Here is a 57,671-nt window from a genome sequence, read left to right as displayed (position 1 = left end):
TTTCAGGCAGCATTTCCACGAAATCGGCTTGCATTTCGGGTAAATCGTATAATTTTAATTGCGCCAAAATTTCGTCAGGCGGCAAAGCGGCTTGTTCGGCGTTAGCGGTGCGGTTTTGGTAATAATTGCCCAAGCCAGCGTCAATAATGCCTTGCGCGACCGATTGGCAACCCAAACAGCAAACGGCGTGTTCGTGTTGTTCGTATTGAATGGTTAAATGAATATTGTCGGGAACGGGCAAGCCGCAGTGGAAGCAGTTTTTTGACATGGTGTTTTTTCTGTAAAAATTTTCAGGCTACATTTTACTAGCAAAAAAAGTTTCAGGCTGCGTTCTAAGAATAAAACGCAGCCTGAAAATAGAATTAAGCAGATTCTGTTTGATGCGACCAATCGGTTTGTGATTGCAGTATCAACATAAATATCAGCAATAAAATGATGAGTGAGATGGCATGAAAAACGATATGGCAATTGCTAAAATCCATAGGCGATAAACGTATGATGGCGTTATGCACCATCAGTTCAAAATCATCTACGATTTCAGAATGAATGCTGGTAAACATGGCTGGGTTAATTTGTTAATTTCCGTTAGAATACATCAGGATTATAATTTTTATCTAGTTAAACTATGAATTTTTCAAAAAACGGGCAAAAAAAATAATATCTAACTGTTAAAATTAGACATTATGTATAAGTTTGCGTTGTATTTTTGCGACTTTTAGACAAATACGATTTACTGTCTTACAAAAAATCCCAGCTTCAACATTTATTCAAAGCTGGGATTTTTTCACTTTAAATTTCGTATTCAATGCGATTCAAGAAACTTTTTGTGCGTTCGTGTTTTGGGTTCGTGAGCAATTCCCTTGGCGAACCTTGTTCCACAATCACACCGCCATCCATCACAATCACCACATCAGCCACATCAAGCGCAAATTTGATTTCGTGAGTAACGACCACCATTGTCCAACCTTCATTCGCCAGTTCCTTCATCGTATTTAGCACATCTTGCACCAATTCAGGGTCCAGCGCGGAAGTGGGTTCGTCAAACAACATCAATTCAGGCTGCAATGCCAACGCGCGCGCAATGCCCACGCGCTGTTGCTGACCGCCTGATAATTGGTGCGGATACAAATCAGCTTTGTCGCCCAAGCCCACTTTGGCGAGCAATTTGTGCGCTTCTTCACGCGCCACGTCTTTGCTTTTGCCTTGCACTTGCACGGGCGCTTCCATCACGTTTTCCAGCGCGGTTTTGTGTGGGAATAGGTTGTATTGTTGGAACACCATGCCTGATTTGCGGCGCAACGCCAAAATGTCTTTTTTGCTCGGTTTCTTAGCAAAATCAATGCTGACAATCGGTTCACGTTCAAAGCAAATTGTGCCTTGTTCGGGCGTTTCCAGCGCGTTCAGGCAGCGTAAAAATGTGGTTTTGCCTGAGCCTGAAGGTCCTAAAATCACAACGACTTGACCTTTTGTGATGTCTAAATCAATGCCGCGCAAAATGGTGTTTTTGCCAAATGTTTTTTGAATATTTTTAATTTGAATCATGGGAATTTTCCTATTTTTTCAGGCTGCAATTATGAAACGCAGCCTGAAAAATTATCGTGCAACGTGTCTATCAAAATGTTTTTCCAAGCGCGCTTGTACCACAAACAACACCCAGCAGAACAGCCAATAAGTGAAGCCCACTTCAATGTAAACAGGCAAGAAATCGTATGACGTGTTGGCGTATTGCTGCGCCACGCGGAACATTTCGGTTACGGTTACAAACGATGCCAATGAGGTTTCTTTGAACAAACCGATAAACGAATTGCTCAACGGCGGCACGGCAACGCGCAAGGCTTGCGGCGCGATAATGCGGCGGAACGTCTGCATATACGTCATGCCGATAGAGAAACCTGCTTCCCATTGCCCTTTTAGCACAGACAAAATCGCGGCGCGGACGGTTTCTGAGCCATACGCGCCCACGTTCAATGAAAACGCGATAATGGCGGCTGGGATTGGGTCAATAAAAATATTCATGGCTGGCAAACCGTAAAACACAATCGCCAGTTGCACCACCATTGGCGTGCCGCGAATAATGGAAATGTAAACTTTTAAAATTGCCAAGATAATGCGATGAAATACGCCACCGCGCGGCATCACGCGCACCAAGGCGACTGCTATGGCGATTATCATGCCGCAGATAAACGAAGCAATGGCTAACGGCACAGACACCATAAAGCCTGATTTCATTAAGGGAACAAACGCATCAATCATCAACGTGGCGCGCGCATCTGTCATAAAAGGAAGAGAGGCGAGGAATTGATGTAGCATAGAAAACCTTTCGCTTTTTTAAACTTTCAGGCTGCGTTTACAGTTACGGACAAGGATAAACCTTGTCCCTACTAAGAGATTTATTGCAACCTGAAAAACACGGAAAGTGCTCAAGCCTATAAAAAACTTGAACACTCTTTAATAAATCAAAATATTACTGAACGCTGATGTCTTTACCAAAGAACTGTTCGCCTAATTTTTTCAGCGTACCGTCTTGTTGCAATTCTTTCATCGCCGCGCTCATTTTTGCCAACGCTTCATCGTTACCCTTCTTCACAATCAAGCCAGAACCCACACGCTCTTCTTTTGGCGCATTCCAAACGATTTTCACATCAGCATTTGGATTTTTCTTCAAGTAATCCAACACAGCCAATTCATCGTTCAAAGTCGCGTCTGCGCGTTTTTGCTCAATCAACATCAGAGACTGCGCCAAGCCGTCCACAGGCACAATTTCCGCGCCAGCCGCTTTTGCGCGTTCGCCGTAGTTGCTAGACAAAGATTGCGCGGTTTTAATGCCTTTGATGTCTTCGATTGTTTTCACAGTTGCGTTGTCTTTACCGACAACCAACACCGCGCCGCTCCAGCTATATGGCTCAGTTTTGTCAAAAGTTGCCTTGCGCTCAGGGCTAGTCAAACCTACTTGGTTCGCCACAATATCAAAACGCCCTGCTTTCAAACCAGCCATCATGCTGTCCCATTGCGTTTCTTTGAACTCAACAGTCGCGCCCAATTTTGCCGCCACAGCACGAGCCACTTCCACGTCATAACCAGTTAATTTGCCGCTTGCATCGTGGTAGCTGAATGGCGCGTAAGTGCCTTCTGTGCCAACTGTAATCACGCCTTTGTTGTTCAAGCGGTCAATCAGGCTGCCTGAAGCGTTGTTTTGTGCAGGGGCTGCTGAAGAAGCCGCTGGTGCTGCGCCTGAAGCAGGTACGCCGTTATTGGCTGATTGCTGACCGCCACAAGCAGCCAAAGCTACCAAAGCAGCAGACAAAAGAAATTTTTTCACGATAAGTACTCCGATTGTTAAAATTTAAGTTGGCGCGCATTGTACTGTAAAATTTAAGTTTATTTTAGAATAATCGGCTATATATTTTATTCATAATGCGCATTCGGGCAGTTTCAGGCAGCCTGAAAAACCGATATATTCTCTCTTTTTTGAACAATTATTTTTATCATGTCAGAAATTCAAACCAATCATTTAAAAGGCACACGCGGATTTCGCCGCGTACTCAACGCCGCAGGGTATTCCAAAGATGGCTTAATCGCCGCCTATCAACACGAAGCCGCATTTCGTCAACTGGTCGTTTTACACGCCGTTTTGCTGATTGCCGTGTGGTGCTTTGACTTTGACAGCACACAACGCATGATTTTGATTGCCGCATCATTCCTATCCCTAATTACCGAGCTGTTTAACTCAGGCATTGAAGCCGTTGTGGACGACATTTCACTGGAAATCCGCCCACTTGCCAAACGTGCCAAAGACGTGGGTTCAGCCGCTCAAATGTTGGCTTTGACTCTGCTCGCCATTTTGTGGGCGATTGCCCTGTTTTCATAAAGGAGACACATCATGCAGACTTCACTTCCCATATTTCGCGTGGGCGGATTATGCGCCACCATTTCGCTTGAAAACGAACAAGAAAACATTAACCAATTATGGCAAGACTGGTTTTCAGGCAGCCTGAAAGACACATTACCAGCGTTCAGCACCAGCGTTTATTGTGTGCGACACAGTTATCAAGAAAACGGTAGTTACACCCTAATTATCGGTAAACTGATTTCAAACGATGCCACGCTGCCTGAAAACGCGGCTGATGTGTGGTTACCGCCGCAGCAATACCACACGTATTCGCTGCCTGAAAAGCACCATTCTGCAGCGGCTGACGTTTGGCAGCAAATTTTAGCGGATAGCGAATTGCCCACGCGCCGTTTTAAAGCTGATTTTGAAACTTACCCTGCTTTTGGCGAAGCAAAGATTTATGTCGGCATTAAAGGCAAAGTGGAAATGGCTGAAGAATATTTTGATGATGAAGCGTAGTTTTCAGGCTGCAAATATAAACGCAGCCTGAAAAAAGGAAAAACCATGTTACAAAACCCAAGCGTTGCCGTCATCACCTCCACCATCGGCAGACCCGATTTAGAACGATATTGCGGTAACACGCGAATTGAAAAACCGAAATAAAAAAGTAGCCAAAACAGGGAAATACACCGTTAATTACATCTACGATATTGTCAAAACCAGTTTAACCCAAGACCCCTATCAATTTTTCCTAACCCAATACGGCGAAGAAAAAGCCCACCAAATCATCAACGCATGGCTACGTGAACTTAATCGCAAACATATCGAACTATACGGCGGCAGACCATGGGCAAAAGAAGACTAAACACAGCCTGAAAATCATCAAATCCCATTTTCAGGCTGCATAAACCACCCCAAAAACGCAGCCTGAAAACCCCAGCCTCACAAAAAAACAGGAAAACCCACCATGAACCCACTACACACCCTATTCCACCCCCAATCCATCGCCGTGATTGGCGCGTCAGAACGCTACGGCAGCGCAGGGCGCAACGTGTTTTCCCTGCTCACCGCCAACCAATGCGCCGCCACCATCACCCCCATCAACCCCAACCACAAAACCATTGGCGGACAAAAATCCTACAGCTCACTCAGCGAAGCTACCAACGAACACACCTTTGACGTTATCGTCATCGTATTAGCCGCAGACAAAGTCAGCAGCATTATTCGCGAAGCCAACAAAGCCAACATACAAAACATCGTCTTAATCAACGAACTCGACCCCACCCCAAGCAGCCTGAAAAGCAAATTAGACCGCGCTGCCGAACAAGCACGCAAAGCCAATATTCAGCTCATAGCCGTCCCAATCAGCGGCTTGCTCGGCTTATTCAAGCAGCCTGAAAACACCGCCTGCGCCTACATCGGACAATCCTCAGGCATTGCCGACTGCATGGACAACTACACCCAAGAGCGCGGCATCGTCTTCAGCCGCTTTCTCACGCTTAACCCCCACAGCTACCCCGTCAGCACAGGCAAAATCATCGACTACATCGCCGCCGAACCCATCACCACCGCCTTGCTTGTCCACATCAGCAAGCTAGACAACCCACGCGAACTCATCAGCGCGTTGGCAGCCGCATCACGCCACAAACCCATTGTCTTGCTCTCCACCCTTGCCGACCGCGAAGAAGAAGCCCTGTTTGCCCAAGCCTTAGAACGCGTTCACGTTCTCACCGTCAGCACACTCACCCAATTCTTCACCGCGTCCAAACTCATTCACACAGGCATCATCAGTCGCGGTAAAAATTTAAGCATTATCAGCAACTCCCCACAAATCAGCACCTTACTACTGAAAACAGTCGCCAGCACCGAGCTAAACCTAGCCGAACCCAGCGCAGCCACCACACGCGCCATCAGCAAAATGCTCGCCTACAAACCCAGCGAATACAACCCCCTAGATTTGCCTGCGGACACCGTTTCAGGCGTTTTTCAGGCTGCCGTATCCCAATATCTCAGCGATGAAAACACAGACGCAGTCGCCTTTATTTACGCAGGCACAAACGCGGCCGAAAGCAACCAAGTCGCCCAAATGGTATCCAGTTTGCAAAAACAAAACCGCAAACCCCTATTGCTCGTATGGCTCGGCAGAGCAGACACCGAAGACACACGCAAACTCTTCAACAGCCGCAAAAACCTACACTTCAAGCAGCCTGAACACGCCCTACACGCACTCGTCCAGCTCAACTGGTATCGTCAGCATAGCCAACAACGCCACCGCACAGGCGCATTCCACGACTACCACTACGCCCACACCGCCACCGAAGAGCTACGCAAACACCTGCGCCCCCTGCTACCGATTGCCGTACTCCCAGCAGGCAAAACCAACTCCGCCTATTTTTTAACAGGACTGCAAGCCTATTACCAACCTGATTTCAGCAAAAAAACCAACCACTTGCAGCTAAACTGGGAAAAACAAGAACCCTTTGGGCAAGTTCTCACACTTCGCGTTCGCAATCGCCAAGTGAAACTCTTGCCGCCCGTAACACCCGAAATCATCAGCAAAGCCATTAGCCAACTCAATCTGCCCAACATTATTTGGCAAGACTGGCTGCTAAACTGCGCCGACATACTCAGTCGCTTGCCCGAAATTCACAGCAGTACACTCGAGCTATCGCATGACGAAGACAAAGGCATTGTGTGCAGCAACATCGCACTCAATTTGCAAGACGTAGAAAGTTTCACAGGCAGCCCAAACATCTTCACGCCCTACCCAACGCACGAACAGCAAATCACGCTGAAAAGCGGAGAAACCGCTTGGCTGCGCCCCGTCCGCCCCGAAGATGCCAGCCTGATTCAACGTCTAGCCGCCGAGCAAAGCGAACAAAGCCGTTACACCCGATTCATGAGTAAAGCCAACAACATTCCCCCAGCCCTGCTTGCACGGCTCAGCCACCCTGACTATCAGCGCGAATACGCCCTATTGCTGCACGATGAAGAGCAAAATCCGCTTGCCCACGCCAGCTATACCGCCGACCCTGATATGCAAAGCTGCGAATTTGGCATCAGCATTGCCGACAAGTTGCAAGGGCAAGGCGTAGGCGTGTTGCTGATGCACAAACTCATTGAACGCGCCAAAGAACAAGGCTTTGTACGCATACGCGCCGAAATTTTGGCGGATAATCACCCCATGCAGAAACTCGCGTTGAAACTGGGTTTTGTGTTGTCCAAAAACGCCGAAGATAACGGTTTAGTAGATGCTGTTCTCACTCTGTAACGGTAGGTCGGCACATTTATGCCCGACAATCGCAGCCTGAAACTCCCTTAGGGTGCACCAAAACTTTCAGGCTGCATTCCTAGTCTTTACAAAAATGTAGCCTGAAAACACAAATAACCGCTTGGTCATTTTCCAATTTATCGGTATGATTTTCAGGCTGCGAGAGATTTCTCACGCAGCCTGAAATTTTTTAACTCTTCAAAGGAAAACAACATGGCACAAGTAACCTTACAAGGCACACCTGTTCAAGTAAACGGCACATTCCCAACCGTTGGCACAGCCGCACCCGCATTCACCTTAACCGCAGCAGATTTGTCAGACAAAACATTGGCAGACTTCGCAGGCAAACGCAAAGTGTTAAACATTTTCCCAAGCGTGGACACAGGTGTTTGCGCTCAATCTGTTCGCACGTTCAACAAACACGCATCTAACTTGGAAAACACCGTTGTATTGTGCATTTCTGCTGATTTGCCATTTGCACAAGCACGTTTCTGTGGCGCAGAAGGCTTGGACAACGTGGTTACTTTGTCTAGCTTCCGCAGCGATTTTGCACAAGCGTACGGCGTGGCATTAGCTGAAGGTCCATTGAAAGGCTTAACTGCTCGTTCTGTTGTGGTTTTAGATGAAAACAACAACGTGTTGCACGCACAACTGGTTTCTGAAATCAAAGAAGAACCTGATTACGATGCAGCGATTGCAGTCCTGTAATCCTATAGTTAATGCACTTATATACTATTCGTACACGGCGGGCGTTGTCGCCTTGTCTTAAAAAATAATTGCATCAACTATAAAAAAAGCAGCCTGAAACTTTCAGGCTGCTTTTTCATGGAACAATTTTATTTTTGAACAGGCGCAGATTTAGGGTCTGCTGCGCCTTTTTCTACTTTAGCGATTTTGATGTCAAACACCAAAGCAGAGTTTGCAGGGATTTTTGGCGTAGGCGATTGCGCACCGTAAGCCAATTCAGCAGGGATATACAAAGTGTATTCGCCGCCTTCTTTCATTAATTGCAAGCCTTCAGTCCAGCCTTTGATGACTGTGCCCTCTTTCATTGGGAATGGGATTGGCTCGTTGCCGTGTTCGTTTGGACCATCAAACACAGTACCATCAGGTAAACGACCTTCGTATTGAACCATCACACCGTCGCCCATCGCCACTTGCGGACCAGTACCTTCTTTTTTCACTTTATACTGCAAACCAGAAGCCGTTACTTTCACGCCTTCTTTTGTTTTGTTTTCGCTCAAGAATTTTTCACTTTTTGCAACAGCTTCGCTAGCCGCTTTAGCCGCAGCTGCTTGCAATTTTTCAGAAACCGTTTTCACCAGAGCTTGTTGTTGCTCTTGAGAAATTTGAGACGGTTTACCTGCGATTTGGTCGTTAATCGCTTGAGTTAAAGCAGCAATATCCACTTCAACACCGCTGTTTTTCAACATGCCCAACTGTGCGCTAGTCGCAAATTCGTAACCCAAGATATAGCCCAATTGTTTGCTATCACTTTCCAAACCAGCAGGCACGCCAGAAGCCGCTGCCGCACCTGAAGCCGCCGCGCCAGCAGATTGCTGTTGATTACAAGCCGCCAACAACATAGAAGCCGCGATTACGCCCAGCATAAATTGTTTTTTCATTTATTTTTCCTTTAAATAGTGTAAAAAAAGACAACGCGCGATTATAGCTGTTTTTCAGGCTGCCGCAAAAGCCGTTATAATCTCATTTTCCATTCTTCACACAAACTTATTATGATTAACGAAAAAACCGCCGTTTCAACGCAGCCTGAAAGTTCCCTATTCGACCAAGCGCAAGGCAATTTAAAAACCGTTCGCGACTTTTTGCGTTTCGCCGTGAGCCGTTTCAACGAAGCCCAATTATCGTTTGGACACGGCAGCGACAACGCCCACGACGAAGCTGCATACCTGATTTTGCACACACTGAACTTGCCATTGGACACGCTAGACCCATATTTAGACGCAGTCTTGCTACCCGATGAACGCCACGAATTGCTCGAATTATTGCGCCTACGCGTAGAAGAGCGCATTCCCGTTTCCTACCTAACCCACCAAGCATGGCAAGGCGATTTTGATTTTTATGTGGACGAGCGTGTGATTGTGCCACGTTCATTCATTTACGAGCTGTTGGGCGAACCGTTAAGCCCATGGATTGAATACCCAGAATTGGTTCACCGCGCATTAGATTTGTGTACAGGTTCAGGCTGCCTAGCCATTCAAATGGCGCACCACTACGAAGCCGCCGAAATTGATGCCGTGGACATCAGTTTAGACGCGTTAGAAGTCGCCGCGATTAACGTGGAAGACTACCATTTGGAAGACCAAATCAACCTGATTCACACCAATTTGTTTGAAGGCTTGGAAGGCACGTACGACTTGATTATCTCCAACCCACCGTATGTGGACGCAGAATCCGTTGCCGAATTGCCAGAAGAATACTTGCACGAGCCAGAATTGGCATTGGGCAGCGGCGAAGACGGTTTGGACGCAACACGAGAAATTCTGTTGCACGCCGCCAAATTCCTGAACCCGAAAGGTGTTTTGCTGGTAGAAATTGGACACAACCGCGATGTGTTAGAAGCCGCTTATCCTGAATTACCGTTTGTGTGGTTAGAAACCAGCGGTGGCGATGGCTTTGTGTTCTTACTGACACGCGAACAATTGTTGGGACAGGAATAATCCAACTTTTCAGGCTGCAAATGTAGGCTAGGTCGAGACCCAGCAATTTCTCATGCAGCCTGAAAAATCATTCAAAAAACGCTAGGTCGCAACCCAGCCTACGATTTATCGTGTAATAAAAAAGCAGCCTGAAACATGAAAAAACAAACCAAACACTTCCCCTTCCTGCGCGTCCAACAACAACGCTTTCAACTCGCCTACATCAACGACAGCAGCGCAACCGATACCCCCATCGAAAAACAGTTTTACCAATGGATTTGGCACGCCCTCAAAAACTTCTATCGCTACGCCGAAATCTCACTCGTGCTGTTAGACGAAGAAGCCGCACGCCAATACAACCACGATTATCGCGGCAAAGACTACGCCACTAACGTACTCAGTTTCGCCCACAACGAAGGCGAATTTTCTTACGCCGAACAAGAAGACACCCTGCGTGGCGACTTGATTATTTGCCCACAAGTAGTCGCCAAAGAAGCTGCCGAGCAAGGCAAATCCCTGCACGACCACTTCGCACATTTAGTCATTCACGGCACATTACACCTTATCGGTTTCGACCACATTGAAGACGAAGAAGCCGAAGAAATGGAAGCCTTGGAAACCAAATTATTGGCGCAATTAAATATCGCCGACCCATACGCAGCCTGAAAAATGAACTACCTAGAAACCAGCGCATTACAAAACGCCCACCAATCCCTACACGACACCATCGCCCAGCTCGCCCAAACAGAATGGTTTGAAGCGCAAACCCCGATTATTCAAGACACCCTAATCGCAGGTGCTATTCAAAAATTTGAATTTGTGTACGAACTCAGCGTCAAAATGATAAAACGGCAGCTCAAACTCAGCGCACTCAGCGATGATGAAATTGACAGCGCAGATTTCCGCGATATTTTACGCTACGCCGTCAAACAAGGCTTGATAGAAAACATAGATAACTGGTTGATTTACCGAACTATGCGAAACATCGCATCGCACACCTACAATCAAACCAAAGCCCAAGAAGTCTATCAAAAAATCGCCGATTTCCTGAGCAGCAGCGAATTTTTATTGCAACAACTCCAGCAACGTCATCCGCATGATTGATTTAACCGAAACACACTATCACATTGTCCAAGCCATACTCTCGCGCCACCTGCCACCGCATTACCGCGCATGGGCATTCGGTTCACGCGTAAAAGGCACAGCGCGGCAATATTCCGATTTAGATTTAGCCATTATCAGCGAAACACCGCTAGATTTAACCACGCTCACTTTATTGGAAAACGCCTTTAGCGACAGTGATTTGCCATTTACCGTAGATATTGTGGACTGGGCAAGCTGCGACCGCGTATTTCAGCAAATCATTCAACAAAATTACCAAGAAATCCCCTTTTAGTACATGAAACCCGTAGGGTGCGCCCCGCGCACCAAAATCTTCAGGCAGCCTGAAAAGCGGTGCGCACGGCACACCCTACGTCATCACTTTTGTGTACTAAAGCAACCTGAAAATTTTTCAATTCAACAAAAGCACAAAATGGACGACACACAACCCACCCTATTCAACCGCCTATTCAAACGCGTATCCAACAGTTTGCTGCCTGAAAACATCGAGCAGCTTACCGAGATCCTAAAAGAATGCCAACAAAACGGCATGATAGACGGTGAAACCCTATCACGCCTAGAGAACAGTATCAAATTCAGCCAGTTAAATGTGCGCGATGCCATGATAACTCGCGCCCAAATGGACGTGATTAAAACCACTGACAGCATGGAGCGCATCATCGCCTACGCCGTGGACACCGCGCATTCCCGTTTCCCCGTGATTGAAGAAGACAAAGACCACATCATCGGCATTCTTCACGCCAAAGATTTGCTCAAATACACGCTCAACCCAGAGCAATTCAAGCTAGAACACATCTTGCGCCCAGCCGTGTTTGTGCCAGAAAGCAAATCGCTCACCATTTTGCTCAAAGAATTTCAAACCCAGCACAACCACATGGCGATTGTTGTGGACGAATACGGCGGCATTTCAGGCTTGGTAACATTTGAAGACTTGATTGAAGAAATCGTCGGCAAGATTGAAGACGAATTTGACGAAGACGACAGCGCAGACAAAATCTTTCCCGTGTCTGCCGAGCGTTGGCGCATTAAAGCCACCACCGAAATTGAAGCATTCAACGCATATTTCGGCACAGCGTTTAGCGATGAAGAAGTGGACACCATCGGCGGCTTGATTATTGACGAGTTGGGGCATTTGCCTGTGCGTGGCGAAAAAGTGCAGTTGGGCGATTTGATGTTCAACGTCGCCCGTGCGGACAATCGCCGTTTGCATACGTTGATGGTTACAAAAATGAAAGAAGAAAGCGAATAGCTGTAGGTAGTGCATTCATGCGCGACAATCGCAGCCTGAAACTTTTGCGAAACCTCGTAAGGTGGGATTTATCCCACCATTTTTGAACGATTTTACAGCCTGAAAACCCTTTTCAGGCTGCTTTTTGCTACCTATTTCTTCTTCACATTTTTCAAAGAGTCAATCGCCACCGCCATCACAATAATTGTTCCCTTGATAATATATTGCCAGTAAGGACTCACACCGATATAGCTCAACCCATAGTTAATCAGCGTGAAAATTAGCACCCCCATTACCACGCCAACCACAGACCCCACGCCACCGCTAAACGACACGCCACCAATCACACACGCCGCAATTGCGTCCATTTCATACATAAAGCCCAAGTTATTGGTTGCCGAGCCAATGCGCCCCGCTTCCAAAAAACCACCAAACGCATAAAACACGCCAGACAGCGTATAAACCCCAATCAAATTCAGCGTAACATTCACGCCAGACACTTTCGCCGCTTCAGGATTACCACCAATCGCAAACAAGTTTTTGCCAAAACGCGTTTTATTCCACAGCACCCACATCAGCACCACCGCAATCAGCGCGTAAATCGTGATATACGACAAGCGAAAACCGCCCAAACTGATAAACCCCTGCGTGAAAGTGGAATAGCCCGAATCAAACCCCGCAATCGGCGCAGACCCCACAAAATCGTAATAGAGCGAGTTAATCCCATAAATAATCAACATCGTACCCAAAGTGGCGATAAACGGCGTTACGTTCAACACAGTAACAATCAGCCCGTTCACCAAGCCAATCACCGCGCCAATCGCGCACACCAGCAAAATCACCAACGGAATCGGCACAACATTCATATCAGGGAAAACTTTGTTCGCGTTTGTCATCGCTTGCAGCAGCGTTGCCGCCACCACCGCCGACAAACCCACTTGCCGCCCAACAGACAAATCCGTCCCCTGAGTAACAATCAAACCTGCCACGCCCAGCGCAATAATCACACGGACAGACGATTGCGTGAGAATGTTGCTAAAATTTACCAAGCTCAAAAAGCTCGTGTCTTTGGAGACAATCACCACCAGCAATAGCAGTAACACAAAATACAACGCGTAATTTTTTAAAAAATCGCCCAATTTATCTGAAGTAGTCGCATTCATTTTTTTCATCTCTTTTTGTTGGTTTTCAGGCTGCCGTAGATCGGATACTCGCATCTGACAACCGCTAAATCTCGGAAAATTGTCGGATTCAAGAATTCGACCTACGATTTTTCAGGCTGCGTTTACAAATACTTAGCCGACAACTGCAAAATTTCTTCCTGAGACGTTTTCGCCGTTTCCACAATCCCAGCCACACGCCCCGCACTCATCACCAAAATACGGTCAGTAATCCCCAGTAATTCAGGCATTTCCGAAGAAATCACAATCACCGCCTTATCCCGTTTTGCCAACTCAATAATCAGTTGGTAAATCTCAAATTTCGCACCAATATCAATGCCGCGAGTCGGTTCATCCAACATCAAAATTTCAGGCTGCGTTAAAAGCCAACGCCCCAAAATCACTTTCTGCTGATTACCACCCGACAGCGAACCAATGCGCGTTTTCTGCGTAGGTGTTTTCACGTGCATGGAATCAATCACCCACTGAGTATCGCCTTTCATCTTCTTGTCGCTCAAAAACAAGCCTTTTTCATAGCCGCGCATATTGGAAATCAACGAGTTAAAACTGATGTCCAAACCGCCAAAAATGCCCGTGCTGCGCCGCTCTTCCGTTACCAACGCAAAGCCGTTTTTAATCGCTGCCACAGGCGAATGATTGTTCACAGGCTTGCCGTGCAACAACACTTCGCCGCTTGCCATTTCGCGAATACCAAACAGCGTTTCCACAATATCCGTGCGTTTTGCGCCCACCAAACCACCAATGCCCAACACTTCGCCTTTGCGTAATTCAAAGCTCACATCTTGGATAGATGGTTGATTTTTCGCGGTTAAATTATTCACTTGCAAAACAACTTCGCTTGGCACGTTGTCTTTTTCTGGGAAACGCTGCGTTAGGCTGCGCCCCACCATTTTCGCCACCAATTCGTCCATATTCGTTTTGGCAATGTCCAGCGTGTCAATCCATTTGCCGTCGCGCAAAATCGTGATTTCATCGCAGAGCTTGAAGATTTCTTCCATTTTGTGCGAAATGTAAATAATGCCGCAGCCGCGTTGTTTTAGCTTGTCGATGATTTTGAACAGGTGCGCCACTTCTTTTTCAGACAGCGATGAAGTCGGCTCGTCCATAATCACGATTTTCGCGTTGTAAGAAAACGCTTTGGCGATTTCAATCATCTGCATATCGGAAACGGATAATTTGGCGACTTTTTCGCGTGGGTCGATGTGAATGTCTAGCTCGTCAAAAATGGCTTTGGTGTCGGCATACATTTTTTTGTCATCGACAAATAAGCCTTTTTTGGGATAACGCCCGAGCCACAAATTGTCCATTACATTGAGTTGCTTCACGAGATTAAGTTCTTGATGAACCATGGAAATACCGTTTTCCAAGGCTTCTTTGGCGTTGTGAAAATTCACTTCATTGCCGAGAAATTGAATGCTGCCTGAATCTTTGGTGTAAATCCCAAACAGGCATTTGAGCAAGGTGGATTTGCCTGCGCCGTTTTCACCCATTAGCGCGTGAACGGAATGGGATTTCACGCTTAAGTTCACGCCGTCCAAGGCTTTTACACCAGGGAAGGATTTGTGAACGTCTGTCATGGTCAGCAAGATGGTTTGTTCATGATTTGCGTTTTGTGTCATCTCTGCGTTTCCTTGTTATTAAAACTTTTGCGAAACGGTCGTAGGTCAGTTTTCCAAGCCGACATTTTTCAGGCTGCAATCACATTTCGTTCATTTTGGCAGTTGAACATGGCGTTGCGCCGCCATACCCACGCTTTAGGTGAGTGAAATGTAACGGTTTCAGGCTGCATTAACAGGTTTTGTCGGCTCGGAGAACCGACCTACGGAGAACTATTTTTCAAGCTGCGATAAAACACACACGCAGCCTGAAAAACCTTTGTTATTTCAAGAACTGACTGAGATTATTTTTGTCTACACCCACATAAGGAATGCGGATATTATTGTTGGCTTCCAGTTTCAAAGCAGCGTTTTGTTTTGGGTCTTTGCCGTTGCCCAAATCCACCGCCAGCGCGTAAATCGCTTTGGCTTGGTTGTCGCCGTCATTCAAAACTGTGCCTGCCAACGTGTCTGCTTTTACCATTTGCAAGGCTTCAGGCAGCGCGTCCACGCCAAATGTTGGCAACACTTTGCCTTGCGCTTTCATTGCTTCCACCGCGCCCATTGCCATGGCATCGTTGTTGGAAATCACCACTTCAATTTGCTTGCCAGTTGGTCCAGCAAGCCATGCTTGCACAATGTCTTTGGCTTTGGCTGCGTCCCACATACCTGTATCTAATTGCAGTTGTTTCAATTTGAAACCGTCTGCTTGCAGTTTTTCCGCTACAAATTTGGTACGCGCTTCTGCATCTGGGTGTCCTGGTTCGCCTTTGAGCAACACATAATCAATCACGCCGTCTTTGTTCAAGTCCCATTCTGGGTGCGCTTTCCATGCCGTGCCAATCAGTTGCCCTTGAATTTCGCCCGATTGTTGCGGATTCGTGCCGATGAAATAGGCTTTGTCATACGTTTTCAAAGCCGCGTCGCCAGGATCTTTGTTGAAGAAAATCACAGGGATATTCGCTGCTTGCGCTTTGCTGATAATCGTTGGCGCGGCTGAAGGGTCCACCAAATTAATCGCCAACACTTTCACGCCTTTGGAAATCAAAATATCCACTTGGTCGTTTTGTGTGGATTGGCTGTTTTGCGAATCATTGAGCAGCAGTTCGGCTGTTTTTTGCGTGGCTGCTTCGTTTTCCAACGCCTTACGCATGAGCGACATGAAATTGTCATCGTATTTATAAATGGTTACGCCCACTTTCACAGGGTCGCCAGCAGGAGCAGCCACCGCACCGCTTGCGCCTGACGTTGGTGTGGCTGGTGTTGCCGCTTTTTCACCACCACACGCCGCTAAACCCAACACTGCCGCCATTGCAGAAACCAAAATTGTTTTTTGAAACTTCATGAGAGAGTCCCCCAAAATCATTGATTGAAAACCACCGTTTAAAACTACATTAGACTACAATACAGGCAAAGTTTGAAACAATTTTAAAGAATTGTAAATTCCTTTTAGACAGCCTGAAAAATAAATAATTGTTTATTTGAATAAAAATAAGAAATAAATGAGCATTTTTTACACTCAACCTGTTGGCAAATCACAACAATACAGCGAATAATTGCGTTAAATTAAGAAAGATAAAAGTAAAGAAAGGTATAATTTTTCTGTTAAATGCAGCCTGAAAAGCATAAAATAGTTTCACATTATTACACAATAATAGAAAGGAAAAGCCATGTTTAACCCTACAGACCACCCCCACCGCCGCTATAACCCCTTGTCAGACCAATGGATTTTAGTTTCCCCACATCGCGCCAAACGCCCATGGCAAGGTCAGCAAGAAAAAAACGAAACCGAGCAAAAACCGCAGCACGACCCAAATTGTTACCTTTGCCCACGCAACCCACGCATTAACGGTGAGCCAAACCCCGATTACACAGAACCCTATGTTTTCACAAATGATTTTTCTGCGCTGCTGCACGACACCCCAAAATTTTCCGACCTCAGCAATCCCCTGTTCCAAAGTGAAAACGTGCAAGGCGTGAGCCGCGTGATTTGCTTTTCGCCCGACCACAGCAAAACGCTGCCTGAACTCTCGCAGTCTGAAATTGAAGCCGTGATTCGCGTGTGGCAAGCGCAAGCCGCAGAACTGGGCAAAACCTATCAATGGGTGCAAATCTTTGAAAACAAAGGCTCTGTGATGGGCTGTTCCAATCCACACCCACACGGGCAAATCTGGGCGAGCAACTTCCTGCCTGACTTGCCGAGCAAAGCGCACAAAGCGCAGCAAAACTATTTCGCGCAACACCATCGCCCCTTGCTTGCCGATTATGTGAACGAAGAATTGCGCCGCCGCGAGCGGATTGTTGTGGAAACTGAACATTGGCTGGCGGTTGTGCCGTATTGGGCGGCTTGGCCGTTTGAAACGCTGCTGCTGCCCAAATTCGCTGCGCAACGCATCACCGATTTAACCGACACGCAACGCAGCGATTTAGCCCTTGCGCTGAAACAACTCACCACGCGCTACGACAATTTATTTGAGACCAGTTTCCCGTATTCCATGGGCTGGCACGGTGCTCCGTTTGACGAGCAAGACCACCCAGAATGGACGCTGCACGCGCATTTTTATCCGCCGCTTTTGCGTTCCGCGACTGTACGGAAATTTATGGTTGGTTATGAAATGCTTGCTGAATCGCAGCGTGATTTAACGGCAGAACAAGCGGCGGAACGGTTGGCGGCTTTGTCGCTGACGCATTACAAACAGAAGTAAAGCAGCCTGAAAATAATAAATTTTGGTGCAACATGGAACGTCAGCGGCTCGCCGACGTTCCAGTTCTGTTGTGCATGAAAAAAGCAGCCTGAAACTTTTCAGGCTGCTTATGATGTATTAGATGTGAGCGACAAAGCCATTTTAGCTTCGCTGAAACTTCGTTTTCGTATCAATCACAGCACACATTTTGCTGAACGACAAAACCATATCAACGGAATTGAGAACTTTTGGAATCAAGCAAAACGCCATTTACGCAAGTTTAACGGCATTCCCAAAAAGCATTTTGAGCTGTATTTAAAGGCGTGCGAATGGCGTTTTAACAACAGTGAGATAAAAGTTCTTGTTCCATTTTTAAAACAATTAGTAAAATCGAGTTTATCCTAGTTATCTAGGACAGCCTCTTTTTTAAAAATGATTTCAATGATTTGATATTCATAACAGCGGTTTCAGGCAGCCTGAAAGTCGGGAAAATCCGTTTTCAGGCTGCCTGTTCGTTCAGAAACGGATATTCACGCCTGCGGTGAAGTTTCGTCCTGTTTGCGGAATGTAGGGCAGGAACGTGGCGTGGCGGTACACTTTTGCATTGAGCAGATTGTCCGCTTTGCCGTAAATTTTGTAGTCTAGACCTTTGTATTTGTTTTGATAAGACAAATCGGCATTCAACATATTATGCCCTTTGGTAGGTTGTTCCAGATAACTGGTTTTGTTTTGTGAGAACATGCGGTGGAAATCCAGCGAAGCTTGCCATTTGTCGTTGAAATTCATGTCCAAACGCATACCCAAACGCAAAGGCGGCAAACGTGGTGTCGGACGGTCTGGGTGTTCGCGCCATTTGGTTACGACTTCGTCCCACCAATCGTATTCCGCGCCTGTTTTGGGAATATTGACCAATTTGCCGTTCACATAATCGCCGAATACGGTTAATTTGTATTTGGGATTGAAACGGTAACCCACAGCCGCCTCCAAGCCGTAAAAACGCGCTCCTGCCTGATAATAACGGTTTACTTGTAATGGAAACTCTTCGTCCAATGATTTGGGGCCTCGACCGTCATTCATAGTCAGCAGGTAAATGTAGTTGCTGAAACGGTTGTAATAGGCATTGACGTTGTAATCCCACTTGCTGCCTGAATATTTCACGCCGATTTCAAAATTATTGGAACGCTCTTTGGTCAAATCTTTGTTGCCCACTTCAAAAGAATTGGTGGCGATGTGTTTGCCGTGCGCGTACAGTTCCTGCGAATTGGGAATGCGCTCCAAATGCGAAGCTGTGATACTGAGCTGATGTTTGGGCGCAAAATACCAATTGTAGCTGGCAGCAAACGAATACGCTTTCTCTTTGTGCGGATTCAGATTGGGCAAGGGGAAATTAAATGAATTATTTTCCTTAATTAAATCAATATCATAATCAATAGCAATTTTTTGTTTTTCTGCGCGGAAACCCACTTCAAAACCGTGTTTGTCGCCTTGATATTGTTCAATGCCAAATAAGGCGGTCTGTGTGCTGCGGTTGTCGTGTAACAATTGCTGTGCGCCTTTGGGAGCAACTTGTGAAGCAGGCGAAAACGCGCTGCTTTTCTGCGTATTGTGCTGCACACCAAACATGCCTTGCCAGTTGCCAATTGGTTTGTGAACAAACTCCAAACGTGCATTATACCCTTTGTTTTTAAAGAAATTTTCCGTTGTTTTGCCGTCTTTTTCATCGTGGCGGTAATCGGTGTAGCTGATGCTGGTTCGCAGTAAATCAAAGCCTTTGAACGGCTGTTTCAATTCGCCGCGCAAGTCGTAGCGTTTGCTTTTCAGGTCAATCCACGCTCTGCCGTGTGTGTGGTCGTGCGCTTCATCGGCGTGTGATTCACCTGGAATATGCGTGTGATTCAGCGATAAACCCGGATTTTCAAAATCAATATCCGATTCGTCTGCCAAAAACGGATAATAACGCAAATAGCGTTTCATGATGCGGCGACTTTCCCACAAAATGTCTATGCTGTAATTGTCGTATTTGTGGGTGTGTGCAGGCAGCCCATAGCGGTCTTGGCGTTCGGAATACGCTGTGCCCAAGTAACCGCGTTCGCCCAACCACGAAAAGCCCAAACTGCCGTTGCGTGATTTTGCCCAAGTATCTGGCACGCGCTTATGTGTTTGACCGCCATAGGAAAAATACGGCACACGGTAATTATCTGCTTTTTGATACATGCCTTCGGCGTGGACGGCAAAATTCTTGCCCAAACCAAAAGTGATGCCGCCTGCCGTGAGTTTTTCCAAATTCGCACTGCTGACACGCGCACCGACTTCGCCTTCATAACCTTTTTCAGGCAGTTTGGTTGGGATTTTGTTGTCAATGACATTAACCACACCTGCCGAATTGCCCGAGCTGTACAGCAAGGTTGGCGTACCGCGCAGTACTTCAATCTGTTTCGCCAAGATGCTGTCTACCATTACGGCGTGGTCGGGCGACATATTGGACATATCGCCTGTTTCGGCGTGATTGTGCAACACGCGAATGCGTTTACCTTCCTGACCGCGAATAATCGGCGCACTCGCTCCAGCCCCAAACGAATTGGCGTGAATGCCCAATTCCTGGTTGAGGGCTTCGCCGATGGTACTGCCGCGCGAACGGAATTGTTCGCCTTTGATAACGTGGTCGCTGGTTTTGCGCCCTTTGAGCAGGTTGTCGCTGCGTGTCAGGCGTTTTTGTTTGACGGTTACGGTGGGTAAGGCTTGTTCGCTGATGTCATCGGCATAACCATATTGACTGATGAACATCAAAAAGAAAATAGAAGCAAGATTTTGATTTTTAATATAATTCATATTTAATGTGCAAATTTAGGCTCAAGAAAGTAAAAATGTTACAGTATATCATTAACAATCGTCAAGCATACGTTCAGGCAATCATAAGAACCTGTATTCACAAAAATGATAAAATATCCTTATGACTAGAAAATCCTACCCAACAGACTTAACAGATGCCCAATGGCAAGCGATGCTGAGCCACATTTTAACCAGCTACGCCACTACAAATGGGATAAACGTCAATTAGTGAATGCCGTTTTGTACATCACCAAAACAGGTTGCCAATGGCGTATGCTGCCCAATGATTTTCCACCTTATTCAACCGTATGGAGTTTCTATCGCAGAGCCAATCAATCAGGCTTATGAGATAGAATTCTTTTGGCATTGGTTCAAAAAAACGTTTAATCCATCAAAAACAAGCAATGCCAACTTATGCCATTATTGATTCACAAAGTGTCAAAACAGCTTCTAGCGCACATGATAAAGGTTTTGATGGAGGTAAAAAAATCAAAGGTCGTAAGCGACATATATCAGAGCAATTGGGTTTAACTGTTGAGATTTCAAAGAAAATTCAAGATATTTCTTGGCATATTCTGCCCAAACGTTGGATTGTAGAACGAACGTTTGCATGGTTAGGTTGGTCTCGACATTTAGCAAAAGATTTTGAGCAGACGAATTTATCTGCTGAAAATTTTGTTAAACTAGGGTATATTTCACAAATATTAAAATTTATCAAATAGTTGTTTGTGAATACAGATTCTAAATGTTTAAATTTTCAGGCTGCCTGAAAGTAACTTCTACAAAGGAAAAACCATGCAATCCCCACTCTCAGAAATCTTCCTCCAACAATTCCAAACCCAACCTGAATCCATTATCCGCGCACCAGGGCGAGTAAACCTGATTGGCGAACACACCGACTACAACGACGGTTTCGTCCTCCCTTGCGCGATAGACTTCGCCACCCAAGTCGCCATACGCAAAAACGGCACACAAACCGTGCGCGTATTTGCTGCCGATTACAACGAACGCGATGAATTCAGCACCGCAAAAAGCAGCCTGAAAACCCCATCAAGCAAACAATGGGCAAACTACATTCGCGGTGTTGTTTGGGCGTTTGCCGAACGCAACGGCTACACCTTGCCCGAAGGCGTGGATATCGCCGTGAGCGGCAACGTGCCACAAGGCGCAGGGCTGAGTTCGTCCGCCGCGCTAGAAGTTGCCATTGGCAAAGCCTTGCAGCACGTCTTCCAATTCCCGATTGACGAAACCGAAATTGCCCTGCTCGGACAATACGCAGAAAACCACTTTGTCGGCTGCAACTGCGGCATCATGGACCAACTCACCAGCGCGCGCGGCGAAAAAGGCAAAGCCGTGTTAATCGACTGTCGCAGCCTGAAAACGCAAGCCGTGCAAATTCCGCAAAGTTTGAGCATTATGATTATTCACAGTCATGTAAAACGCGGCTTGGTGGGTAGCGAATACAACACGCGCCGCGAACAATGCGAAACTGCCGCCGCGCACTTTGGCGTGAAAGCCCTGCGCGATGTGGATTTAGCGCAATTTGACGCTGGAAAAACAGGGTTAGATCCGATTGCCGCCAAACGCGCACGCTACATCATTCAAGAAAACCAACGCACGTTGGACGCGGCAAAAGCCATGCAAAACAACGATATTGCGGCGTTGAGCGAACTGATGGCGCAAAGCCACATCGGTATGCGCGATGAATTTGAAATCACGCACTCAGCCGTGGATTTGCTGGTGGAATTAGTGGGCGAAGTGATTGGTACACGCGGCGGCGTTCGCATGACGGGCGGTGGTTTTGGTGGCTGTATTGTTGCGCTTGTGCCGCATAAATTGGTGGACGATGTGAAAGCACACGTTGTCCAAAATTACCACGCGAAAACGGGTTTGCAAGAAGAGGTGTTTGTTTGCCAACCACGTGGTGGCGTGAGCGTTTTGTAAATATAGTTGATTAAAATCGCAATAATACTGCGTTACCAATACCCTTATGTGCCATGCGCACACGGCAGGCGTTGTCGCTTTGTCTTCATTTTGTGTTAATCAACTATAGAATGCAGCCTGAAAATTGCAAAATGGGTTTTCAGGCTGCAATTGTTTGCGTCAAAATGCGCCATTTTTGCTGGTCTATATCGCGCGTGTATTGGTTAGGCAATATCACGCGAATGATTTTATTATCAGGCACATCGGATTCGTAATGGCACACGATATTATCCGCTTCATCAACCACAAACCAGCGCACGCGTTTGGCATTTTCATCGCTGATGTGTACTTCGGTTGGCTTGGCGGCATCAATCATGCCAATGTGAAAATAGGGTTCGCGTTCCACGTCGCTCAAAATGTAGTTGGACGGGAAAGCGCGGCTGTCTGGGTCTAGCTGCCATGTGTCGTGGCTGAATACGCTTTGTTTGACGGTATTCCATGCGGCATAACGCAAAAATTGCTGGTCGATGGTGCGGTCTTTAAAGCGTGCGCTGCTGGTTAAAATGCGTTGTTCCATGTCGTGAAACACACCGCCGCAACCGCCCCACATGCCTGCCAGTATCAGTTCGTCGTGTAACAATGCGTCGCGCATCACGTGAAAATGCTTGCCTGAATCCAGCCATTCTTGCACGGCGGCACGTTCTTTGTTGGACAACAGGGAATCTGCGTCGCGTATGATAAATCTTTTCACGCTCGTATCTGCGGCAACTAAAAATCGCCAGAATAAGCCGTGAATGGGGCTACCTGTCATGTCTACAATCTGTGCGCCCTGTGCTTGCAAGCGTGTAATGGTGTTTTTTGGGACGGTATCGTTTACGTAAAATCGGCACGTCCATTCAGGATAAATTTCACGCGCAATTTTGGCATTCATCACGGAAACTTCGTTGTAACGGGGTTTGTCACCAAATAGAGAATAGCTGATGATGTTTTCTTCGCGATTGTCGCTTAATGGTGGGGCGGGTTGAGTAATGGGAAGGGGGGAATTGCCGTGTTGTTCTACTAATTGTTTGCGGTATTGCACGGCACGTCTGGCTAGCCAGCGCGCTTCTTCGTAGCGATTGGTATTTAAACACGTTTCTATCCCTGTGCCGTAGGCGTATAGATGCAATTCAATGTCGTCGTTTTTTTCGTAACATTGCGTCAAGGCTTGCTGAATATGGGTGTATGCAGATTCTTTTTTACCGAGCCGACACTCAACCAGTGCTAAATCTGTCAACGCGACAATATGATTGGGAACCAGTGCCAGCACTTTTAAAATGGTTTGCTCGGCTTCTTTGAATTGTCTGCTATCAATTTCTAATCTTGCTTGTTGTGCCAATTCAGCTAATTGCTGGTTGAGTTGTTCCATGTTTTATATCCTTTCAGGCTGCATTTAATTGAAAAATGCGTAAGACTATTTTGCCTTACGCATTTTATATCAATTAGAAATATTTACGATAAATTTGGTCGTATGTGCCATCTTGTTTCAGTTTTGCCAAACCGTCATTTAATTGGTTCAACAATTCTGTATCTGTTTTTCTCACCACAAAACTATAATCAATTTTTGGCACGTTGGCATCAACAATCACGCGGATACCTTCTTTGCTGTAATTTTTCTCATAGTATTTCAAAGGACCTTCGTCGTCCACTACTGCATCGGCTCTGCCACCAATCACTTCTTTCACCAGCAACCAAGATGTTTCTTGATTCATGATTTGCTTTTTGTCTTTGTGATGTTGTTTCACAATGCCTTCAGATAAAGTGCCTGGTTTCACGCTTACAGTGCGACCTTGCAAATCAGCAAAACCTTGAATGGGTGAATCTTTTTTCACCAAAATAGCTGGCGCAGATTGGAAATAAGCATTGGTTACGCCCCATTGTTGCTTACGCTCATCAGTAGAAGACACGCCCGCGCTCACAATATCCGCTTCATTATTGCTCAACGTTTCAAAAATGCCTTTCCATGGATGCGCTTCAAACGTTAAATTAAAGCCTTCTTTAGCCGCAATCGCTTGCAACAAATCGTATTCAAAACCGCTAATCGAACCTTTATCATCACGCATAATAAACGGCGCAAATGTAATTTCCGATACCACACGATACGTTTTACCATTTGCAGGCGCAGCACTTGCCGCCGCTACAGGTTCTTCTTTTGCTTTTGGTGCAGCCGTGTTGGTTTCTACCTTATCAGAACACGCCGCTACACTCATCATCAATAATGACAATGCAAAACTTCTCTTTGTAATGAACATATTTTTCCTTAAATGCTGTTACTTCAAACTACACGTAAATTCTACTATTTTATGAGCAAAACGTAAAAATTTTGTTAAATAAGCCAATAGAAATTTACATTTTAGCAACAATCTTGCAAAACTGAGTTAAATTTTTCAGGCTGCATGACGATTTTGATACTGCTGCCACGCGCCAAACAAAAACACAAGCACGCCAGCCCAAACCAAACCATAACCCACCAATTTACCCATGTTCATCGTTTCGCCAAACACTAGCAAACCCAAAATCAACTGCATCGTTGGCGACACATATTGCAAAATGCCCAGCAGCGACAACGGAATCCGTTTCGCCCCAGCTGCAAACATCAGTAACGGCACAGTGGTTGCTACGCCAGACAGTACCAAAATATACAGTTGCAGCGCAGTCAATTCAGCAAAATAAAACAAACCGTTCATGCCACACCACACCAAAAAGCCCAACGCCAACGGCAGCAGCAACAGCGTTTCCAATGTCAGCCCAGCAAGCGGCGGCATGGGCGCAATTTTGCGAACCAAACCATAAAACCCAAAAGTCCCCGCCAATAGCAAGGAAATCCACGGAATTTGCCCTGCAGGAATTGCCAGCCACAAAATCCCCAGCACCGCCAACACCACCGCGCCCACTTGCGCAGGATTCAGCCGCTCTTTAAACACCATGCGCCCGAGCAACACATTCACCAACGGATTGATGAAATAGCCCAAACTCGCTTCCAGCAAATGTCCGTTCAAAATTGCCCACAAATAAATCAGCCAATTCGCTGCAATCAATAGGGAAGACAGGGTAAACGCGCCCAATAATTTTGGCTGTTTCACCGCCTGAAAAACCACTCTACCCTGTTTAAACGCCAGCAGCAAAATCACCGCAAACACCGCCGACCACGCAATACGGTGCGCCAAAATTTGTGTGGCAGGCATCGCCGAATGATTTAGAGGATACCAAAATAATGGAAACAGCCCCCAAATACCATAACACCCCAGCGCGTACCACAAACCCTTGCGTTCTTCAAACTGACTCTCTGTTTCCATTGCATTTCTCTGATGATTAAAAAAATGTGAATGGTAACGCCTTGTTGCAATAGCAGTCTAGGGCAAAAAGCCGTATAATCGCACCACTTTATTTTTCAGGCTGCATTTCAATACACAACAAAAATGGAGCGTCGGCGGATCGCCGATATATTTCAAAAAAATCAAGTTACTATTATTTGAAATATATCGGCGATCCGCCAACGCTCCATTGTAAAAATTTCTGTCGTGTACTAAAAAGCAGCCTGAAAGCATAGTGCTTTAAATTTGAATCTAGTACAAGGCGACAACGACCGCTGTGTACGCGTGGTACATAAGGGCGTTGGCAACGCCGTAATAGTTCAAATTTAAAGCACTATACCGCTCTTTAACAAATCCTAAACGCTTAAGCCATTTTCAGGCTGCGTTGTCTCATTTATCTACATTGAAAGAAACCCAATCATGGCACAACTCAATCCCTTCTTAAACACCGCATTCAAAGCCGCACGCAAAGCAGGCGACATGATGTTACGCGCATCAAGCAATCTCTCAGCCGTTCGCGTGGACAACAAAGCGTTTAACGATTTCGTCTCAGATGTAGACCGTCAATCAGAAGCCATCATCATCAACGCCATCAAAGAAGCCTACCCACATCACCGCATTATTTCAGAAGAATCAGGCATTATCGGCAACGAACGCGCCGAGTTTGAATGGATTATCGACCCATTAGACGGCACAACCAACTATCTGCACGGACACCCACAATACTCAATCAGCATCGCCATGTTAGAACAAGGCGTATTAAAAGAAGCCCTTGTGTACGCACCAGAGCGTAACGACTTATACACCGCATCACGCGGACAAGGCGCATTGTTAAACGACCGCCGCATTCGCGTTACCAACCGCATTGATTTGAGCCAATGCCTGATTGGTACAGGCTTCCCAGTGGTAGACCAATCTATCTTGGATAACTACCTTGCCATTTTGAAAGAATTTATCCAAAAAACTGCAGGCGCACGCCGAGAAGGTTCAGCCGCATTGGATTTATGCTCACTCGCCGCAGGTCGCATTGATGGCTTCTTTGAATTTAACTTGCATTCATGGGACATCGCAGCAGGCGCATTGATTGCACAAGAAGCAGGCGCAATCGTAACCGATATGCAAGGCGAACAAAATTGGATGGAAACAGGCAATATCGTCGCAGCCAATCCAAAAGTGTTGGCACAAATGTTGCGCATTATCGGACAACATATCTAACCCCTATCGCAGCCTGAAAACCATTTTTCAGGCTGCATTTTTCATCAAAAATACCATGACCCAACTCATCAAATTCATCATCGCCACCCGAAGCAGCGCAGAAGATTTCAGCACTCAAACCGCCACAGGTCGCAACTATTACCAATTTCTCCTCCCTCTATCGCTCAATCCATTCCAACAAGACTACCGCCTAGAGCTAGACGTACAATTCAACAACACCCAAGGCTTGCCCACCGTTTACAACCAAGCCATAGAACGCTACGCCCAACGACAAGACGCAGACCCCAGCACCATTTTCATTTTTCTGCACGACGACATCATTATCACCGATTTCTACTGGCACAAAGCCCTCATTCAATCGCTAGAAAAATTCGATATTATCGGCTTAGCAGGCTGCAAAACACGCGCGCCTTATCAAATCGGTTGGCTACACACATGACAGCCTGAAAACAACACAATCGCCTTTAATAAAATTCCAAATAACCTAAGCGGTATCGTCTCACATGGCACACACTTTCCCTCACAAGTGAATTTTTATGGCGAACCCGACCAAGAAGTCAAACTACTAGATGGTTTACTGCTCGCCACCCAATTTAGCACTCTGCAACAACGCCAACTACGCTTTGATGAACAATTCACCTTTCATCATTACGACATGGATTTTTGTCGCAGCGCAGAAAGCAAAGAGTTAATCATGGGTACAACACCCATTAGCCTAATTCATGAAAGCTGTGGAAACTTTAACCCAGCATGGATAGACAGTGCACGACAATATCTCACAAAATGGAAAAGCTAATTTATGCCAAACAATATAAATTGGCGTAAAAATCCCCCACTCTGCCCAAAATTGCAGTACATTGCCCGTAGTCAAAAAACAAAACTAGGAATACAGCCATGAAAAAAGCATTATTTGTTCTACTCACCGCCAGTGCATTATTCGCCAACGCGGCAGACAAAGAACCACAAATTCAATCCAACAGCAGCAGCGTTACCGACAACGCATTCATCAACAGCATTGCAGCCGCATCAATCGGCATGGGTGCAAAAGAGCCGTTAGCCATCAGCGAAACCCAAGCCAACGGTAAACAAACGCTCATCGTTTCAGGCAGTAATGGCACAACTTGCCGCATTCCCGTAGCCAACAATCACATGACAGGCATTAGCTGCAAATAATCAAAAACCGTGTTTGTATCAAAAAATACAAACACGGCTTTTCACATTTTTCACTATAATAAATATTGCTCATTCAAAGCAAATTCTCTTTTCATTTCAAATTCTTGAAATCCAATCCCAAGATTTTTTTTAAAACTCGATTGCCAAACCCCGTTGTTTGCTATCGCGGTAAACAACACGGTTTTGCAGTCAATTCATAGTTGATGCAATTACCTTTTAAGACAAGGCGACAACGCTCGCCGTGTGCGCGTGGTACATAAGAGCATTGGCAACGCAGTATCATTGCGATTTTAATCCACTATTATTTTTCTACTTTACTCAACGTCAGCCCAGTAAACCCGAACAGCACGGTTAAAATCAAGCACAAATAGCAGAAAAACGCATACGGCAAATAATCCACCACTGCCACGCCCAACACTTTGGCGATAAACACACCGCAAACGCTCCACGGCACAAGCGGATTGATGACCGTGCCAGCGTCTTCCAACGTGCGCGACAGATTGCGCGGATGCAAACCCAATTTCTCATACACAGGTTTGAACGTTTCGCCCGACAGTAAAATGGATAAATATTGTTCGCCAATCAGCAAATTCACGCCCAGCGAAGTCATCGCTACCGAGAATGTGGCGCGTCCAGCATTGGTCAAGAAACGGCGCATGGCTTCGAGCAAAGTCGGCACAACACCCAAGGCAAACAGCAAACCGCCCAAACTCAACGCCAAAATCACAACCGTTTGCGTGAAAAACATACTTTCCAAACCGCCGCGCTGAATCAAACGCGCCACGTTTTCGCCCAAATGTTCCGCTTTAAAACCCTCGAAAAACCAACCACTTAATTGCGTCAAATTTGGCGAGCTGTGAATATAAGTAATCACAACAGCGACAACAATCGTTGCCAACATCGTCAAAATCGCATTCACTTTACGCACCGCCAGCACCACCAAAACGACAAACGGCAACAGCGCGTAATTGTGAACCAAACCGCTTTGTTGCAACTGATTTTGCAATTCCGCCACACTTTTCAGGCTGCCTGAACCCACACTTGGCACACTCCACATAAAAATCAGCGCAGTCAAAATCAGCGCAGGAATGGTGGTAAACATCATATTTTTAATATGTTCAAACAAATCCACGCCTACCGTAGTTGCCGCGATGCCTGTGGTGTCGGACAACGGCGACATTTTATCGCCAAAAAACGCGCCCGAAACCACCGCGCCAGCCGTAATCGCAGGGGCAGCCTGAAACGCTTCACTCATGCCCATAAACGCCACGCCCACGGTCGCACAAGTCGTCAAGCTGCTGCCGATGGAAACGCCAATCACGCCGCACAGCAAAAACGCCGACAAATAGAAAAAAGTAGGCGAAATCAAACTGAAACCGTGATACATCAGCGTCGGAATCGCACCACTCATCATCAGTGCAGAAACGAGTAAACCAATGAAAAAGAACAGATAAACTGCGCCCATGCCTTGCTCAACGGAAGCTGCCATGCGTTTTTGCATCACTTCCCATTTTGCGCCACGTACCAAGCCGTAAAGCATCAGCGCGGTAATTGCTAATAAAATGGTTAAATGGGGCACCCACTCTAAATAGATAATAGTGAAACCCATGGCGAAAATCATCAATGCCATGACAGTCGCGGCTTCTGCTAGGGATAAATTTAATAAGGGCTGCTTGGAAATCATAATTCTCTCTGTTACCAACGCCCTTATATACGATTAGCACATAAGGGCGTTTATTTGTGTTAATAAACTTCAGGGCATATTGATATTCCATTCGCGATGTCTTTTTTGCCCAAATGTGTGACTACCGCGTTGAAAATACGCGCAAGGTGCCCAACCTTGCTTGCATTTTCGCCTTGTATTCGCACATTTGGACAAAAAATCCAACTCACGAATGAAATATCAACACGCCCTACTTAAATTTTTGGAAATACAACACATCTTTCGCCTGTCCCAAATCGTCCACTTGGGCAATGCCAATGCCGATTACTTTTGCCGTAAACGGTTTGAATGTGTAATTCTCTTCAAATTTTGCCACCCCTTTATTGAACTCGTTTGGAGTCAGCAAAGTAACGTGTGGGTCAAAATTGGCAAACACATTGGGCGAACCGTATTTTTCAAACGATTTCACTTTTTCGGGATAGTTTTTCACCCAATCAGGCAATTTTGCGTCTGTGGCGCGAAGTTTGGTTAATTGCACCGTCATTTCATCAGAAAGCTGCTGCAATTCAGGTGTCATGCGGTTGTCCAGCATAAACCATTTACCAGCCGTTTTGTGCATGCCGTAAAACGATACGTCAAACGGGCGCTTTTCACGCGCAAATTTTTGCACGACTTTTTTGATGTTGTTGAATTTAGATTTGTCGTATTCAGTTAAATACAGCGTTAAATGCACTTGATAACCTTGTGAATACAACGACTTCACACCGACTTTTGCGAGTTCGTCCGAAATTTCACGGACTTGGCTTTCGGCAGTGTTGTCTAGTTTCACAAACACGTTGTAATTCACGTTCTCTGCCCATGCGCTGGTAAAAAAAAGCAAAGTGGTTAATACAGCTAATTTTTTCATTTTATTTCTCCATAAAGTAGATGAAAGGGCAGCCTGAAAACCTTTTCAGGCTGCATTTGGGAAAACCTCAAAATTAATGTACTGCAAATAACGTTCTATCAAATTTTATTCAGCAAACACAGTCGCCAGACAATCCGCCACATAATTCACATTGCTTTCATTTAGCCCTGCAATGCAAATGCGCCCAGAATCCAGCAAATACACGCCAAATTCATCACGTAATCGGTGAACTTGCGCCACGCTCAAACCTGTGTAGCTGAACATTCCGCGCTGTTTCACAAAATAGCTGAAATCTTTTTCAGGCTGCTTTTGTTGCAACACTTCGTAAATACGTTGGCGCATGGCGCGGATTCGGTCGCGCATTTTGTAAACTTCTTGCTTCCATTGCGCGTTAAGTGTTTCATTGCTTAGCACATGGTATGCAGTTAAACCGCCTTGCGCTGGTGGTGTGGAATAAATGCGGCGAACGCCTAATTGCAACTGGCCCAGCACCAATGTGGCTTCTTCGGCGCTGGGTGATACCACAGTTAAACCGCCTGTGCGTTGCCCGTATAACGACATATTTTTGGAAAACGAGCTGCTGATAAGCAATGGTAAACCCAACTCGGCGGCGCGGCGAACGGCGTATGCGTCTTGGTCAAAATCGTCGCCAAAGCCTTGGTAGGCGATGTCCATAAATGGAATGAGCTTGTGCGACACGAAAATATCCAGCAATTCGTCCCATTGTTCGCGTGATAAATCTACGCCTGTTGGGTTGTGGCAGCAGGGGTGCAGCAAGAAAATGGTGTTTTCAGGCTGCGATTTGGCAAATTCGCATAATTCTTGGAATTTTACACCGATGGTTTCAGAGTTGTAATAAGGGTAATCGCCGACTTCAAATCCTGCTGCAGTGAAAATGCCGCGATGGTTGTCCCATGTGGGGTCGCTGACGTAGGCTTTGCCGCCGCTGAGCCATGTGTGAAGAAAGTCTGCGCCAAGGCGAAGTGCGCCTGAACCGCCTAGTGTTTGCACGACGCTGACGCGGTTTTCGGTTATGACTGGGTGATTTGCGCCAAAAAGCAGTTTGGGGATTTCGGCGCGTAAACCTGCATGCCCCTCCATAGGCAGATAGTTTTTAATGCCCATGCCTACGCGTTCTTCGGCGATGTGGACGCTGTGCGGTTGTGTCATTTTGCCGTCATTGTCAAAATAAATGCCAATGCAAAGATTGACTTTGTGGGGGCGTGGGTCGGCGTTAAATGTTGCCACAAGGCTTAAAATGGGGTCGCCTGCGTAGGGGGTTAGGTGTTCAAACATGGGGTTTCCTTAATGTTAAATTTGTTTAAGGCGTAAGTATAAGGAATTTGTGTGGCTTTTGAAACAGAACGGGTGTGGGCGCGGTTGGCATAATTGGATTGGGTTGTTTGGATTTTTATGCTTTTGATGATTGGTTTTTTGGGGTTTGTTGATTTTAATTTTAATATTTTTGTGTTTTATTAAAATAAGATTGCTATGTTTTGCTTTTTCAGGCTGCATTTGCAATAAAATGCAGCCTGAAAATGTTTTTATAAAATTCAAATAGTTAATTTTATTTTTAAAAATCACTGTCAGTTTTTGGGTTTATCATTCGTCTAATGGTCATGATGAACTTTTCAAGGAATGAAAAATGAAAATTTCCAAATTATGCAGAAACTTGGGTTTCTTCGCGCTGGGATTTGTGGCGTTTGGCGGTGCGATGTTGGCAATGCGTTTGCCGCAAACTCAAGCGGTGGCACAAACACAAACGGTGGCGGATAGCATTTCGCGTTTGCACAACACACAAAACCAGTCAGGTAAAATGTATTTGCAATCAGGCAAACCGACTTTGGTAAAATTTTGGGCGAGTTGGTGTCCGTTGTGTTTGTCGGAATTGGCGCACACGGAGCAATGGGCGAGCGATAAGCGTTTTCAGGCTGCCAATTTGGTTACAATTGCGTCGCCAAACTTTTTGGGCGAGAAACGCGATGGCGATTTTCAACAATGGTACGCAGGTTTGAATTATCCAAAATTGCCTGTTTTAGTGGACGCTGGCGGCAGCATTGCCAAGCAGCTGAATATTCAGGTTTACCCATCTTGGGCAGTGTTGGATAATAGCGGCAATGTGGTTCGGATTGTGAAAGGCAGCCTGAACGAGCAACAGGCATTGGCTTTGATTCGCGACCCAAACGCGGAATTAGGCAGCCTGAAAACGAAATTTCATAAACCTACGGATAAAAAGGTATCTAGCACGATGAATACGAAAACGATTTATTTAGCAGGCGGTTGCTTCTGGGGATTAGAGGCGTATTTTCAACGCATTGACGGCGTGATTGACGCGGTGTCTGGTTATGCGAATGGCAACACGCAAAACCCAACTTATGAAGATGTATCGCGTCGCAACACAGGACACGCGGAAACGGTGCGCGTAACTTATGACGCGGATAAATTGAGTTTGGACGATATTTTGCAATATTATTTCCGCGTGATTGACCCAACCAGTTTGAATAAACAGGGAAACGACCGTGGCACGCAATATCGCACAGGCGTGTATTACACCGACCCAGCTGAAAAAGCGGTGATTGCACAAGCATTGGCAAATGAGCAACGCAAATTCAGTCAGCTGATTGTGGTGGAAAATGAGCCGTTGCGCCAATTTTTTGACGCAGAAGAATATCATCAAGATTATTTGATTAAAAATCCGAATGGTTATTGCCACATTGATATTCACAAGGCGGACGAGCCTTTGCCGAATAAAGCTGTCAGCAAAAAAGGTTTTGATTTGGCAACGTATCACAAACCGAGCGACGCGGAATTGAAACGCATTTTGACTGACGAACAATATCGCGTCACGCAAAACAGTGGCACGGAATACGCATTCAGCCACGAATACGACAATTTGTTCCAAGCTGGGATTTATGTGGACGTGGTGAGTGGCGAGCCGTTGTTTAGCTCAACTGATAAATTTAATTCAGGCTGCGGTTGGCCAAGTTTCAGCAAACCGATTGAATCGGCAGCAGTTACGGAACACGATGACAACAGCTTTAATATGCACCGCGTGGAAGTGCGTAGCCGTGCGGCGGATTCGCATTTGGGACACGTTTTCCCAGACGGTCCGCGCGATAAAGGCGGTTTGCGTTATTGCATTAACGGCGCGAGTTTGAAATTTATTCCGTTGGAACAAATGGACGCGGCAGGTTATGGCGAATGGAAGAAATTTGTGAAATAAAACACCCAGCTTTTGAGACTGAAAACCGTGTTTACAAAACCAAATTCTGTTGATAATACGGTTTTCAGACTGCCTGCAATCTCAGTGCACGCGGTGCACCCTACGGTATCACTAATATACAAAAACACAATATGAAAAAATATCTCTATATTCTATTAAGCTGCCTCGCCCTACTCCCCGTAGCCCACGGCGCAGTCAATCCCGAAGATTTATTGCCGCCAGAGCAAGCCTTTATCCCCACTGTAACCGTGTCTGAAAAAGGCGTGGACGTGCAATTCAAAATCGCAGACGGCTACTATATGTATCAAGGCAAAATCCTTGCCGACACGCAGCCTGAAAAATTATTGAGCGACAAAGCCACGTTCAGCGAAGGCGAACAAAAAGAAGACGAATTTTTCGGTAAACAAATCGTCTACCATCACGCCGCGAATGTGAAATGGGACTACGCACAAACCGCGCCTGCGCAATACAAATTGAACTTGCAATACCAAGGCTGCGCCGAAGTGGGCGTGTGCTATCCGCCCGTAGAAACCAGTTTTGACATCAAAGGTTCAGGCGAATACCGCACCGAAGTTGCCGCCGAAGACAGCGCAAAAGACTTGTTCATAAAAAAGCCGACAGGGGACAGTTCAGCAGCAGCGAACGTGCAGAATGCACCCCTTTCGTCAAACGCTGCTGATTCTGCCACTTCAGGCAGCCTGAAATTATCACGCGACACGATATTGAGTAACCTATTGTGGTTCTTCGTATTTGGTTTGGGCTTGAGTTTCACTGCGTGTATGTATCCGCTGCTGCCCATTGTTTCCAGCATTATTGTGGGCGACAAATCAGGCAGCAAAAAACGCGCGTTTGCCTTGTCGTTTGTGTATGTGCAGGGCTTGGCTTTGACTTACACGTTGGTCGGCGTGTTGGCAGGTTTAACTGGCGCACTGCTGACCGTTTGGCTGCAACAAGCATGGGTGGTTTTAACGGCGGCGGCGTTGATGGTGTTGCTGGCATTGTCTATGTTTGGCTTGTTTAGCATTCAGTTACCCAGCGCGTTGCAATCATATTTCCAAAACCAAAGCAACAAGTTATCAGGCGGCAAAGTGGCGAGCGTGTTTGTGATGGGCATGCTGTCCGCGCTGATTGTTGGGCCTTGCGTGGCACCACCATTGGCGGCGGCTTTAGGCTACATCGGCAAAACAGGCGACGCGTTGCTGGGTGGCGCGGTGTTGTACGCCATGGCGTTAGGAACGGGCGTGCCATTGATGATTGTCGGCACGTTTGGCGGACACGTTTTGCCACGCGCAGGCGATTGGATGAACGGCATTAAATACACGTTTGGCGTGGTTTTGCTGGCGGTTGCCGTGTATTTAGCGACACCGTTTTTGCCGTATGCTGTGGTGGTAACTTCATACACTTTGTTGTTGATTGCACCTGCGGTTTACTTGCTGTATCGCTTGCCAAAATTTTCAGGCAGCCTGAAAACGATTTCGGGCGTGTTGGCGGTAGTTTTATTGCTTGGTGGCGCATGGTTTGGCTATCAAAGCGCGACAGGCAGCAGCACTGCCATGCACGAATTTTTAACGCTGCACAAACCTGTTGAAGGTGCAGCACACGGTCAAAAATTCAAAAGCGTGGCGGAATTGGACGCGGCAATTCAGGCTGCATTTGAAGCTAATCCAAACCAACCTGTATTGCTGGATTTTTATGCGGATTGGTGCGTGTCGTGCAAGGAAATGGAAGCGAAAACCTTTGGTGATGCGCGCGTTCAGGCTGCCGTGCCGATGAACCGTTTGATGCAAATTGATGTAACCGAGAATTTAGCGGAACATCAGGCTTTGTTGAAAAAATACGGTTTGTTTGGTCCGCCTGGATTGTTCGTGTTGAAAGCGAACGGTTCACGCAGCGACGCGCTGTTGGGCTTTGCGCCTGCTGATGAATTCATCGCGTGGTATCAAGAACGTGCAAAATAAAAAAATAACCGAAACATGAAGATGTTTCGGTTATTTTTTTATTTACGGCGTTTACGTTCGCCTGGCAGCAGCATATCCGCCCATTTGATGATATTCGCTACTTCAGCAGGGTTCAGCTCGTAAAACTGACCGCGCTTCAAACGATTTGGCAAACCAATCGGGCCAAATCCCACGCGCACCAAACGGCTCACGGTCAAACCTTGGCTTTCAAACAAACGGCGCACTTCGCGGTTACGACCTTCTTTAATGATGACGTTGTACCACTTATTCACGCCTTCGCCGCCCTGCTCGTAGATGCGTTCCACTTTCGCCAAGCCGTCTTCCAGCATCACGCCATCACATAAATCGTTCATTTGTTCAGGGGTTAATTCGCCCAACACGCGCACCGCGTATTCGCGTTCCACTTCAAAACTTGGGTGGGCAAAACGTTGCACCAATTCACCCGAAGTCGTCAAAATCAACAAGCCGCTTGTGTTGATGTCCAAGCGTCCAATCGCCACCCAACGCGAGCTCGCCGCCTGTGGCAAACGGTCAAAAATACTCACGCGCCCTTGTGGGTCATCACGCGAAACAATTTCGCCTTCTTGCTTATAATACAAAATGATACGCGGCAAACGGTCAGCCCATTTCAATTTAATTGCGCTGCCTTTTACGGTAACTTGGTCGTCAGGCGACACTTTTTCGCCCAACACCGCCACACGCCCATTGACTTGCACCCAGCCGTTATTAATCCACTCTTCCATTTCACGGCGCGAACCCACGCCTGAAGCCGCCAAGACTTTTTGCAAGCGTTCAGGCTCGATACGCGATAAATCTGTGCGTTTTTCTTTCAAGTCTTGCGCGTGTTGCTGAATTTTTTGGTTTGGCGCGCGAACCACCAATTTACGTGCTTTGCTGGCGCGTTGTTTCGGTTGCTCAGCGTATTCTTTTGGCTCGCTGATGTAGGTTTTTTCGTGGCGAGCTGCGCCACGTTTGGCGCGTGGTTTCGCGTTTTCGGCGGATTCATTCTCGGCGCGTGATTTGGTTTTCAGGCTGCCTGAAAAAGGTTTTTGTGGTTTGCGAGCAGTTTTTTTGCTGCTCACGCCATCGCGGAATTCGCGTTTAGATTGGGGTTGGTTTTTGCTCATTTGAATTGCTCCGTAATTTTTCAGGCTGCCTGAAAAATTCTTCTGTGGCTTGCGCGACAGGGTTGTTTAAAAAAAGCGAATTGTACCTGAAAAACAAAGTTTTGTTGCTTTTCAGGCAGCCTGAAACCTATTTTTTCCTTTTGCGACTAAACGGCATTTCAACATAACGATTCCCCAAATAAGCCGCACCAATCGCCACCGAAAAAATCAGCGGCAAATGCAGCACATAGCCCAAAAAATCCCCCTGTTTAAACGCAAACATTTTCCACGCACCAAACCACATAAAAATCACTAGCCCGTGCAGCAAATAAATCGCGTAACTCAAATCGCCCAGTTTGGTTAAACCACGATAATTCAAAACATTAGCAAAACTATACCCATTCGCCACAAAGCCAAACCACACCATTAAAACCAACCGTTGCGCCCAAGAATAAGGCTGCGTGTAAGCAAACGCGCACACCGTCAGCGCAATCATCAGCGCGTGAACTACAAGCGGCTGTTTTTGCATAACAAAACGAATCGGTTGCGCCAAAATTACTGCAGGAATAGCCAGCACAAACAGCCAATAATAACGCGTTTGCGAATGCCAGCCGATAATCCAAGCCGCCACACCAATCGCCACCCAAGCCGCAGCCTGAAAACTGAATTTGCGCTGATAAATCATGTAAACCAACGGCAAAATCGCATAAACCGCCCATTCATACACCAGCGTCCATTGCACACCTGCAATTGCTAAATGCGCTTGAAAGCCTTGAAAACTGGCGTTTTGAAACAGCAGCCATTGCAGGGTAAACCGCAAAAATTCGGGCAAATTCTGCGCCGTTAAAGGTTTGTATGACAAAGTAATCGCTGCCACCAGCAAAAACACAGCAATGTAAAGCGGATAAATGCGTTTGATTCGAGCGATGAAAAAGTCGCGCCACTTGATTTTGGGCGAATGCTGGATTTTGCCGATGTGTAAATACGCGCTCATCAGGAAAAACAGGCAAACGGAAACCGCTCCCAAGTTTTGGATAAGCACGTCAGTCGCGCCCCATTTGCCACCTTCGCGCCAGTTGAAGTTATAGCAAAAATGGTGCGTGATAACGGCGCAAGCCAACATGCCACGCAAGCCGTCTAGTTGTAGGCTGCGGTTTGGTTTTTCAGGCTGCGTGAAGATTTTGGTACACACAAAGGCGGCACAAAAAGTGCAAATTATCGCGGCAAATAAGATTAAAAAAGTATTCATAACAATAAAAAACGCAGCCTGAAAATCTGTTTTCAGGCTGCGTGTATGCGTCCATTAAAAGACAATCTGCAAAATCAAGAAGCAGAAAATAGATAACATCGCCGCAGCTGGCAAGGTAATCACCCAAGCCAAGCCGATGGGTTTCATCATTTTCCAGTTTGCATTGCGGTTTACCATGCCAATGCCCAACACTGCACCCACCAAAATGTGCGTGCTAGACACTGGCAAACCCAACACAGAAGCCGCCATCACCACGCTGGCTGCGGATAATTCTGCCGTGAAACCTGAAGACGGGTGCAATTCTGCCAAATCTTGTCCCACCGTTTGAATCACTTCTTTGCCGATAAACCACAAACCCACAATCAACGCCACACCAAATGTGAGCATGACTACAGGTTGCAACGGTGCAGATGCGTTCACATCGTTAGCGCGAATCACGTCCATAATCGCAGCAAATGGACCAATTGCGTTGGCAATATCATTCGCACCGTGGCTGAATGCAAAACTAGAAGCTGTTACCACTTGCATCCATGAAAACACAGCAAACGTGGCTTTTTTCAAGTCTTTGCTTTTTTTGCCTTTTGTACTGAGCGTTTTGGCATACATAAAAGTTGCTAACCAAATCGCTGTGCCAATCATCAAGATTAGGAATGTGCTGGTTAAGGTAGTCAAACCCAAATTTAAATTTTTCAAGCCTTTGAAAATCAGCATGGAAGAAATCGCCATGCCGCCCACGCTTAAAATCGCAGGCACCCATGTGTATAACGCGTAATAAGTGTCCAAGTTTTCTTTGCGCTCGTTAATCGCGTGCAAGCCTTTGTAGTATTCCGATTCAAAGGCTTTCGGGTCAAAATCGTCTTCTTCCAACAATTCTGCATCGCGTGTCATCGCAGAAGCCAACGCCACTTTTTCGCTCTCTTCCAAAGATTCAAAATATTGACGATGTTGCGCTTTATACGCTTTTTTCTCAGCTTTCAGAGCTTTTAATTCTTCGCTGGCGTGTTCGTTGTAATCCAGCACTTTTTTCTTCACAACTGAGTAAATCGCGAAAGACACCATGCCGCCCAATGCTGGCGACAACACCCAAGAAATGGCGATTTTGTAAATCTCGCTCCATTTTACCAATGCCAACGCGCTGCTATCGCCTTTGGCAATTTGTGAACCCAACACGATTGAGCTACCCACCAAACCGCCAATAATCGCGTGTGTGGTGGAAACAGGTAAACCTTTTTTAGTTGCAAACAGCAACCACAATGCCGCCGCCAACAGCGCAGACATCATAATAAAAACCAAATCCAAAGGCTGCATGGGCAAAGCGTTGAAATCCACAATCCCCGTGCGAATGGTGTCGGTTACTTCGCCGCCTGCAATCACCGCGCCGCTCACTTCAAACACCGAAGCAATCAACAAAGCCTGTGGCACAGTTAAAGTACCTGCACCCACTGATGTACCAAAAGAGTTGGCAACGTCATTACCGCCAATATTGAACGCCATAAACACGCCAAAAGCGGTTGCCAGCAAAAATAAAGCACTGTGATGATATTGAGTGTAACCCAACCCCCAATAAATAAAATAGCCGACCATGCCAACAAATAAAATGGCAAACGCGGCGTTGGTTTTAGGCATAGCAGGAGAAGCTGATTTTGCCTTTGACATAATGTTTTTTTCCTTGGAAACAAAATTCCGCGAAGTATAACGCGATTGTGAAATTTTGCTAGATTTTTTTTAAAAAAATTAAAAATGCAGCCTGAAAACCATTTTCAGGCTGCATTTCCTTATTATTTCTTACAAGCCGCCAACACTTCCGCCACCGTTTTATCCAACTTCGCCGCGTCCACACCGCCTGTAATCGATTTTTGCACCCCACATTTCGGCGCACGAACCACCGTGTAAGGCAGTCCACCCACCGCGCTGCCATACCCCTTCATCATCGCACGGCTATTATTGCCCGTATAACGCCAAATCGGATACGACACAGGCGTTGTTTGCAAAAACTTCGCCACATTCTCTTTCGTATCCAACGCAATCCCGATTAACTGAATATTTTTCGGTTTCGCCTTTTGCGTGTACCATTGGCTCATTTCAGGCATTTCCTTGCGGCAAGGACCGCACCAAGTCGCCCAAAAATTCAGCACCTGCACACCAGTAGCTTGCGGCACAACTTGCGGCTTATCATCATTCTGCGCCACAAAATCCGCAGCCTGAACAGGCAAAACCGCCGCCAAAGCCAACGCCAAAACACCTTTTACTAAACGCATTTTCATTCCTTTCAAACAATTATGTTAAACAACACAAACCATTCTACCCTCAAGCCCAACACAAAAAAAGTCTGCTGGCTATTTTGCACCGTTATCGACAACTACGGCGACATCGGCGTGTCATGGCGGCTTGCCCAAGAGCTGCACAACCGCCTAAACTGGGAAGTTCACCTCTTTTTAGACGACATCGCCGCCCTGCAAACCATCCTCCCCGACACCCCCAAAACCCTACCCACCACCCATCGCCATATCCACATCCGCGATTGGTGCGAAGCCCTGTTCGCCAACATCAGCCAAGCCCCCATTCCCCACATCATCATCGAAGCCTTCGCCTGCACGCTACCCAAAAGCGTCCACCAAATTATCCAGCAGCACAAACCCATTTGGCTCAACTGGGAATATCTCAGCGCAGAAGACTGGGCAATCCGCAGCCACGCCATGCCCAGCCTGCAAAGCAACGGCAGCCAAAAATACTTCTGGCAAATGGGTTTCGTCCCACAAAGCGGCGGCTTATTGCGCGAACAAAACTACCCACACACGCAGCCTGAAAACATCATGCAGCCTGAAACCCAAATTTTCGCATTCGGTTATCAAAGCCCCATTTGGGCAGAATGGGCAAAAGTTTGGGCAAACCAAGCCACGCCCATAACCCTACGCACCGCAGGCGAGCAAATCATCAGCAGCCTGAAACAGCAAAACATTATTCCCAAAGACAGCCAAGCCACCGAACACCCAATCGGCAGCCTGAAAATCATCAAGCAGTCCTTTGTCCCACAAGACCAGTTTGACTCACTATTACAGCAAAACCACATCAACATCATACGTGGCGAAGACAGCTTTATCCGCGCCCAATACGCCGCCCAGCCCTTTATATGGCACATCTATCCTCAAGAAGAAAACGCCCATTTAGACAAGCTCGACGCGTATTGGCAAACCTACTGGCAACACGTTCCGCCAGCAAATTTTCAGGCTGCATTAACCGCCTTATCCAACGAACTCAACAACGGCGAAACACTCAGCGAAACCCAACGCAGCCAACACTGGGCAACCCTGTTCGCCCAAATAAACCAATGGCGCAGCAGCACCCAAACATGGCAACGCTATTTATTTGAACAAAGCGACACCGTAACCCGTTTACAAGAATGGTTAGACAAAATTATAATAAATTCAAAATAAAATAGTGCAATTCTAATTTTATCTTTAAAGGTGCATAAAATGGCATATTCAATTGATTTACGAGGAAAAGCATTAAATTGTTACAAGCAATGTAACAAAAAGAACAAGACCCAGAAAAAGCAGCTCATTATTTAGCTCAGTTAGCCCAATTTTCGGACTACTAGCTTGTTTATTTAGATGAAACAGGATTGGATACCTATTTCTTTCGTCCGTATGCTCGTAGTCCGAAAGGGGAAAAAGCGTATCTGTAAAAGCCCGCACAGTCGCCGAAAAAAGCAGCAAAGAAATTTTAACGCCACGCGGCAGCACCGTTACTTCACAAGACCCCCACTGGTTAGCCTTCAAAGACGTATTATCAGGCACCAGTAACGCCATGGTAGGCGACGCAGCCACTCTGATGTTCTATGTTAATCAACACAAAGACCACAAATTAAGCGTCAATGTGCCAGCAGATTTACCCAAAGAACGCTACGCCTTTTTGGTAGGCAAAGGCAATACAGCCCTGCAACAAAAACTAAACGCTGGTTTAGCTGCCGTTCGCGCCGATGGCACTTACGCCCGTCTTTACCAAAAATGGTTTAACAGCGCAAAAATCTAAACATTGCTGATATAATGCAATAAATTATCAATCAGGCAGCCTGAAAACATTTTCAGGCTGCCTTTTGCAGTATCAAATTATTGAAACAGAAAGAACAATTATGGCAATCCAATGGTTTCCCGGACACATGAACAAGGCGAAAAAAGCCATCGCCGACCGCCTAAAAAGCGTGGATATGGTGATTGAAATGCTGGACGCGCGTTTGCCTGCATCTAGCGAAAATCCGCTTTTGGCGCAATTATCCAAAGGCAAACCGAAACTGAAAATTTTAAATAAACAAGACCTTGCCGACCCTGAACGCACGGCGATTTGGCTCGCGCATTACAACAGCATGGAAAATACCAATGCGATTGCGTTAGACAGTTCGGAAAAATCTGCCGCGCCGAAAATCACGGCAGCTTGTCGCGCACTCGTGCCGAATCGTAAGGGGATTGAAAAACCGTTGCGCGTGTTGATTTGCGGCATTCCGAATGTGGGTAAATCTACGTTGATTAACGGCATGATTGGCAAAAAATCGGCAAAAACGGGCAATGAACCGGGGATTACCAAAGCGGAGCAACGTTTGTTTTTGGCGGACGATTTTTGGTTGTACGATACACCAGGTATGCTTTGGCCGAAAATTATTGTTGAAGAAAGCGGCTACAATTTAGCGGCTTCGGGCGCGGTCGGGCGCAATGCGTTGGACGAAGAAGTGGTGGCGTTGGAATTGTTGGATTATTTGCGCCGTCATTATTTGCTGATGTTGCAAGAGCGTTACGCGGCGGACAAAGACCCGTCTAGCCATTGGAATGATACGCAATGGCTTGAATGGATTGCGAAAAAACGCGGCGCGGTGTTGAGCGGTGGGCGTGTGAATTATCAGAAAGCGGCAGAAATGACTTTGACGGATTTTCGCGAAGGCAAAATCGGGCGCATTACGCTGGAAACGCCTCGCCAATGGGAAGAATGGCTCAAAGCGGCGCGAAAACGTGAAGCGGAATTGAAAGCACAACGCGAAGCAAGAAAAACGGAACGCAATGGGCAAAAACCGCAGGAATGATTTTTCAGGCTGCCTGAAAGCACATAATCCCTTTAATGGAGCGGCGGTGGCTAGCTGACACATTTTCAAATAACAATCAAATGAACCCATTTTGTTTTATTGCAAACGCCATCAAGGTGTCGCAACAGGCTATAAATTAGCAAATAGTGATGAATTTGTGATTCAAGCAGGTTCGCAATTTGCGCGGAAACAAGCGGATTATTTAAGCAACCATTTAAAAAAATGATAAATAATTGGTTAAATGAAGGCAGCCTGAAAAATGAAAGAGAAAAATGCACACATTAAACCTAACCCAATCCCCCATCACCCTAGTTTCCCTAACCGAAACCCAAACCCTCGCGCTCACTCTATCGCAAATTGAGCAGCAATTAGCTCAATTCCCACCTACCGATTACGCATGGGAAACCGCCATTCAAACAGTAGAAGACGCGCTTTTCCCCTTGCGCGATTGGCAACACCAAGCACAACCAGTCATCATCACAGGCGCAGACACGTTGTGCTGTTTGCCGCACACCACGCAAGGCAACCAAGCCCACATTTCACGCGACACGCTAGAACACGCATTCGCCATCATCGCAGGGTATCGCCCCAAAAACGGCTTGCTGCCGCTGCCTGAAACCGTCCCATTTTGCGCCTTACTGCTGTTCATCCGCGAATGGGCGCACCATTTGAATTTTGAAGACGTGATTATTACAATCGCAGCCTGAAACTTTTACAATGGAACGTCGGCGGCTCACCGACATATTTTCAAATAACAACTATTTGATTTTCTTGAAACAAACTTGTAATTATCAAAAATTTTGTCAGCGAGCCACCGACGCTCCATTTTTGTTGTGTACTGAAAAGCAGCCTGAAAACCAACCCAACCCAACCCAAAAAACACGCCTATGTCTACCCGAAAAAAACAACGCCAACAACAAAACCGAAACGCCCTAGCCACTCAACGCATTCTCATGTTCTGGCTGCCACTCGCCGCCGTCATCTTCGGCTTAGTCTATTGGACACAATCCCGATACGACAGCAAACGCGAAACCCTAGCAGGCTTCGACCGCCTGAACCACTGGCGCAGACAAGCAGGCGTAACCGAGTTCACACCGTCCGAAATACTCGCCCAATCTGCCCAAAATCACGCCCTGTATCTCACCAAAAACGCAGACGGACACGAAGAAAACCACCCCAGCAACCCCCATTTCACAGGCAAAGAACCGCAAGAACGCGCAACAAAAGTCGGCTATCCCGCCCCAATGGTAGAAAATCTCACCCAAAGCAACCTACCGCGCTCAGGCAAAGCCAGTGTGGACAGCTTGATGACCGCCATTTACCACCGCCTCGCCCTACTCAATCCCGACCACGATGAAGCAGGCGCAGCATGGGAAAACGATGGCGACAACGCATTTGTAGTCAATCAAGGCAGCAGCTACGACCGCGAAATCTGTTCACAAGAAACCACAGGACAAAAACGCTACGTACTCACCACCCAATGCAACGGCAAAAAACGCGAAATCCCCATGGACGAACCACCGCCAAGCGAACACATCGCCGTCAAATACCCCATCGGCAGCGGCATCGACCCTAGCTATGACGGCAAAGAAGTCCCCAGCCCTGTTCCCGATTTAGGCAAAACAGGCAACCCAATCAGCATCGCTTTTTATGGTGAAACCAGCCCCATTCGCGTGGAATCCTATAAACTCACTTCACCCAAAGGCGAAGTGAGCAACACTCGAATGCTCGATGCCAGCAACGACCCCAATCGCCTGCTCACCGAAACCCAATTCGTATTATCCCCCGTGAAGCCGCTCGAATACAACACCGAATACACCGTAGAATTTACCTATCTGCAAGATAACCAACGCAAAACCGAAACATGGACATTCCGCACCCGAAGAAAACGCGGCTTGTTTGATTTCTAACCCGTAGGTCGCGCATTTATGCCCGACAAACCCAAAACGCAGCCTGAAAAACCATGACACCCGAAACCATCATCGAAGCCGCACTCTTCCTGCAAACCGAGCCGTTAAGCGAAAAAACCATGCGCGAATTGTGCCAACCACCGCTTAACCAAGACCAACTTATCGACATCTTAAGCAGCCTGAAAACCCGTTGGCACAACCGCGCCTTGCAGCTCGTTCACAGCGCACAAGGCTGGCGATTTCAAATCAACCCCGAAGCCTATGAACAACTCGGCAGCATGAACGAACAACGCACCCCACGCTATTCACGCGCTGTGATGGAAACGCTCGCCATCATCGCCTATCAACAACCCGTAACACGCGGCGATATTGAAAGCATACGCGGCGTAACCGTGTCTCAAACCGTGATGCAAACCCTGCAAGAACGCGGCTGGATAGAAATCATCGGGCGGCGCGACACCATCGGCAAACCTAGCTTGTGGGCAACTACCGACCAATTCTTAAGCGATTTGCAACTCAGCAGCCTAGCTGAATTGCCACCGCTTACAGAGCTGGGCGAGCTCGTGTTGCCTGATTTATTAGAAGTGCCGCCTGTTGATGATGAAGAAAATGCAGCCTGAAAAAACTTTTTCAGGCTGCCCAAATCCCAAGCGACGTAAACACACATTTGGTATAAAATACCGCGTTTTATTTTTCCCAAAAAAAATCCCATGTTTAAAACTGTACTCAGCGGTAAAATTCACCGCGCAACTGTAACCCAAGCTGACCTGAACTACGTGGGCAGCATTACGATTGACCAAGATTTGATGGACGCGGCTGGCATCAGCGTGAACGAAAAAGTGCAAATTGTGAACAACAACAACGGTGAGCGATTTGAAACGTACACGATTGCTGGCGAACGTGGCAGCGGCACCATCTGCTTGAACGGCGCGGCAGCGCGTTTGGTATTGGCGGGCGATGTTGTGATTATTATGTCGTATGTGATGGTTTCTGAAGAAGAATTACAAACGCACCAGCCTAAAGTGGTTCTGGTTGATAATTACAATAAAATCCGTGAAATGATTCGTTACGAACCTGCTAATACAGTTTTGTAAAACATAGAATGTAGTCTTTGAGCTTTACAAGAGTTTCAACCAGTTTGAAAAAACAAAAAGTACCGTTTGATTGATTCAAACGGTACTTTTTATTGCAATTTGAATTTATAAAAATATTCGAAATACTCCATTATTTAATTACAAAAAAGAAATAAAAAGTCTAAAAACACACCAGAAATAGGATATTTATTTCACTTAAAATCAACGATTTAATTAAAATATTATAATTTAATACTTAAAACATATTGATATAATTTAGTTATTATTATATAATATTTTCTTGATTAGCTATACAAGGATACATACAAAAAGTAGAGCATCTAAAACCCAATTAATCAATAATAAATTAAAAGAAGAGATTAATATGTATAACATGCAAAATAAAAAATATAGCAAACAGAATTTGTAAAAATTTAATATAAGAAAAAGAATAAATTTATTACAAAATAACTTCCACAACAAGAAGAATTTCAAAGATTTATTAGCAATAATAATTGCACTATTATTAACTATTATATGCCTATTTTTTCTAATTCTTTAATACAACAAAGTACTGCTACAAATTAAAGAAAATAATAATAACATGACTTTTAAAGATAAAAATATTAGTTATACTTGATTTTTGGACTAAAACTTTATGCAAAAGAAAGCAGCCTGAAAAATTATTTTTCAGGCTGCTTTTCAATTAATACTCACGAATTACAGCATTTTGCTGCATTTGAGCCACAAACTGCGCTTGGCTTTCTTGCTGCGCTTGGCGAACCAACATTTTGCGAACAGCTTCGCGCTGCATTTTCACTGGGTCAGTTTCCGTGCGTTTGCCGAGTAACTGAATGATTTGCCATGTCGTGCCAGCACGCAATGGAACCGTCGCTTGTTTAATGTCCAACTGGTGCAGCATTGCTTCTACATTATCTGGCAACATGCCGTCAGTGATGTTGTCATGCACACCGCCGTTAGCCGCTTCTGGCTCTTGCGAATAGCGTTTGGCAATCGCGCCAAAATCCCTGCCGTGTGCAATCGCGTCCATGAATTGCGCCATGCGTTGCCCAACTGCCAACATATTTTCTTGGCTATCAGCATTCACGATAATGCGGCGAATCGTGTAAACCGTATATGGCTCGCCTACTGGCAAATTGCCGCCTGCCGCCAATGCGTCATCAACGGCTTTATCACTGATTTTCACATCACTGTTCATGCTGGTCATCATGTGCTCAATCAGCAAATCTTTAGCTACTTCCATGCGATACTGACTTTTTGCAAAACCATTAGCCGCTTCTTTGGCATACAAGGCTTCTTCTGTGATATTGGCTTCTTTTGCGCGACGTGTGATTTCGGTATCAATCGCTTCTTGATTGACTTTCAAACCTTGCTGACGTGCCGCGTCAGACAATAAAGCGCGTTCCAGTAAACGTGTTTTTGCAGCCTGAACCAATTGTGCTTCTGGAATGCCTTTGTTGGCTTTTTTGCTTTGCAATTCTTTCACAAAACGAGAAACGTCTTTGTATGTGATGATAGATGAATTGACTTCTAGCGCGATGCTATTCAATGGTTTGATATTGCTGACATCTGCGGCAGCCTGAAAAGCAAAACTGAGCGCAATCGCTGCGGTTAATGTTTTAATAGGTGTCATCTAAAATTTACCTCGTTGGTTTTAGTATAGCCCGGAATGCCAAGGCGTAAAGTTTCATAAGGCGGTTTGCCGATGGTGCTTAAATCTTTCAGTTGTAATGTGAAGAAGAAGCCTGTTTTGTGTTTGTTCAAGCCGCTAACGTAGCGTTGTGCCACAAAGCTGGCACTCCAGCAACCGCATGGATTTTTGTATTCTAAACCTAAGGTTTGTTCCAGCGTGAGACGTGGACGCGGCAAGCTGTAATCTAGTCGCCCAACCATATATAAATTGTTGGTAATCGGCCATTGTGCGCCTAAATCGATGTGGCTCATTTTGCCGTAGAAACCTGAATAAATTTCTTCGTCGCGACCGTATTTGTATCGTGCGCTAATCACTTTGCCTGGCTGTGGGTTGTAGCGAACGCCGATGCTATAGGTATCGTTTTTTTTCTCGCTTTCGTCCCAGTGCCAATTGGATTCTAGCCACCAGTTTTTGTGTACGCGACCTGCTGCAAAGGCAACAATATCGCTGCGTTTGCGAGCGGTTTTGTCGATATTGCCCTCTAGCAATACATTATCGTCAGTGAAATAGTATTTTTGACCAATCCCTGCACGGAAATATTCTTCAAACGTTTTTCCGTCTAAGAATGTGGTTTGCACACCAACAGACATGCTGTTGCTAGAGTTGATACGGTCGCCGCCTGAATAGATGTTTTCACGGAATAATTGCGGATAAGTGAAATCGTTTTCTGACGTGTCAAACAATGGCAAATCGTTTTGGGCTTTGCTTGGAATGTAGTTGTAGAACAAGCGCGGTTCAAGCGTTTGCACCAAATCTTTGCCGAACAACTGGGTTTCACGTTCCAAAGTAATCCCTGAATCCACATTCACAATCGGCAACACACGCGAAGTATTGCGTGATTTCAGGCTACCAAAGTCGTTCAACCAATAACGTGTTGCGTGTAAACCCACTTTTGGACGCACATAACCCCATTGATTGTGGAAATCCCATTGAATGTTCGGGTAAACGATGGCGCGTGTGCCTGCTTGTTTGTCGCTGTGTTCAAAATAAGTGAGTTGTCCATCAGTTTTGAACGTGCCGTTTTTGCTAAAGTGCTTTTTCCATTTGGCAGACAGTTGCGGTAAACGCGCATAAGGCTCGTCTTTCGCACCGTTTGCATCTTTCAAGGCTTGATATTTTTGTACCAACAATTGTGCGCTGAATGGTTCGCCCAATACCACATCGTTGTAATTTAACCATGCGCTGCGGTTCAGATTCACGCTTTCGGCAATGCCATTTCGAGTGGAAAAATCTTGGTAGTAATCATCGTCTGACGCTTGGTTGAAATCTATGCCGCCTGATAATTTGTCATTGAAACGCTGATTGTGTCGCACGTTAATCAAATAGCGGTTATTGGATTCATGTTTTTTATCGTGAGGCATATACGCTACGTTCACGCTACCTGAATATTCAGGCTGCAAATAACGAAATTCGCCGTCTAACCTAAGTCCACGCTCAGTAATCACACTTGGGGCAATCGTTGCATCATAGTTAGGCGCAAGATTGAAATAATAAGGCAGCGAAATTGTCCCACCGTCTGAACCCACAGAAGCCGTCGGCACTAAGAAACCACTTTTGCGATTACCACGAGTTGGAAAGTCTGCCCAAGGCGTGTATAAAATGGGTACGCCACCAAACACCAAACGTGCATTTTTCGCTACGCCAATGCCCGTTTCCTGATTATTCGTCAGCTCAGAAGCCTGAATATACCAAGATTTATCCCCTGGGTTACACGTATTAAACTTCACGTTTTTCATGCGAGATTTTTGCTTATCTTGCATTTCAACGTGCTCACTAATACCCTGCAAACGGCGACCGTCTTGATTCGCTTCAAACTCAGAATTTTCCGCCACACCCTGACTGTTTTTCAAATCATAATGCAGCTTTTTGCCTTCCACGGTTTGACCGTCTGCGCGTGTGAGTTTGAACTTATCGCCAGCGTCCACCGTTTCCGTTTTTTGGTCATAATCCACCCATTCGGCGTTCAGCGTTTCATCATTGCGCTCAATAATCACATTGCCTTCTGAGCGATGGCGTTCTTCAATTTGCCCTAACGCTTTATCAGATGTGATTCGGGTAACGTCTTCAGGCAGCTTTGCGCCGCCACTGGTTTTAGCTGGCTCAACAGAATGCGTTTCTGCGGAAGGTGCTTGGCACATGGCGGCTGCGTCTTCGTCCCACATACTGGGAACGGCATACACGCTGCCTGAAAAAACCACGCCTAACGCCATAACAAGCGGTTTGGTAACAAATAAACGAGACAAAATCACACCTTGTAACAGATTAAAGTTAAAATAGCGCATATTTTAACGTAAAAATGCGTGATACAACATGATTGAACGAGAAACCTTATTAAAAAACTGGCTAGAAACCGTTTACCCAAACCAATCTTTTGAACTCTCTTTTGCAGCGGCAGACGCAGATTTTCGCCGTTATTTCCGCGCCACTTTTGCCGATGGCAGCAGCGTGATTTGCATGGATGCACCACCCGAAAAAATGCGCGAAAGCGTCGCTAATTATTTGAAAGTGCGCGATTTGTTCGCCCATTTAAACGTACCAACCGTGTTAGCCAAAGATTTAGAACAAGGTTTTGTGGTGCTGAATGATTTGGGCGACGTGCAATATTTAAAAGCCATGCAGTTGCAGCCTGAAAACTTAGCGGCGCACAAAGCTTTGTTGCTAGAAGCGATTGATACGCTGATTGAATTGCAAAAAGCCAGCCAGCCAAACAAGCTGCCTGAATATGACCACGAAGTTTTATTGCGTGAAATCAACCTATTTCCAGAATGGTTTGTTGCTAAAGAATTGGGGCGTGAACTCACATTCGCGCAGCGCAAATTGTGGCAACAAACCGTTGATGTGTTGCTGCCTGAAATTGAGAAACAGCCAAAAGTGTATGTCCACCGCGATTTCATCGTGCGTAATTTAATGCTGACGAAAGACCGCGCTGGTGTATTGGATTTCCAAGACGCTTTATACGGCGCGATTTCTTACGATTTGGTTTCCCTGTTGCGTGATGCGTTTATTGAGTGGGACGAAGAATTTGTGCTGGATTTGGTTATCCGTTATTGGGAAAAAGCGCGCGCGGCGAATTTGCCTGTGCCTGAGCAATTTGACGAGTTTTACCGTTGGTTTGAATGGATGGGCGTACAACGTCATTTGAAAGTGGCTGGGATTTTTGCCCGTTTGTGGTATCGCGATGGTAAAGACAAATATAAACCTGAAATTCCGCGCTTTTTGAATTACTTGCGCCGTACCAGCCGTCGTTATGTGGAACTTACGCCGTTGTATCAATTATTATTAGAATTGGTTGGCGACGAAGAATTAGAAACAGGATACACGTTCTAATGAAAAAAGAAATGCAAAACATGAGTTTAGTGCATCGCAGCAACCGCATGCCAATGGAAGCATTCAAAACGATTACGCCTGTGGTGTTGGTATCGCTATCGGCTGGCATGATTGAGCTGGTTGATGTGCATACGCATGAAAGTTTCAAAATGCCCACCACCATGCGGATTGGCTCGGCGAATGATTTGATGAAGCATTGTCCGTTTTCGCATCATCGCGTTGTGATTGATGATGAAAACGTGGCAGCGGAGATTTTTCAGGCTGCGTTAAAATCGTGCAGTTTTGTTCAGCATGATGTGCCAACGATTTTTGTGGTGCGTCCGCAAAGCTCTTTTGTGGGCGACTTAGCTAAATCAGAATTGCATTTATTGAGCAAAATGGTGGATAGGTCTGGCTTCACGATTGCCGATGTGCAATTTTTCTTGAAAGACAAGGTAACGGAAGAAGACTGGACGTATTTTGAAGAATTGCAAATGCGTCAATCAGAATTGGTTATGCCAACGCATGATTCGGGGACAATGAGCCGAATCCGCCGTTGGTTTAATCAGAATTTATAATTTTCAGGCTGCGAATTTTTAATCGTAGGTTGGATTCTTGAATCCAACATTTCAATCTTTTCAGGCTGCCAATTTCACGCAGCCTGAAAATTTTATTTTATAAGGAAAACAAACATGACATACCCAGCTTGCCCACAATGCAGCTCAGATTTAACTTACCATGATGGCAACCAACTGGTTTGCCCAGAATGCGCCCACGAATGGCAAGAAGGCGAAGAAGCCGCTGCCGAAGAAAACACCGTTGTCAAAGACGCAAACGGCACACCATTAGCTGACGGCGACACCATAGTCTTGATTAAAGACTTGAAAGTGAAAGGCAGCAGCATGGTCATCAAACAAGGCACAAAAGTAAAAGGCATTCGCTTGCAAGATGGCGACCACGATATTGGTTGCAAAATTGACGGCACACCGATGAACCTGAAATCAGAGTTTGTGAAAAAAGCATAATTTTCAGGCTGCCTTAAATATTGCAAATCGTAGGTTGGATACTTGTATCCGACAACCGTTCCATTTCGCAAATTGTCGGATTCCAGAATCCGACCTACTACTAATCATAAAACGCAGCCTGAAAAAAACATTTTTCAGGCTGCGTTTACATCAGGAAACCCCAAAAAATGAAAGCCATGATTCTAGCCGCAGGGCGCGGCGAACGAATGCGCCCACTCACCGACACCACCCCCAAACCCCTGTTACACGCAGGTGGCAAACCCCTAATCGGTTGGCACTTACACCGACTCAAAGCCGCAGGCATCACAGAAATCGTCATCAACCACGCATGGCTCGGTCAGCAAATTGAAGACACACTGGGCGACGGCAGCGCATACGGCGTAAACATCGCCTATTCTCCCGAAGGCGGACAAGGCTTAGAAACCGCAGGTGGCATCGCAACTGCCTTACCCTTGCTCGGCAACGAACCCTTTTTAGTGATTAACGGCGACGTTTTAACCGACATCGATTTTCAGGCTGCCAAACACATCGCCCAAACGCTGCCTGAAAAGCAACTGCTCGCACATTTGTGGCTTGTTCCCAATCCACCGCACAACACCAAAGGCGATTTTGCGTTGCAAGAAAACGGTTTGCTGAACGCAGACGCAGCGCAAGGCAAATCAGGCACATTCAGCGGCGCTGGCGTGTATCTGCCCGCTCTGTTCGCCAACACGCCAGCGCGTGAACCAGCAAAACTTGCGCCCTTGTTGCGCCAAGCAATGAACGCGCAGCAAGTCAGCGGCGAATGGCACTGCGGTTTGTGGTTAGACGTGGGTACGCCTGAGCGATTGGCAGAAGCGGATAAATTAGCGCGTTCTGGGATTTTGGGATAACAAAAAAGCAGCCTGAAAATATTTTCAGGCTGCTTTTATTTATGTGTGATTAACCACGTTTTTTATACGCTGCTTCCAAGCGTGCGCGATGTGGTTCCAAATCAATATTTGCCAACTCAGCAGCTTTAATCAAGCTATTCACTTCCACGCCACGTTTGGTTTGTGCCAATGCCCACATCATTGCAGAGCGTGTACCTGAACGGCAGTATGCCAAAATGGGTGCTGGTGATTTAGCAACAGTTTCTTGGAACTCTTGCAAAGCAGCATCGTCAATACCGTCCATCACAACGGGCATATAAATCACGTGTTCAATACCTGCTGCGTTCAACCAACCTTTTACGGTCTCAAAACTGGGTTGATTCGGCTCTTCGCCGTCTGGGCGATTGCAAATCACAGTTTTGATGTCATACATTGCGACGCGTTTTGCCCAACGTTCGTCTAATTGATTTGAAACGTAAAGATAATCTGCAATTTTTTCAATAGCCATGTTTCGTCCTTCAAATTTTCTCTTACTTTAAGAATTGTAAACTTTTTCAATCGCTTGAAATCGTGTTTTTTGGTGTGAATGTTGTGTAGATTATACACTCATATTTATCCACGCTTCAAACTTATCCCAATCTTCTACGCTTAATTCGGCCACATCATACGGCGCGGCTTGCACGGTAATTTGAGTTTCGTGCAGCACGCCGTGGCGGAAATAATGCACGGTGTGCGTGTCGCCGATTTGGGTTTGGGTTTGCGCGGCAAAATCAGTGCAGGCAAAGCCGTCCACGGCGATGATTTTATCTTGCGGTTTCAGGGCGGCGGCTTCTGCTGCACCATGCGCGAAAACGTGGCTAATCACGGCATGGTCGGCATTTTGTTTGTAGCGACAGGCGATTTCAGGCTGCGGTTGGCTGGGCTGATAGCTGTTTACGGCTCTGCCTAGGCTGCTGCGGTTTTCAGGCTGCCAGTTGAGTTGTATGCCCATGGTTTTCAGGCTGCGTTCTAAGGGTAATTCTTGGGTACTGTATAACGCAGCCTGAAAAAAGTTGTGTAAATCTAGCTGGGTGTATTCTTGGGCGAGTGCTTGCCATTGTTTTTCATCTGTGCCTTTGCCTGTTTCTCTGTGGCGTTGATAGAGTTTTTGCATGATGGTGTCTAGGCTGTACTGGCTTTGGTTGCGAATGGTTGCGTCTAAACAGAATGCGGTTAATGCGCCTTGCTGATAATAGCTGGTAATGGCGTTGGGGCTGTTTTCGTCTTGCTTGTAGTATTTGTGCCACGCAGCGAAACTGGATTCGGCGAGGGTTTGTTGGTATCGCCCTGCTGTGCGGCGGACGCGTGTGATGAGCTTGGCGAGCAGGGTTAAATAATTTTCTGGGCTGATGACTTGGCTGCGAAGTAGGATTAAGTCGTCATAATAAGAAGTGATGCCTTCGTATGCCCACAGTTGTTCGGTATAGACTTCGCTGTCTAGGTTGTATGGCTGGAATTGGCTGGGCTTGATGGATTTGACGTTCCATGCGTGGAAGTATTCGTGCGAAATCAAGCCAAGTAATTCGGTATAGGCTTTGTTGGGTTCGCCCATGTTTTTTTGGGGTAAGGCGTTGCGATCTGCGTGTAGGGCGGTGCTGCTGCGGTGCTCTAAGCCACCGTAGATGTTGTCGCCTAAATGGAGCAGAAATAGGTATTCGCTGAACGGTGCTGGATTTTGGAACATTTGGATTTCATGTTCGCAAATTTTTTGGCAGTCGTTAATCAGGCGTTGGTGGTCGAAATCGCGGTAGTAGCCACTTAGGGCGATTTTGTGGGGGATTCCGCAGGCATCAAAGCTGAGAATTTCTAGGTTTGCGCCCATTTCAAAGGGGTGGTCGGTTAGGGCAGCGTAGTTGGCAGCCTGAAAATGATTTGGGGCGATTTCAGGCTGCATGGTGGCGATTTGCCAGTTTTCAGGCAGCCTGAAAAATTCTACGCTGTGGGTTTCGTTTTGGCGATTAGGTAAGTATAGGAATAGACACGCGCCGTCTATGAAGCCGCGCTCGTTGTCTAGCAAGCTGGCGCGAACGGATAGGTCGTTGGCGTAAACGGTGTATTCAATAGCGTAATCGCCGCTTTGGGCTGGGGTGTGCCATTCGTTTTTGCTGATTTGGGTGAGCGATACGGGCGCACCATTGCAAGTGGCTTGTATGCGGACAATGTGGCGCGAGAAATCGCGAATCATGTAGCTACCTGCTACCCAGTTGGCTAATTTGATGGCTTGTGGGGTGTTGGTTTCGTGTTGAAAAGTTAATGTGATATGCCATAGGTGGCGATTGGTTTCGGGGGTAATTCTGTAGTTCAACATGGCTATTCTTATTGGATTAAATTATTAGTTAAATTAGTTAAAACTATTTAAGTGTCGCAGTTAAGTTATTTTCAGGCTGCGTTAAGTAAAAAGAATTGTTTTACCATTATTTAACATGGTAGAAAAGTTTGTTTTGTTTTAAAATCCGCGCAACTTCTTATTATGTGAATTATTGCATAATGATGTTAATTTAAGAAAAGACTAAATTTTCAGGCAGCCTGAAAAGGCTTATTTGAAATGATGGTCGCATAATTATTAACTAACGCCATGTATATGGAGAATTTTCATGGAAACGCAAACTTACAACTATAAAGTTGTTCGCCAGTTCGCCATCATGACTGTGGTGTGGGGGATTGTGGGGATGCTGGTCGGTGTGATTGCCGCGGCTCAACTGCGATGGCCTGCTCTTAACTTGTCTGATGTTGCGCCTTGGTTTCACTTTGGTCGTATTCGTCCCCTTCACACTAATGCGGTGATTTTCGCATTTGGTGGTTGTGGCTTGATTTCAACTTCTTATTATGTTGTGCAACGGACGTGTAATACACGTTTGTTTGGCGGCAACTGGTTGCCTGCTTTCACATTCTGGGGCTGGCAATTAGTGATTGTATTAGCTGCCATTACACTGCCTTTGGGTTTCACTCAAGCTAAAGAATACGCTGAATTGGAATGGCCGATTGACTGGCTGATTACCATTGTTTGGGTTGCATATGCCATCGTTTTCTTCGGCACAATCGCAAAACGTAAAATCAAACACATTTACGTTGCCAACTGGTTCTACGGTGGCTTTATTTTGGCGATTGCCTTGCTGCACATTGTGAACAACCTTGCTATTCCTGCTGGTGCAATGAAATCGTATCCCGTTTACTTCGGTGCGATTGATGCCATGGTGCAATGGTGGTACGGTCATAACGCGGTAGGTTTCTTCTTAACGGCTGGTTTCTTGGGCATGATGTATTACTTTGTCCCAAAACAAGCGAACCGCCCTGTTTACTCTTATCGTTTGTCAGTGGTTCACTTCTGGGCGTTGATTTTCACTTATATGTGGGCAGGTCCTCACCACTTGCACTACACTTCTTTGCCTGACTGGACGCAATCTTTGGGCATGGTGTTGTCGCTGATTTTGTTTGCACCATCTTGGGGTGGCATGATTAACGGTATTATGACTTTGTCTGGCGCATGGGATAAATTGCGCACTGACCCAATTTTGAAATTCTTGATTGTGTCATTGTCTTTCTACGGCATGTCCACTTTTGAAGGCCCGATGATGTCAATCAAAACCGTGAACGCATTGAGCCACTACACCGACTGGACTGTCGGACACGTTCACTCAGGCGCATTGGGCTGGGTAGGCTTTGTTACCATTGGTTCTTTGTACTACTTAATCCCACGTTTGTACGGCAAAAAAGAAATGTACAGCACCAAACTGATTGACTTGCACTTCTGGATTGCCACCATCGGCGTGGTGTTATACATCACTGCTTTGTGGGTAGCAGGCGTTACACAAGGTTTGATGTGGAGACAAATGAACCCAGATGGCACATTGGTTCACACATTTATCGCCTCTGTTAGCCGCTCTATGCCATTCTACGTAATCCGCGTGATTGGCGGTTTGTGCTACTTAAGCGGTATGTGCATCATGGCTTATAACGTGTATCGCACCGTCATCAGCGGCAAACCCGTTGATGCAGAAATCCCTGCATTACCGCAATCTAAACACTAATCTAGGAAAGGTGGAAGAAAATGAAATTGCAACAATTAGCCGAAGAAAAAGTCGGTTTCTTGATTACATTCATCCTTGTCGTGATTAGCGTAGGCTTGTTGGTTCAAATTATTCCTTTGTTCTCAACTAAGGCCGTGATTACCGCAACCGAAGGCGTGAAACCTTACACCGCGCTGCAAGTAGCTGGTCGCGATATTTACGTGCGTGAAGGCTGCTACAACTGCCACTCACAACAAATTCGCCCATTCCGTGCAGAAACCGAACGCTACGGACACTATTCCGTTGCAGGCGAATCGGTTTACGACCACCCATTCCAATGGGGTTCAAAACGCATGGGGCCAGATTTGGCGCGTGTGGGTGGACGCTATTCAGACGAATGGCATCGCATTCACTTGCTGAATCCGCGTGAGATTGTGCCAGAATCAAATATGCCAGCGTTCCCATGGTTGGCGCGTAACAAAGTCAATCCCGAAGAAGTGGTGTCG

At 46.2% G+C, this 57,671-nt stretch carries 56 protein-coding genes and 3 pseudogenes (1 of these 59 running past the window's edge); 36 read left to right on the top strand and 23 right to left on the bottom strand.

All coding sequences use genetic code 11. The features are described 5' to 3' along the window. The 4 genes from QEO93_RS00295 to QEO93_RS00280 all read right to left on the bottom strand — a co-directional run. Positions 1-268 carry the 5' end (the start) of a heavy metal translocating P-type ATPase gene (locus QEO93_RS00295; protein ID WP_085815463.1) on the bottom strand. 2,171 nt of this gene lie to the left of the window's left edge, so the window shows 268 of its 2,439 coding nt (coding positions 1-268); its start codon is at positions 266-268; the stop codon falls past the left edge of the window. Positions 269-789: 521 nt separating this feature from the next. Beyond that, the gene (locus QEO93_RS00290) at positions 790-1,542 is read right to left on the bottom strand and encodes an amino acid ABC transporter ATP-binding protein (RefSeq protein WP_085815461.1); all 753 of its coding nucleotides are present in this window, start codon (positions 1,540-1,542) and stop codon (positions 790-792) included. Between the two features lie 51 nt (positions 1,543-1,593). Then, a complete protein-coding gene (locus tag QEO93_RS00285) occupies positions 1,594-2,310 on the bottom strand; it encodes an amino acid ABC transporter permease (RefSeq protein WP_085815460.1) in 717 nt (238 codons plus the stop codon). A 154-nt stretch (positions 2,311-2,464) separates the two neighbouring features. Next, positions 2,465-3,322 (bottom strand): amino acid ABC transporter substrate-binding protein, encoded by an 858-nt coding sequence (locus tag QEO93_RS00280; RefSeq protein ID WP_032137921.1) that lies wholly within the window; start codon positions 3,320-3,322, stop codon positions 2,465-2,467. A gap of 165 nt (positions 3,323-3,487) precedes the next feature. On the opposite strand from QEO93_RS00280, the gene QEO93_RS00275 reads away from it, so the two are divergent. The 5 genes from QEO93_RS00275 to tpx all read left to right on the top strand — a co-directional run bounded on the left by QEO93_RS00275 (position 3,488) and on the right by tpx (position 7,808). Further along, positions 3,488-3,868, top strand: a complete 381-nt coding sequence (locus QEO93_RS00275) for a diacylglycerol kinase (RefSeq protein ID WP_032137922.1) — start codon at positions 3,488-3,490, stop codon at positions 3,866-3,868. Between the two features lie 12 nt (positions 3,869-3,880). Next, complete coding sequence (locus tag QEO93_RS00270; protein ID WP_032137923.1) at positions 3,881-4,348, top strand: GyrI-like domain-containing protein; 468 nt, start codon at positions 3,881-3,883, stop codon at positions 4,346-4,348. 127 nt (positions 4,349-4,475) lie between these two features. Continuing rightward, complete coding sequence (locus QEO93_RS00265; protein ID WP_032137924.1) at positions 4,476-4,694, top strand: hypothetical protein; 219 nt, start codon at positions 4,476-4,478, stop codon at positions 4,692-4,694. 102 nt (positions 4,695-4,796) lie between these two features. Then, positions 4,797-7,100, top strand: coding sequence for a bifunctional acetate--CoA ligase family protein/GNAT family N-acetyltransferase (locus QEO93_RS00260; RefSeq protein ID WP_032137925.1), 2,304 nt, complete (start codon positions 4,797-4,799; stop codon positions 7,098-7,100). Between the two features lie 213 nt (positions 7,101-7,313). After that, positions 7,314-7,808: a thiol peroxidase gene (tpx, locus tag QEO93_RS00255; RefSeq protein WP_032137926.1), complete on the top strand. Its 495-nt coding sequence runs from the start codon at positions 7,314-7,316 to the stop codon at positions 7,806-7,808. A gap of 128 nt (positions 7,809-7,936) precedes the next feature. Here tpx and QEO93_RS00250 read toward each other — a convergent pair whose 3' ends face one another. Next, positions 7,937-8,725 (bottom strand): FKBP-type peptidyl-prolyl cis-trans isomerase, encoded by a 789-nt coding sequence (locus tag QEO93_RS00250; RefSeq protein ID WP_032137927.1) that lies wholly within the window; start codon positions 8,723-8,725, stop codon positions 7,937-7,939. 111 nt (positions 8,726-8,836) lie between these two features. Between QEO93_RS00250 and prmB the strand changes: the two genes are divergently transcribed. The 5 genes from prmB to QEO93_RS00225 all read left to right on the top strand — a co-directional run bounded on the left by prmB (position 8,837) and on the right by QEO93_RS00225 (position 12,131). Next, entirely contained in the window at positions 8,837-9,781 is a 945-nt protein-coding gene (prmB, locus tag QEO93_RS00245) for a 50S ribosomal protein L3 N(5)-glutamine methyltransferase (protein ID WP_032137928.1), read from the top strand. Positions 9,782-9,916: 135 nt separating this feature from the next. Continuing rightward, positions 9,917-10,426, top strand: coding sequence for an rRNA maturation RNase YbeY (gene ybeY, locus QEO93_RS00240; protein ID WP_032137929.1), 510 nt, complete (start codon positions 9,917-9,919; stop codon positions 10,424-10,426). Positions 10,427-10,429: 3 nt separating this feature from the next. After that, positions 10,430-10,864: an HI0074 family nucleotidyltransferase substrate-binding subunit gene (locus QEO93_RS00235; RefSeq protein WP_032137930.1), complete on the top strand. Its 435-nt coding sequence runs from the start codon at positions 10,430-10,432 to the stop codon at positions 10,862-10,864. Continuing rightward, positions 10,857-11,156 (top strand): nucleotidyltransferase family protein, encoded by a 300-nt coding sequence (locus QEO93_RS00230; RefSeq protein WP_032137931.1) that lies wholly within the window; start codon positions 10,857-10,859, stop codon positions 11,154-11,156. Before QEO93_RS00235 ends, QEO93_RS00230 begins: the two co-directional genes overlap by 8 nt. 138 nt (positions 11,157-11,294) lie before the next feature. Further along, on the top strand, positions 11,295-12,131 hold the full coding sequence (locus tag QEO93_RS00225) for a CorC family transporter (protein ID WP_032137932.1): 837 nt from the start codon (positions 11,295-11,297) through the stop codon (positions 12,129-12,131). A gap of 131 nt (positions 12,132-12,262) precedes the next feature. On the opposite strand, the gene mglC is transcribed toward QEO93_RS00225, so the two are convergent. From mglC to mglB, 3 genes are all read right to left on the bottom strand, one after another. Continuing rightward, positions 12,263-13,327: a galactose/methyl galactoside ABC transporter permease MglC gene (gene mglC, locus QEO93_RS00220; protein WP_245190685.1), complete on the bottom strand. Its 1,065-nt coding sequence runs from the start codon at positions 13,325-13,327 to the stop codon at positions 12,263-12,265. A gap of 68 nt (positions 13,328-13,395) precedes the next feature. Further along, entirely contained in the window at positions 13,396-14,910 is a 1,515-nt protein-coding gene (gene mglA / locus QEO93_RS00215) for a galactose/methyl galactoside ABC transporter ATP-binding protein MglA (protein ID WP_032137933.1), read from the bottom strand. A 259-nt stretch (positions 14,911-15,169) separates the two neighbouring features. Continuing rightward, positions 15,170-16,231: a galactose/glucose ABC transporter substrate-binding protein MglB gene (gene mglB, locus QEO93_RS00210; RefSeq protein WP_081907024.1), complete on the bottom strand. Its 1,062-nt coding sequence runs from the start codon at positions 16,229-16,231 to the stop codon at positions 15,170-15,172. A 325-nt stretch (positions 16,232-16,556) separates the two neighbouring features. On the opposite strand from mglB, the gene galT reads away from it, so the two are divergent. Next, the gene (galT, locus tag QEO93_RS00205) at positions 16,557-17,591 is read left to right on the top strand and encodes a galactose-1-phosphate uridylyltransferase (RefSeq protein WP_032137934.1); all 1,035 of its coding nucleotides are present in this window, start codon (positions 16,557-16,559) and stop codon (positions 17,589-17,591) included. A gap of 96 nt (positions 17,592-17,687) precedes the next feature. After that, positions 17,688-17,975, top strand: a pseudogene (locus QEO93_RS00200) (transposase); the annotation flags it as partial. Between the two features lie 111 nt (positions 17,976-18,086). Here QEO93_RS00200 and QEO93_RS00195 read toward each other — a convergent pair. Next, positions 18,087-20,399 (bottom strand): TonB-dependent receptor, encoded by a 2,313-nt coding sequence (locus QEO93_RS00195; protein WP_085815459.1) that lies wholly within the window; start codon positions 20,397-20,399, stop codon positions 18,087-18,089. Between the two features lie 121 nt (positions 20,400-20,520). On the opposite strand from QEO93_RS00195, the pseudogene QEO93_RS00190 reads away from it, so the two are divergent. Further along, positions 20,521-21,121: pseudogene (locus tag QEO93_RS00190) on the top strand (transposase). A gap of 73 nt (positions 21,122-21,194) precedes the next feature. Continuing rightward, positions 21,195-22,343: a galactokinase gene (gene galK / locus QEO93_RS00185; protein WP_085815458.1), complete on the top strand. Its 1,149-nt coding sequence runs from the start codon at positions 21,195-21,197 to the stop codon at positions 22,341-22,343. A gap of 139 nt (positions 22,344-22,482) precedes the next feature. On the opposite strand, the gene QEO93_RS00180 is transcribed toward galK, so the two are convergent. From QEO93_RS00180 to rarD, 3 genes are all read right to left on the bottom strand, one after another. Next, positions 22,483-23,730 (bottom strand): hypothetical protein, encoded by a 1,248-nt coding sequence (locus tag QEO93_RS00180; protein ID WP_032137937.1) that lies wholly within the window; start codon positions 23,728-23,730, stop codon positions 22,483-22,485. A gap of 73 nt (positions 23,731-23,803) precedes the next feature. Beyond that, positions 23,804-24,613, bottom strand: coding sequence for a transporter substrate-binding domain-containing protein (locus QEO93_RS00175; RefSeq protein ID WP_032137938.1), 810 nt, complete (start codon positions 24,611-24,613; stop codon positions 23,804-23,806). A gap of 135 nt (positions 24,614-24,748) precedes the next feature. After that, positions 24,749-25,657, bottom strand: coding sequence for an EamA family transporter RarD (gene rarD, locus QEO93_RS00170; RefSeq protein ID WP_032137939.1), 909 nt, complete (start codon positions 25,655-25,657; stop codon positions 24,749-24,751). Positions 25,658-26,095: 438 nt separating this feature from the next. On the opposite strand from rarD, the gene QEO93_RS00165 reads away from it, so the two are divergent. The 4 genes from QEO93_RS00165 to QEO93_RS00150 all read left to right on the top strand — a co-directional run bounded on the left by QEO93_RS00165 (position 26,096) and on the right by QEO93_RS00150 (position 28,063). Further along, complete coding sequence (locus tag QEO93_RS00165) at positions 26,096-26,890, top strand: inositol monophosphatase family protein (protein ID WP_032137940.1); 795 nt, start codon at positions 26,096-26,098, stop codon at positions 26,888-26,890. A 55-nt stretch (positions 26,891-26,945) separates the two neighbouring features. Then, entirely contained in the window at positions 26,946-27,329 is a 384-nt protein-coding gene (locus tag QEO93_RS00160; RefSeq protein ID WP_052368843.1) for a hypothetical protein, read from the top strand. Positions 27,330-27,416: 87 nt separating this feature from the next. Continuing rightward, positions 27,417-27,686, top strand: coding sequence for a hypothetical protein (locus QEO93_RS00155; RefSeq protein ID WP_052368845.1), 270 nt, complete (start codon positions 27,417-27,419; stop codon positions 27,684-27,686). 98 nt (positions 27,687-27,784) lie between these two features. Further along, positions 27,785-28,063: a hypothetical protein gene (locus QEO93_RS00150; protein WP_085815457.1), complete on the top strand. Its 279-nt coding sequence runs from the start codon at positions 27,785-27,787 to the stop codon at positions 28,061-28,063. Between the two features lie 301 nt (positions 28,064-28,364). On the opposite strand, the gene nhaC is transcribed toward QEO93_RS00150, so the two are convergent. The 3 genes from nhaC to QEO93_RS00135 all read right to left on the bottom strand — a co-directional run bounded on the left by nhaC (position 28,365) and on the right by QEO93_RS00135 (position 31,929). Further along, complete coding sequence (gene nhaC / locus QEO93_RS00145; RefSeq protein ID WP_032137941.1) at positions 28,365-29,747, bottom strand: Na+/H+ antiporter NhaC; 1,383 nt, start codon at positions 29,745-29,747, stop codon at positions 28,365-28,367. A gap of 229 nt (positions 29,748-29,976) precedes the next feature. Next, positions 29,977-30,633 carry a DUF1045 domain-containing protein gene (locus tag QEO93_RS00140; RefSeq protein ID WP_032137942.1) on the bottom strand — a complete coding sequence of 219 codons (657 nt, stop codon included), beginning with the start codon at positions 30,631-30,633 and terminating at the stop codon, positions 29,977-29,979. Between the two features lie 105 nt (positions 30,634-30,738). Beyond that, positions 30,739-31,929: an amino acid aminotransferase gene (locus QEO93_RS00135; RefSeq protein ID WP_032137943.1), complete on the bottom strand. Its 1,191-nt coding sequence runs from the start codon at positions 31,927-31,929 to the stop codon at positions 30,739-30,741. Positions 31,930-32,278: 349 nt separating this feature from the next. Between QEO93_RS00135 and msrAB the strand changes: the two genes are divergently transcribed. Both msrAB and dsbD read left to right on the top strand, forming a co-directional pair. Beyond that, positions 32,279-33,856 carry a bifunctional peptide-methionine (S)-S-oxide reductase MsrA/peptide-methionine (R)-S-oxide reductase MsrB gene (gene msrAB, locus QEO93_RS00130; RefSeq protein WP_032137945.1) on the top strand — a complete coding sequence of 526 codons (1,578 nt, stop codon included), beginning with the start codon at positions 32,279-32,281 and terminating at the stop codon, positions 33,854-33,856. A 131-nt stretch (positions 33,857-33,987) separates the two neighbouring features. Next, the gene (dsbD, locus tag QEO93_RS00125) at positions 33,988-35,814 is read left to right on the top strand and encodes a protein-disulfide reductase DsbD (protein ID WP_032137946.1); all 1,827 of its coding nucleotides are present in this window, start codon (positions 33,988-33,990) and stop codon (positions 35,812-35,814) included. Positions 35,815-35,852: 38 nt separating this feature from the next. Here the strand turns inward: dsbD and QEO93_RS00120 are convergent, their stop codons facing one another. The 4 genes from QEO93_RS00120 to QEO93_RS00105 form a co-directional block, all read right to left on the bottom strand. Continuing rightward, positions 35,853-36,941: a pseudouridine synthase gene (locus QEO93_RS00120; protein ID WP_032137947.1), complete on the bottom strand. Its 1,089-nt coding sequence runs from the start codon at positions 36,939-36,941 to the stop codon at positions 35,853-35,855. Between the two features lie 127 nt (positions 36,942-37,068). Continuing rightward, positions 37,069-38,112, bottom strand: coding sequence for an acyltransferase family protein (locus tag QEO93_RS00115; protein WP_245832160.1), 1,044 nt, complete (start codon positions 38,110-38,112; stop codon positions 37,069-37,071). 111 nt (positions 38,113-38,223) lie between these two features. Then, a complete protein-coding gene (locus QEO93_RS00110) occupies positions 38,224-39,795 on the bottom strand; it encodes an inorganic phosphate transporter (protein WP_425337449.1) in 1,572 nt (523 codons plus the stop codon). A gap of 152 nt (positions 39,796-39,947) precedes the next feature. Continuing rightward, positions 39,948-40,427, bottom strand: coding sequence for a TlpA disulfide reductase family protein (locus QEO93_RS00105; protein WP_425337447.1), 480 nt, complete (start codon positions 40,425-40,427; stop codon positions 39,948-39,950). Between the two features lie 21 nt (positions 40,428-40,448). Between QEO93_RS00105 and earP the strand changes: the two genes are divergently transcribed. From earP to panD, 10 genes and pseudogenes are all read left to right on the top strand, one after another. Next, positions 40,449-41,603, top strand: coding sequence for an elongation factor P maturation arginine rhamnosyltransferase EarP (earP, locus tag QEO93_RS00100; RefSeq protein WP_032137951.1), 1,155 nt, complete (start codon positions 40,449-40,451; stop codon positions 41,601-41,603). A gap of 128 nt (positions 41,604-41,731) precedes the next feature. Next, positions 41,732-41,839 (top strand): annotated as a pseudogene (locus QEO93_RS00095) (IS630 family transposase); the annotation flags it as partial. 50 nt (positions 41,840-41,889) lie between these two features. Further along, positions 41,890-42,201, top strand: a complete 312-nt coding sequence (locus QEO93_RS00090) for a transporter substrate-binding domain-containing protein (RefSeq protein WP_245190690.1) — start codon at positions 41,890-41,892, stop codon at positions 42,199-42,201. A 100-nt stretch (positions 42,202-42,301) separates the two neighbouring features. After that, positions 42,302-43,240 carry a ribosome biogenesis GTPase YlqF gene (ylqF, locus tag QEO93_RS00085; RefSeq protein ID WP_032138034.1) on the top strand — a complete coding sequence of 313 codons (939 nt, stop codon included), beginning with the start codon at positions 42,302-42,304 and terminating at the stop codon, positions 43,238-43,240. 91 nt (positions 43,241-43,331) lie between these two features. Further along, complete coding sequence (locus tag QEO93_RS00080; protein WP_280642262.1) at positions 43,332-43,466, top strand: hypothetical protein; 135 nt, start codon at positions 43,332-43,334, stop codon at positions 43,464-43,466. A 46-nt stretch (positions 43,467-43,512) separates the two neighbouring features. Then, positions 43,513-43,947, top strand: coding sequence for a hypothetical protein (locus QEO93_RS00075; protein ID WP_032137954.1), 435 nt, complete (start codon positions 43,513-43,515; stop codon positions 43,945-43,947). Between the two features lie 10 nt (positions 43,948-43,957). Then, positions 43,958-44,176 (top strand): hypothetical protein, encoded by a 219-nt coding sequence (locus QEO93_RS00070; RefSeq protein ID WP_032137955.1) that lies wholly within the window; start codon positions 43,958-43,960, stop codon positions 44,174-44,176. After that, complete coding sequence (locus QEO93_RS00065) at positions 44,128-45,150, top strand: CAP domain-containing protein (protein ID WP_085815455.1); 1,023 nt, start codon at positions 44,128-44,130, stop codon at positions 45,148-45,150. Before QEO93_RS00070 ends, QEO93_RS00065 begins: the two co-directional genes overlap by 49 nt. 53 nt (positions 45,151-45,203) lie before the next feature. After that, positions 45,204-45,770, top strand: coding sequence for an SMC-Scp complex subunit ScpB (gene scpB / locus QEO93_RS00060; RefSeq protein WP_032137957.1), 567 nt, complete (start codon positions 45,204-45,206; stop codon positions 45,768-45,770). 90 nt (positions 45,771-45,860) lie between these two features. After that, a complete protein-coding gene (panD, locus tag QEO93_RS00055; protein WP_032137958.1) occupies positions 45,861-46,244 on the top strand; it encodes an aspartate 1-decarboxylase in 384 nt (127 codons plus the stop codon). Between the two features lie 685 nt (positions 46,245-46,929). Here panD and QEO93_RS00050 read toward each other — a convergent pair. After that, positions 46,930-47,877: a peptidylprolyl isomerase gene (locus QEO93_RS00050; RefSeq protein ID WP_085815454.1), complete on the bottom strand. Its 948-nt coding sequence runs from the start codon at positions 47,875-47,877 to the stop codon at positions 46,930-46,932. Continuing rightward, positions 47,874-50,180, bottom strand: coding sequence for an LPS-assembly protein LptD (locus tag QEO93_RS00045; RefSeq protein WP_032138035.1), 2,307 nt, complete (start codon positions 50,178-50,180; stop codon positions 47,874-47,876). The genes QEO93_RS00050 and QEO93_RS00045 overlap by 4 nt, the downstream gene beginning before the upstream one ends. Before the next feature lie 70 nt (positions 50,181-50,250). Here QEO93_RS00045 and amgK point away from each other — a divergent pair, with 70 nt between their 5' ends. From amgK to murU, 4 genes are all read left to right on the top strand, one after another. Next, on the top strand, positions 50,251-51,264 hold the full coding sequence (gene amgK / locus QEO93_RS00040) for an N-acetylmuramate/N-acetylglucosamine kinase AmgK (RefSeq protein WP_032138036.1): 1,014 nt from the start codon (positions 50,251-50,253) through the stop codon (positions 51,262-51,264). Beyond that, positions 51,264-51,821: a hypothetical protein gene (locus tag QEO93_RS00035; protein ID WP_032137960.1), complete on the top strand. Its 558-nt coding sequence runs from the start codon at positions 51,264-51,266 to the stop codon at positions 51,819-51,821. The genes amgK and QEO93_RS00035 overlap by 1 nt, the downstream gene beginning before the upstream one ends. Positions 51,822-51,935: 114 nt before the next feature. Then, positions 51,936-52,268, top strand: coding sequence for a zinc ribbon domain-containing protein YjdM (locus QEO93_RS00030; RefSeq protein WP_085815453.1), 333 nt, complete (start codon positions 51,936-51,938; stop codon positions 52,266-52,268). A gap of 167 nt (positions 52,269-52,435) precedes the next feature. After that, positions 52,436-53,140, top strand: a complete 705-nt coding sequence (murU, locus tag QEO93_RS00025; RefSeq protein ID WP_032137962.1) for an N-acetylmuramate alpha-1-phosphate uridylyltransferase MurU — start codon at positions 52,436-52,438, stop codon at positions 53,138-53,140. A 49-nt stretch (positions 53,141-53,189) separates the two neighbouring features. Here the strand turns inward: murU and QEO93_RS00020 are convergent, their stop codons facing one another. Further along, positions 53,190-53,627 (bottom strand): protein tyrosine phosphatase family protein, encoded by a 438-nt coding sequence (locus QEO93_RS00020; RefSeq protein WP_032137963.1) that lies wholly within the window; start codon positions 53,625-53,627, stop codon positions 53,190-53,192. Between the two features lie 90 nt (positions 53,628-53,717). Then, positions 53,718-55,466, bottom strand: coding sequence for a M61 family metallopeptidase (locus tag QEO93_RS00015; RefSeq protein WP_032137964.1), 1,749 nt, complete (start codon positions 55,464-55,466; stop codon positions 53,718-53,720). Positions 55,467-55,752: 286 nt separating this feature from the next. On the opposite strand from QEO93_RS00015, the gene ccoN reads away from it, so the two are divergent. Both ccoN and ccoO read left to right on the top strand, forming a co-directional pair. Further along, the gene (gene ccoN / locus QEO93_RS00010; protein ID WP_032137965.1) at positions 55,753-57,186 is read left to right on the top strand and encodes a cytochrome-c oxidase, cbb3-type subunit I; all 1,434 of its coding nucleotides are present in this window, start codon (positions 55,753-55,755) and stop codon (positions 57,184-57,186) included. Positions 57,187-57,206: 20 nt separating this feature from the next. After that, positions 57,207-57,671, top strand: a 465-nt coding sequence (ccoO, locus tag QEO93_RS00005; RefSeq protein ID WP_284627599.1) for a cytochrome-c oxidase, cbb3-type subunit II, incomplete at its 3' end; no start/stop codon positions are given.

This window comes from Kingella negevensis (assembly GCF_030177895.1).
Lineage (GTDB): Bacteria > Pseudomonadota > Gammaproteobacteria > Burkholderiales > Neisseriaceae > Kingella_C > Kingella_C negevensis.
Note: the sequence above shows the minus strand (reverse complement) of the source record. Positions and strands in the feature narration are given on the sequence as shown.

Excerpts from the sequence above, each read along its gene's own strand:
- QEO93_RS00290 (WP_085815461.1), bottom strand. The coding sequence starts at position 1,542 with ATGATTCAAATTAAAAATATTCAAAAAACATTTGGCAAAAACACCATT.
- QEO93_RS00285 (WP_085815460.1), bottom strand. The coding sequence starts at position 2,310 with ATGCTACATCAATTCCTCGCCTCTCTTCCTTTTATGACAGATGCGCGC.
- QEO93_RS00275 (WP_032137922.1), top strand. The coding sequence starts at position 3,488 with ATGTCAGAAATTCAAACCAATCATTTAAAAGGCACACGCGGATTTCGC.
- QEO93_RS00270 (WP_032137923.1), top strand. The coding sequence starts at position 3,881 with ATGCAGACTTCACTTCCCATATTTCGCGTGGGCGGATTATGCGCCACC.
- QEO93_RS00260 (WP_032137925.1), top strand. The coding sequence starts at position 4,797 with ATGAACCCACTACACACCCTATTCCACCCCCAATCCATCGCCGTGATT.
- tpx (WP_032137926.1), top strand. The coding sequence starts at position 7,314 with ATGGCACAAGTAACCTTACAAGGCACACCTGTTCAAGTAAACGGCACA.
- QEO93_RS00250 (WP_032137927.1), bottom strand. The coding sequence starts at position 8,725 with ATGAAAAAACAATTTATGCTGGGCGTAATCGCGGCTTCTATGTTGTTG.
- prmB (WP_032137928.1), top strand. The coding sequence starts at position 8,837 with ATGATTAACGAAAAAACCGCCGTTTCAACGCAGCCTGAAAGTTCCCTA.
- ybeY (WP_032137929.1), top strand. The coding sequence starts at position 9,917 with ATGAAAAAACAAACCAAACACTTCCCCTTCCTGCGCGTCCAACAACAA.
- QEO93_RS00235 (WP_032137930.1), top strand. The coding sequence starts at position 10,430 with ATGAACTACCTAGAAACCAGCGCATTACAAAACGCCCACCAATCCCTA.
- QEO93_RS00230 (WP_032137931.1), top strand. The coding sequence starts at position 10,857 with ATGATTGATTTAACCGAAACACACTATCACATTGTCCAAGCCATACTC.
- QEO93_RS00225 (WP_032137932.1), top strand. The coding sequence starts at position 11,295 with ATGGACGACACACAACCCACCCTATTCAACCGCCTATTCAAACGCGTA.
- mglC (WP_245190685.1), bottom strand. The coding sequence starts at position 13,327 with ATGCGAGTATCCGATCTACGGCAGCCTGAAAACCAACAAAAAGAGATG.
- mglA (WP_032137933.1), bottom strand. The coding sequence starts at position 14,910 with ATGACACAAAACGCAAATCATGAACAAACCATCTTGCTGACCATGACA.
- mglB (WP_081907024.1), bottom strand. The coding sequence starts at position 16,231 with ATGAAGTTTCAAAAAACAATTTTGGTTTCTGCAATGGCGGCAGTGTTG.
- galT (WP_032137934.1), top strand. The coding sequence starts at position 16,557 with ATGTTTAACCCTACAGACCACCCCCACCGCCGCTATAACCCCTTGTCA.
- QEO93_RS00195 (WP_085815459.1), bottom strand. The coding sequence starts at position 20,399 with ATGAATTATATTAAAAATCAAAATCTTGCTTCTATTTTCTTTTTGATG.
- galK (WP_085815458.1), top strand. The coding sequence starts at position 21,195 with ATGCAATCCCCACTCTCAGAAATCTTCCTCCAACAATTCCAAACCCAA.
- QEO93_RS00180 (WP_032137937.1), bottom strand. The coding sequence starts at position 23,730 with ATGGAACAACTCAACCAGCAATTAGCTGAATTGGCACAACAAGCAAGA.
- QEO93_RS00175 (WP_032137938.1), bottom strand. The coding sequence starts at position 24,613 with ATGTTCATTACAAAGAGAAGTTTTGCATTGTCATTATTGATGATGAGT.
- rarD (WP_032137939.1), bottom strand. The coding sequence starts at position 25,657 with ATGGAAACAGAGAGTCAGTTTGAAGAACGCAAGGGTTTGTGGTACGCG.
- QEO93_RS00165 (WP_032137940.1), top strand. The coding sequence starts at position 26,096 with ATGGCACAACTCAATCCCTTCTTAAACACCGCATTCAAAGCCGCACGC.
- QEO93_RS00160 (WP_052368843.1), top strand. The coding sequence starts at position 26,946 with ATGACCCAACTCATCAAATTCATCATCGCCACCCGAAGCAGCGCAGAA.
- QEO93_RS00150 (WP_085815457.1), top strand. The coding sequence starts at position 27,785 with ATGAAAAAAGCATTATTTGTTCTACTCACCGCCAGTGCATTATTCGCC.
- nhaC (WP_032137941.1), bottom strand. The coding sequence starts at position 29,747 with ATGATTTCCAAGCAGCCCTTATTAAATTTATCCCTAGCAGAAGCCGCG.
- QEO93_RS00140 (WP_032137942.1), bottom strand. The coding sequence starts at position 30,633 with ATGAAAAAATTAGCTGTATTAACCACTTTGCTTTTTTTTACCAGCGCA.
- QEO93_RS00135 (WP_032137943.1), bottom strand. The coding sequence starts at position 31,929 with ATGTTTGAACACCTAACCCCCTACGCAGGCGACCCCATTTTAAGCCTT.
- msrAB (WP_032137945.1), top strand. The coding sequence starts at position 32,279 with ATGAAAATTTCCAAATTATGCAGAAACTTGGGTTTCTTCGCGCTGGGA.
- dsbD (WP_032137946.1), top strand. The coding sequence starts at position 33,988 with ATGAAAAAATATCTCTATATTCTATTAAGCTGCCTCGCCCTACTCCCC.
- QEO93_RS00120 (WP_032137947.1), bottom strand. The coding sequence starts at position 36,941 with ATGAGCAAAAACCAACCCCAATCTAAACGCGAATTCCGCGATGGCGTG.
- QEO93_RS00110 (WP_425337449.1), bottom strand. The coding sequence starts at position 39,795 with ATGCCTAAAACCAACGCCGCGTTTGCCATTTTATTTGTTGGCATGGTC.
- QEO93_RS00105 (WP_425337447.1), bottom strand. The coding sequence starts at position 40,427 with ATGCGTTTAGTAAAAGGTGTTTTGGCGTTGGCTTTGGCGGCGGTTTTG.
- earP (WP_032137951.1), top strand. The coding sequence starts at position 40,449 with ATGTTAAACAACACAAACCATTCTACCCTCAAGCCCAACACAAAAAAA.
- ylqF (WP_032138034.1), top strand. The coding sequence starts at position 42,302 with ATGGCAATCCAATGGTTTCCCGGACACATGAACAAGGCGAAAAAAGCC.
- QEO93_RS00075 (WP_032137954.1), top strand. The coding sequence starts at position 43,513 with ATGCACACATTAAACCTAACCCAATCCCCCATCACCCTAGTTTCCCTA.
- QEO93_RS00070 (WP_032137955.1), top strand. The coding sequence starts at position 43,958 with ATGGAACGTCGGCGGCTCACCGACATATTTTCAAATAACAACTATTTG.
- QEO93_RS00065 (WP_085815455.1), top strand. The coding sequence starts at position 44,128 with ATGTCTACCCGAAAAAAACAACGCCAACAACAAAACCGAAACGCCCTA.
- scpB (WP_032137957.1), top strand. The coding sequence starts at position 45,204 with ATGACACCCGAAACCATCATCGAAGCCGCACTCTTCCTGCAAACCGAG.
- panD (WP_032137958.1), top strand. The coding sequence starts at position 45,861 with ATGTTTAAAACTGTACTCAGCGGTAAAATTCACCGCGCAACTGTAACC.
- QEO93_RS00050 (WP_085815454.1), bottom strand. The coding sequence starts at position 47,877 with ATGACACCTATTAAAACATTAACCGCAGCGATTGCGCTCAGTTTTGCT.
- QEO93_RS00035 (WP_032137960.1), top strand. The coding sequence starts at position 51,264 with ATGAAAAAAGAAATGCAAAACATGAGTTTAGTGCATCGCAGCAACCGC.
- QEO93_RS00030 (WP_085815453.1), top strand. The coding sequence starts at position 51,936 with ATGACATACCCAGCTTGCCCACAATGCAGCTCAGATTTAACTTACCAT.
- murU (WP_032137962.1), top strand. The coding sequence starts at position 52,436 with ATGAAAGCCATGATTCTAGCCGCAGGGCGCGGCGAACGAATGCGCCCA.
- QEO93_RS00020 (WP_032137963.1), bottom strand. The coding sequence starts at position 53,627 with ATGGCTATTGAAAAAATTGCAGATTATCTTTACGTTTCAAATCAATTA.
- QEO93_RS00015 (WP_032137964.1), bottom strand. The coding sequence starts at position 55,466 with ATGTTGAACTACAGAATTACCCCCGAAACCAATCGCCACCTATGGCAT.
- ccoN (WP_032137965.1), top strand. The coding sequence starts at position 55,753 with ATGGAAACGCAAACTTACAACTATAAAGTTGTTCGCCAGTTCGCCATC.